Genomic DNA, 56,673 nt, shown 5'->3' on the forward strand with positions numbered 1-56,673 from the left:
TTTGTCACTAAAATATTCTACATTAACGATTATCGGAATTTTAGGTATTTTGATAAATGAAGTAGAAAAATTTAATTTCGTAAATTGAAATTCGGTGTAAATATTTTTTTGGTTAAATTTGAAAAGGGGCGGAATGAAAAAGTCAAATTTAGACTAAACTAGTAGTGAAGCTTTTAGTAGCGATTGCAGAAATTTTGCATTTAAGATATATGCTAATTTTGCATATATAAATCATCATCAGATACCGATAAAAACGCGCTAAAATACGTTTAAGTTTTTGCTTGATTTAAGCAAGATTTCACTACAATCAAATCTTAAATTTAGATTTTCAAGCTATCATTTCGCAAAAATTAAGGAAAATCATGCAACCTATTTTTACGACCCAAATCACCAAATTTAAAGGCGTGCAAAAAAGCGTCGTTGATGATATTTTGGTGCGCGAGATCAAGCTTGAGATCTACATAAACGGCAAGCGTTTCGGCGCGGTGATGGCGACTCCGACCGATCAGGAGGCGCTGGCCGCAGGCTACCTAATCAGCGAAAATTTGATCGCAAGCCCCGAGGATATCGAGAGTATCGAGCTCTCAGACGACGCTTTAAGCGTGCGGGTAATGGCTAAAATCAACGAAAAGCGCCTCGAGCAGTTTGACGAGGAAAAGGTGATAATCAGCGGCTGCGGGCGCAGCTCGACGGCAAACATCGATCCCGAGGCTATGGCGGCACGCTCGATAAAGGGCGAGGTTAAATTTAATAAAGATGAAATTTTGCGCCAGATGGGGCAGTTTTACACGCAGTGCGAGCTTTACGAGATGACGGGCTGCGTGCACACGGCTAAGCTTTTCGTGAGCGGCGAGCAGTTTTTTATCGGCGAGGATATCGCCCAGCACAACACGATAGATAAAGCCGTCGGCAAGGCGGTACTAGCCGGCGCGCAGCTGCAAAATTCGTTTTTGATGGTGAGCGGGAGGCTGAGCTCCGAGATGGTGGCAAAAGCCGTCATGCACGGCATCCCCGTGCTCGTTTCGCGCACGGCCCCTACTAGTCTAGGCGTCGTGATAGCGCGTAAATTTAACCTAACGCTATGCGGCTTTGCTCGCGGCGAAAACATAAATGTATATAGCGGCGCGGAGAGAATCTATGAGTGAGCAAATCCAAGAACTGATAACCAAACTGCTAAATCCAAAGGGCAGGCTAGACTGTGGAGCGGCGTTTAAGATCGCTGCAAAGCTAGGCGTAGAGATCGGCGAGGTTAGCGACGAGGCCGAAAAAATGGGCGTAAAGATCGACAACTGCGAGCTAGGGCAGTTTGGCGGGCTGGAAAACGGACGGGGCAAATACACCGTGATGACGCAGCTAAAGCAGATGACCGACGAAAAGAACAGGATACTTTGCAAAGACGCTAGAGACGCGGCTGCGGGCGTGGGGCTAAAGACGATCCGCTCGACGCTAAAAGACTATAAAATCGACGTAAAATACTGCCAGCTGGGGTGTTTTAAGGAGAAGAAAGGAAAAAAGATGAGAGTAAAAACCAAAACCTGGATAGAAAACGACGAGGGCGAGCTGATCTTCGGCAAAGGCAAAACCGAAGTCCTAGACGTCATCGCTGAGGTCGGCTCGATCTCAAAGGCAGCCGAAATCCTAGGTATGAACTATAAAAAATGCTGGAATCATCTGCAAATTTTGCAAAAAAATCTAAAAGAGGAGCTCTTTACGACCAAACAAGGCGGCGGCGAAAACGCCGGCACGACGCTAAACGAGCGCGCGCATGAGCTCATAAACGCCTATAGGCAGCTTCAAAACGATATCGAGGATTTTGCGGATAAGCGCTTTAAGGAGTTGTTTTTGAAAAAAGACGGCGAGAAAAATGACGCAACCAAAGACGACAAAAAAGATAAAAAGAAATAAAACCACATTAAATTTAAGGGAGAAAAAATGTACGTAAAACTAAACGATAGGGTCTATCTAAACAAAGACAAGATCACTAGAGTAAAGGTAGATAGCGTCCAAGACGGTATCAGGATTCGCTTTTACGAGGGGCAAAATCAGGTCGCTAAAAGCGGACGCTTCGAAACCGAGGCAAAAGCTATCGAGTGGCTAGAGAAAAATTTTATAAATAAATAATAAAATGGTCGTGAGCCTCTGTGGCTCGCGATTCTCTGCTTTATTAAGTTAAATTTGCCGCTTTGCGGTTAAATTTAGCTTGCTCAAATTTAATCTCCAAATTTACTAAATCATTTCCGCCGCAAAAGCCCTAAATTTGCGAAAATTTACTATAATTACCGCATCAAATTTAAAGAGTAAAAAATGCTAAATTTAGACGAAATTCGAAAAAATATCATCCTAAAACAGGGCGTGGACTATTTTGATTTCGCGGCTTCGGGGCTTGCTTACGAGCCCGTAGAGTGCGAGATAGGCGAAATTTTAAAAACCTACGCCAACACTCACTCTGACAGTAGTTCAAGCGCGATCATCACGCAGAGACGCTACGAGGGCGCGCGCGAGAGCCTAAAAAAGCTGCTGGGGCTTGACGAGCGGTTTTGTCTCATCGCTTGCGGGCAGGGCGCGACGGCTGCGATCAAGAAATTTCAGGAGTTGCTGGGCATCTACCTGCCACCTGCGACCAGAGCCGCGATCGGCGAGACAAATTTACGCGCCGCGCAGCTTCCGCTCGTGCTCGTTTCGCCCTACGAACACCACTCAAACGAGCTTAGCTTTCGCGAGGGGCTTTGCGACTACCTGCGCGTGCCTCTTAGCGAGGGCGGAGAGATCGATCTGCTATCACTTGAGCGCATCCTAAAGCTTAACGCAGCACGTCGCATCATCGGCTCGTTTAGCGCCGCATCAAACGTCACGGGCGTCATTAGCGATTATAAAAAGATTAGCGAGCTAATCAGAGCCGCGGGCGGTATCGTGGCCTTTGACTGCGCGGCGCTGAGCTCGCACGCAAATTTAGATTGCGACTACTTCGACGCGATTTTCCTCTCGCCGCATAAGCTACTTGGCGGACCTGCTAGCTGCGGGCTTTTGGCGATCAAAAAAGAGCTGCTTAACAGCGACGTGCCGACATTTGCCGCGGGCGGGACGGTCGCCTACGCCAGCCGCGAAGGGCACGTGTTTTTGAAAAACCCAGAGCAGCTAGAGGAGGGCGGCACGCCGCCTATCATCGGACTTATGCGTGCAAATTTAGCCTACGCGCTGCGAAACGAGGTAGGCTTCGAGCAAATAAAAAGCGCCGAGGATGAGCTAGCGCGGCTTTTTGAGAGCGAGCTAGCGGGCATAGACGAGATCATAAACTACGCTCCAAAGGGCGCGCCGCGGCTACCGATAATCTCCTTTAACGTGCGCGGCGTATCGGCGTATGATTTCGCTGCGAGTCTTAGCAACGACTTTGGCATCCAGACGCGCGCGGGCGTGATGTGTGCGGGGCCCTACGCTCACGATCTGCTGGGTATCAAGGAGGGACGCATGCCTGAGAGCAAGCCCGGCTTCGTGCGCGTGAGCCTGCACTATACGCACACCGAGCAGGACGTGCGCTATCTAGTGGGCGCGATAAAATCCTGTATCAAAAAGCACCACGAAATTTGGGGCGAAGAAAAAGCGATGTATGAGATGTTCGGCGGGAAGATTTAAATTTGATCGGGTTAAATTTGACTCGCGAAAAGGTCAAATTTGAAATTTTACGCTGTAAAGATACGGGTTTGGGCGGTCAAATTTGATCAAATTTAAAATAATGAAAAGAGTAAATTTAAGAAAGGAAAGGGCGCAAAGCGCGCCCGAATCACGCAAATTTAAGCCGTAAATTCGGCTCAAATTTGCGCGTAAATAAAATTAGTTTTTGCGACTGTTTGCGTCAGGCGTGAAAAGCGGCTTATCTAGCAGCTTAAAGTCGCCGATAAATTTCTGACCCTCTTCGCTAGTCGCCCACTCGATAAATTTATTCGCGTTTTCGATGTCGGCCTTAGCGCAGTGCTTCGGATTTACCGCGATTAGCGAGTAGAAGTTCTTTAGGTCGTTGTCACCCTCGTTGATGATGACCATCTCAGGCGCGCCTTTTTTGGTGTCCTCGTACTTGATGTAGGTGCCGCGGTCGGTGAACGTCACGCCCTTTTGCTCGGCTGCCGCGTTGATGGTAGCTAGCATGCCTTGGCCTGTTTGCATATACCAGCTGTCTTTTTCAGGTACTTCGCCGATGATTTTTTTCCAGATACCTTTTTCTTTGTTGTCGGTGCCTGATTTATCGCCGCGAGAGAAAAATTTGATATTCTCTTTTTTGATTAGCTCAAAGCTCTCTTTGATATCTTTGCCTTTAAATTTATCGGCGATAGATTTATCGGCGATTACGACGAAGTCATTGTACATTACGGGTTTTCTCTCGACGCCAAAGCCCTTTTCTACAAATTCTTTTTCAACTTTTGGCGAATGCACGAAAAGTATGTCCGCATCGCAGTTTTCGCCTAGTTTTAAAGCTGCTCCCGTGCCTACGGCAGTCCATTTGATATCGACGCCGGTTTTTGCCTTATACGCAGGATAGATCGCGTCTAGTAGCCCCGTGTTATCGGTGCTGGTGGTAGTTGCCATGATGAGTTCGCTATCGCCCGCGAATGCCAAAACGCTCGCGATTAGCGAGCCTAATATTACTTTTTTCATTTTTCTCCTTTTTTAAAAAGTATGCTATTATAGCACATTAAATTAACACTTAAGAAATATGCAAGGAAAGAATATTTGGACTTTCTACTAAACGGATTTTTAGAGGCCTTTAGGCTGCTTTTTAGCGGCGATGAGGAGACGTATTCGGCGATCAGGGCGACGCTTTACACTTCGAGCGTTTCGATATTTTTTGCGATTTTAGTCGGCTTTCCGTTTGGATTTACGCTGGGATTTTACGATTTTCGCGGACGGCGAGTATTACGATTACTTAGCGATACGGCGCTTGCGATGCCGACGGTTGCGATCGGGCTTATTTTGTATGCCTTTATCACGCGAAACGGCCCGTTTGGCGAGTTTGGGTTGCTTTTTACGCTAAAGGCCGTGATGCTGGGGCAGTTCGTGCTAGCACTACCCATCATCATCTCGCTAAGCGCTAGCGTCGTGGAAAATATGGACAAAAAGCACTATCTAACCATCCTAAATTTACGCCTGAGCCCTCCAAGGCTCGTTGGCTGCGTGCTTTACGAGCTAAGATATGCTCTGATGGTGGTCGTAGCGACGGCGTACGGGCGTATCGTGGCTGAGGTCGGCGTGGCGATGATGATCGGCGGAAATATCAAATATTTTACCCGCACGATCACGACCGCGGTGTCGCTGGAGACGAATAAGGGCGAGTTTGCGATGGGTATAGCGCTGGCTTTGGTGCTTATCTTTATCGCATTTGCCGTAAATTTGGCGATACACGCGCTAAAAAGGCTTGATAAATGAAATTTGATAAATTTAGAAATTCTATGCTCTCGGAATGCGGGCTGGGCGCGTCAAATTTGAGCTTTTTGTTTAAATTTAACGATAAAGGCGAAAAGTGATAAACGTTAGAAATTTACGCCTAAACTACGGCGCGAGCGAGATTTTAAACATCCCGCGCCTTGATATCGATGTCACCAAAATCACCGCGCTAACAGGTAGCAACGGCAGTGGCAAAAGTACGCTGATGCGAGTGATGTCGTTTTTACAAAAGCCAACTAGTGGCGAGGTGCGGCTGTGGGGAAGCAGCGCGCCTAACTTAAATTTACTGCGCGACGTTAGCGTTTTGCTACCCGAGCCCGCGCTTTTAAAACGCTCCGTGAGAGAAAATTTTAAAGCCGTTTTAAAAAGCCGCGGAGAGCTAGGGGAATTTGACGAGCGAGCGAGCGAGGCGTTAAATTTGGTCGGGCTTGACGAGAGTTTTTTAAACAAGCGCCACTTTGAGCTAAGCTCCGGGCAGACGCAGCGCGTTAGTTTTGCGTTAAATTTGGCGCTCAGATCGCGGCTTTATCTGCTTGACGAGCCGACAAATAGCGTGGACGTGGGCACGTCAAAGCTGTTTGGCAAGGCGGTACTTTACATGCGGCAAAGATACGGCTGCGGCTTTGTGATCGCTAGCCACGACGATAAATGGCTAACCGCCATCGCCGAAGAAAACGTCTTTTTGCACAAGGGGCGCGTGTGTGAATTCGAATACAAAAATATATTCGACGCGCGTGATGGGGTTTTGAAATTTGACGAAAACGCTATCGTAAATTTGCCGTCAAATTTGCGTAGCGCTGCAAAGATCGCCGTAAATCCCGGCAAAATCACGCTAAGCAAAACACAGATTGATGGGTGCTTGAGCGGTATTTTGCACTCGGTTTCGCTCTATCTTGGCAAAGAGCTTTTGGTGAAAATCAAGGTCGGCGACTTTTTGATTAAAACGCTGGCGCCTAATTCGCAAATTTTTAACGTCGGCGAAAATATTTATTTTAAATTTGACGATGGAGCGTTTTTGGGGCTTGAATGAGCCTCAAATTTTGCAAATTTCGTTTCAAATTTTAAATTTAGACTCATTTAACGCCCGTTAAAATAGCCGAGTTAAAAGTAAATATCAAAATGAAGCGTAAATGCGAGATATATGCGGAAATTTCATATTTAATTTACCCCCTAAAAATCGCCATAAGTAATATGCAATTAAGGCATATTTAAGCGTATATTAATTTTTTTAATTTATTTTTTTTTAAGTATAAGAAATAAGCCAAAAAGTAGTATAGTTTCACAATCGAGAAAAATCTCAAAAAATAGATAAAAATGATAAAGGAAGGCGATGACTAGCAAGGGCGAATTTGCGGCGGGACGCGGGCTTTACTACTCGCTCTTTTCGCGTTTTTTCGTTTTTAGCCAAGGCGCTGATAGATTTAGCGGCGTAAACGCGATGCTAGGCCTTGCCTCGGCGCACGCTCTAAACGAAGAATCGGCCGCCGCGATAATGCGCATACAGGCAAAATTCGACGAGAAAAATCCGCAAAATTTAGTGGATGAATTCGATGAAATTTTCCACGCTCCGCCAAGTCCGCTTAGAAACTCGCTGTCCTACTACGACGAGGGTTACGAGGTCGGGCATGCTTGCGCTAAAGTGCGTAAAATTTTAGCCAGCACAGATCTTAGACGCGACGAGGCTAAATTTAAAGAAAGCGAAGACAACGTGGGCTTCGTTTTTGCGCTGATGAGCGAATTTATCGCGCGAGAGAGCGAGCTGGAGCTATACGGAGAGCTTGAAGAGCGGCTTTTTAAAGAGATCATAAATCCAAATATCGATGAGTTTATAGAGAGTCTTTTTAATCACGAAAGCAGCGAAATTTACAAAGACGTCGCGGTACTACTGCAAGGATTTATCGAGTTTGAGCGCGTAGTTTTAAGCGCGCCGCGTCCTATAAATCACGGCGAAAACAAAAAGACTTTGGACGGAGTTTCAAGATCTGAGGCTATAAGAAGACAAAAAAACCGAGTGAGAAAGCTAAAAGCTATGGAGGAAGAAAATGCAAAAAAATAGGCGAGAATTTTTAAAAAAGGCGGGGCTAGTCGGAGCTGTAGCGGCTACGGCCGGAGTAGCGACGGCAGCGGCGTCAAACCTAAAATACGGTAAAAGCAAAAAGACCGAGGTGCTTTATAAAAGAAGCAAAAACTGGGATCTATACTACGAACAAGCGAAATAAATAAAATTTAAGAAAGGATAAATATGTCTGAGGCAAATTTACGTCTTATGCCCCACTCAAACGCAGTCGGGCGAAGATCGTTTTTAAAAATGGCCGCGCTAGCAGGCGTAGCGGGCGGCATGAGCGGGCTGGCTGCTAGCGGCGTAACTAGAAGCGCCACAAAAGAAGAAATGGCAAATCCGTTTCCAAACTCTAAAATCGTAAAAACCGTTTGTACGGTTTGCTCTGTTGGATGCGGAGTGCGCGCCGAGGTAGAAAACGGCGTTTGGGTACGCCAAGAGGTAGCTCAAGACCACCCGGTAAGCGCTGGCGGCCACTGCTGTAAGGGTAGCGACGTCATCGATATGGTGCGCTCTCACTGCCGTGTAAAATACCCGATGAAAAAAGTAGGCGGCAAATGGAAACGCATCAGCTACAAAGAGGCTCTTGATGAAATCGGCGCCAAACTAAAAGCGTATCGCGAAAAAAATCCAGAGCAAGTAATGTTTCTAGGCTCTGCAAAAGATTGCAACGAACAAAGCTATTATATAAGCAAATTCGTAGCGATGTTCGGGACTAATAATCTAGATCACCAAGCACGTCTTTGACACAGCTCTACAGTCGCCGGTGTGGCGAATACTTGGGGTTACGGAGCTATGACCAATCATCTTGGAGATATCCAAAACGCGAAGTCTATCTTTATAGTAGGCGCAAATCCGGCGGTAAATCACCCGGTCGGCTTTAGACATTTTCTAAAAGCAAAGGAAAATAACGGCGCAAAGCTAATCGTGGTCGATCCAAGATACACGAGAACTGCGGCTAAGGCTGATTATTTTGCTCAAATTCGTACCGGCACGGATATACCTTTTATGTATGGCATGATGAATATCATATTTCAAAACGGCTGGGAAGATAAGGAATTTATAAACGACCGCGTCTACGGTATGGATCTGATCCGCGAAGAGGCTGCCAAATGGACGCCCGAAGTCGTAGCCGATGTTTGCGGGATCAAAAAAGAGACGCTTCTTGAGATAACCGAAGTTTATGCCAAAAATCGCCCGGGATCGGTCGTTTGGGCGATGGGTCTAACTCAGCACACCATAGGCAGCTCAAACACTCGTATCGCTCCGATCCTGCAACTAGTACTAGGAAATATGGGCGTTAGCGGCGGCGGCTGTAATATCCTTCGCGGCCACGACAACGTTCAAGGCGCGACGGATATGGCGAATTTGCCGACCGAGCTACCCGGGTACTATCCAAAAAACGAAGCCAACTGGAAATACTTCGCTAAGATGTGGAAGGTCGATTTTGAATGGCTCCAAAAGAATTTCGTTAAGCCTGAAATGATGTTTAAACCCGGATTTACGCTATCAAAATGGTGGGCGGGCGTGCTTGACGGTAAAAACGGCAACGAAGCCGTAGATAATGCCGGCGACAGTATAAAAGCCTTAGTGGTAATCGGCAACGGTATCACATCAACCGCGCAACAAGTAAAAGTAAAAGAAGGCCTAGATGCGCTTGAGCTTTTAGTGCTGGTAGATCCTTTCGTAAACGATGCCGGCGTGATAACTGACAAAAAAGACGACGTCTACATACTGCCTGCGGCGACGCAGTTTGAAACCAGCGGTACGGTTGTAGCGACAAACCGCAGCGGCCAGTGGAGAAGTCAGGTTGTAGAGCCTCTCTTTGAGAGTATGCCGGATCACGAAATTTTGTTTGAGCTTGCCAAAAGGCTAGGCTACTATGACGAGCTAACGCGCACGATCAGAGACGCCGAAGGTAAGATCGAGTGGCCTGAGGTCGCTACGCGCGAGATCGCAAATATAATAAAAACTATCGGCATGACGGGCTGGACTCCGGAAAGGCTCAAAAAGCACCAAGAAAACTGGGATAAATTTGACGAAAAAACAAGTCTAGGAAAACCGGGCACCGTAGTCGAAGGCGAATACTACGGCTTGCCGTGGCCGTGCTGGACTGAGGATCATCCGGGCAGCCCGATACTTTACGATATAAACAAATCCGTTAGGCAAGGCGGTATGGGTTTTAGAAACCGCTTCGGCTTAGAGCATAACGGAGTTAGCCAATTAGCCGCAGACGGTAGCGCGCCAGTAGATTCGTTTGTCAAGGGCGGATATCCGGAGATCAAAAAAGATAACATCGAAAAGGTGCTAGGCATCACGCTAACCGAGGATGAAAAGGCTAAAATAGGCGGCAGCTGGATACATGACGATAGTAATATCATCGCTAAAAAATGCATGGAGAAAAACATCGCTCCGTACGGCAACGCGCGAGCTAGGACGATCGTTTGGACTTTTGCGGATCAAATTCCTCTTCACAGAGAGCCGCTGCATACGCCTAGATTTGATCTAGCGCAGAAGTATCCGAGCTTTGAGGATAAGAAACTTCAAAACCGCGTCGATACAAAATTTAAATCCGTCCAGCTAGCAAAGGACTACTCAAAAGAGTTTCCTATTATCCTCACGACGGCTCGCCTCGTAAATTTTAGCGGCGCGGGCATGGAGACGAGAGCTAGTATGTATCTAAGCCGCTTGACGCCTGAGATGTTTGCGGATATCCACCCTGAACTTGCGGCTAAACACGGCATTAAAAACTGGGATTTCATCTGGGTTCATTCGCCTGAAGGTACTAAGGTTAAGGTGCGCGCCAGAGTGGTACCGTCCGTTAAACCCGACACCATCTTTATGCCGTTTCATTATGCGGGTTATATGCAAGGCGTTGATATGACGGGTAATTTCCCGGAAGGCACGAAGCCTTATGCGGTAGGCGAGAGCGCAAATACTGTCACTAACTACGGATATGATATAAACACTCAGATCCCAGAAACAAAAAGCGGTCTATGCCGCATAGAAAAGGCGTAAAATGAGCGAATTTAACGATAACAATAGACTTAAATTTTACTGCGACGACGATAGATGTATCGACTGTAACGGCTGTGCGGTGGCTTGCGACGAGGCTCACGAGCTGCCTCTTGGCATCCGCCGCCGCCGCGTTATCACGCTAAACGAGGGCGTGCCAGGTAAAGAGATCTCGACCTCGATAGCCTGCATGCACTGCGAGGATGCTCCATGCTCGCTGGTTTGCCCGGTCGATTGCTTTTATATCAGAGCCGACGGCGTAGTGCTACACGACAAAGATATCTGCATCGGCTGCGGATACTGCCTATACGCGTGTCCGTTCGGCGCGCCTCAGTTCCCGCGCGAGGGAGTGTTTGGCGCCAAAGGTTCGATGGATAAGTGCACGATGTGCGCAGGCGGTCCGCTACCGACAAATAGCGAAGCCGAGCGCGAAGAGTACGGCCAGGATAGAATTTCCGAAGGCAAAGTGCCGGTTTGTGCCGCAATGTGCTCGACAAAGGCGCTGCTAGTAGGCGAATCTGCAATGATAGAGAAAATCTACGGCGACAGAGTCAAGGCTCGCGGCTACGGATTTAAAGACCTAAAACAAACTCCGACCTGGAAGCTTGCTTATTACGCGGGCGACAGGCTAAAATACAGCTTCTAAATTTTCGCTCCTCGCTTTGGCGGGGCGAACTATTACACCAAATTTGACGCGGTTTGGCTGCGTCAAATTTGACTCACGCTTCTTTGATTTCATTAAATTTTACTTTGACTCATACTTCTTTATCTTCATTAAATTTTACATAGATAGTTCGTCAAATTTGAATGCGGGTAAATTTGAAATAAAAGTGGATAAAATTAAGTAGAAAAAGGGCGGTCTCCCGCCCTAAATTTATGCTCTAACAGGCGATAAATACGGATTTGCCGAGTGCATCGACATCTCGTTTTGCTCTCTAAATTTGATAAATTCCTCTTCGCTTAGACGTCTGATATTTGCTATCGTCATCTTTAGCGGCGTGATGCCTGAGAGCGGATCTGGGTCGCCGGCGTTTGCTAGCTCGTTGCCGTCGGCCTCGCTATAGTGGAAGGTCGTAAATATCGTGCCTTCTTTTAGATCCGGATTGACGCGCAGTTTTGCTGCGATCTGGCCGCGTTTGTTTTGCACGAGCGCGTAGCAGCCTTCCTCCAGCTCTCTCTCGCGAGCGATATCCGGGCTCACCTCTATGAGTGCGCCCTCTACGCCAGCACCGTACTCTAGGGCAGGGCACTCTCTCGTCATCGTACCTGTGTGGTAGTGATAGACCTTGCGCCCCGTCGTAAATAGGCACGGATAGACCTCGTCAGGCACTTCGCTAAGTGCGCCGCTACCGACCGGATAGCCCTCTGGGATATTCATCTTAGCTCTAAATTCGGCCTCAGCCTTTGCGCGCCCCTCTTTATCATCTACGTAAAGTACCGGCGCGAAGCGGAATTTGCCGCCAGGCAGCATGGACTTGTGATCTGCGTAAAGCACCGGCGTACCCGGATGCTCCTCGTCTGGACATGGCCAGCTGATACCGCCTAGTTTGCCTAGTCTATAGTAGCTGATACCGCCGAAAAATTTAGGCATAAGCTCCCTTAGCTCGTTCCAAATTTGCTCAGGGCTCGCAAAGTCAAACCCCTCTAGCCCCATGCGGTTTGCGATATTGCAAACGACCTTCCAATCGGGCTCCACGCCGTTAACGGGCTCGCTAGCTTTGCGAGTGCGTTGGACGCGGCGAGAGGTGTTGATAAAGGTTCCGTCCTTTTCGCCCCAGCCCGCGGCAGGTAGCACCACGTCGGCCTTGTGCGCGCTCTCTGTGAAAAACAAATCTTGCACGATAAAGCAGTCTAGATGATGGACGGCGTGGACGAAGTGCTCGGTCCAAGGGTCGCTCATTACGGGGTTTTCGCCGTAGACGTAGAGGACTTTTAGCTCGCCGCTATCCATTTTATCGGGTGCTTGCGTTAGCTTAAAGCCAGGAACCGGATTTAGCTCAAAGTGCCATACTTTGCGCGCTTGCTCCTGCGCGTAAGGGCTATTGACCGCGCCTGCCGGGATGACGTTAGGCAGCGCGCCCATGTCGCATGCGCCTTGGACGTTGTTTTGACCGCGCAGAGGATTTACGCCAGCGCCCTTTTTGCCTAAATTTCCCGTTAAAACGGCTAAATTTGATAGTGAAAAGACGTTTGACGTACCGTCGCTAAACTGCGTGATACCCATCGTGTAGCAAATCGCCGCCGCACCTGCTTTAGCATACATTCTAGCTGCCTCTATGATGAGCTCTTTTTTTATGCCGGTTTCGCGCTCGAAACGCTCAGGCGTAAAGTCCTTAACCACTTCTTTTAGATATTCAAATCCCTCGGAGTATTTTTCTATAAATTCGCTATCTTGCAAATTTTCGGCGATTATGACGTGCATCATCGTGTTTAGCGTTTTGATATTCGCTCCGATCGGGATTTGCAGATAGATGTCGGCTTTTTTGGCCATATCGGTGCGCTTTGGATCTACGACGATCATCTTGGCGCCGCGCTGCAAGCCTCGCTGCATCTGCATAGCGATGATCGGGTGGCACTCGCTTGTGTTGGTGCCGATGAGTAAAAATACGTCCGTATCGGTAGCGAATTCTACCAAATCGTTCGTCATCGTTCCGTTTCCTAGCGTGTTGGCAAGACCTGCCACTGTAGGAGCGTGTCAAAGACGGGCGCAGTGATCGACGTTGTTGCTACCCTGAGCGCGGAAAAATTTCTGGAAAACGTAGTTGTCTTCGTTATTTGAGCGCGCAGAGCTAAAGCCCATGATCGAGTTTGGACCGTATTTTGCGACGGTGGATTTAAATTTATCCGCGAGGAAATCATAAACCTCCTCAAAACTCACTTCTTCAAGCTCGCCGTGCTTGTCGTAGACGCCGTTTAACTTCCTCATCATCGGTCGGCTTAAGCGTTTAGGAGAGTTTACGAACTCCCAACCGAACATTCCTTTTAGGCAAAGTTCGCCGTCGTTTACGTGGTGATCTTTGCTGGGTTTGGCGTCTACGATTCTACCGTTTTGCACGATAAGATCGATGCCGCAGCCCGTACCGCAATATGGACAGGTAGTCTTTACTATCTCTTCCATTTTCGCTCCTTTCTGGTATTACTGAAATTTATGAGATTATTATACAACGGCAAATATAAATTTAGTTTTAAAATTAGTATAATTTTTTAAGAATTATTTAAGTAATATGCAAATTTAGCATATTACTTTTTTTGCTTTAAATTTTTAGGCATGTGTTTAACACAATGTAAAATTTATTTAAAAATTATTACTTTTAAATGTATTTAGATGTATAATGGAGATAGAAAATCTTTTCAAGGAGCACCCATGAAAAATCTAGTCGCTTTTCTAGTTATCCTAGGTATCATTGGCGGTATTGCCATGAAGTATATTAACGCCTTTCCGGTACTCGACGAGACGGTCAAAGAGAAATGGGCTCAGGTGCAAAACCAATACAAACGCCGCGCCGATCTTATCCCAAATTTGGTAAAAACCGTCCAAGGCTATGCTAGCCACGAGGAAGGCGTATTTAAGGAAGTAACGGAAGCTAGAAGCAAAGCCTCTCAAATGACGATCGACGTTAGCTCGCTAGACGATCCTGCTAAGCTAAAAGAGTTTGAAAACGCTCAAAAAACTCTAGGCGGCGCGCTATCTAGGCTAATGGCTATCACCGAGAACTACCCTCAGTTAAAAGCCGATCAAAATTTCCTCTCGCTTCAAAGTCAGCTTGAAGGTACGGAAAATCGCATCGCAGTCGCTAGAAAGGACTATATCGCAGCGGTCAAGGACTACAACATCGCCCTTCGCAAGATACCGGATAAGTTTATAGCCGCGATTTTTTATCCAGAGCTCAAACCGCGCGTGACGTTTGAAGCAAGCGAGACTGAACAAAGCGCGCCGGACGTATCATTCGCCAAATAACCCAACCAAGGTACAAAAATGAAACGCATTTTATCTACTTTATTTTGCGTTTTTACGCTTTTAGGACTTACGGCTATAAATTTATCGGCAGCAGATAATGCTACCGAACAAAACAAAACCGTAAAACAAACCGCTACTCAAACATCAAACGAAAAGAGTTCAAATTTCCCTGCCTTAACCGGCAGGGTAGTAGATCAAGCAAGAGTACTAAGCCAGAGCACAAAAGACGAACTAGAAACATTACTAGCTACTCATGAAAACAATACCACTAATCAAGTCGTAGTAGCTACTATAGAATCTCTAGGTAACGCTCAAATAGAAGAGTACTCCATAGAACTAGCTAGACGTTGGGGTATAGGACAAAAAGGCAAAGATAACGGTGCGCTGCTAGTAGTCGCGCCAAACGACAAGCAGGTGCGTATCGAGGTCGGCTACGGCCTAGAAGGCGTGCTGACGGACGCTCTTAGTAGCAGTATCATAAACTACTACATAATCCCTGAGTTTAAAAAAGGCGATATCCAAAACGGTATAAACATAGGCATACAAAAGATAATCGCTCTACTTGATGGGGATGAGGGGGTGAAGGAGGAGATAGAAAAGCAAGATGAGACGCCTGTGGAAGCCTACGGGATAGTAGTTGGCATGGTGATGGTATTTGCTTCGGCTATTTTCGGCGCGGCGGCTCTGCGAATCGGAGTTAGCGCGACGCTATCGGGCTTTATCTCGGGCGTAGTCGCAGGGACGTTTGGTATCGAGAATCTGCTTGTTAGAGGCGGGGTCTTGCTCGTTCTTTTTGTGCTACTTTTGTACCTAATGCGAAATATGAAAACCGGCGGTAGAGGCTTGCATGGCGGCGGCTCTGGAGGCAGTTACGGCGGTGGCGGATTTAGCGGAAGCAGCAGAAGCTCCGGAGGCGGCTTTAGCGGAGGAGGCGGAGGCTTCGGCGGCGGCGGAGCTAGCGGCAGGTGGTAGTTTGTCGCTTTAAATTTAGCGTCGAATTTAAGTAATTTAAAAAATAATCAAATTTAGCGCGACCTCGATAAAGCGGGACTTTAATTTGTCATTGAGCGTAAAATAAAAAATAGGAGTAAAAATGCAAGGCGATAAAAAAATGCAAGAATTTTTTTCGCGTTTAGACCCAAATAATGCGACCCAAAAAGAGATAGAAAATTTTATGCGCGACTTGCTAGAAAACTGTGCGCTAGAGGTTGCGGGCGAAAAATTCGCTTTTGCAGAGATCGAAATTTATACGAGTGCGGATAAAAATAGCTACAAACGAGTGTCGAGCGTCGGCGACATATTTTTTCATAATTTCGGCTTTGATATCTGTTTTGAGAGCTCAGAAGAGGCTTACGGCGGGGGGCTCGTGCGCTCGCTTTTGAGGTTTTCTGATCATGAAATAATAAATGGCCCGCGCAGATGTGCGAACACGATTTTAAATATACACAAGCCGAATTTAAGTTTTTGTCTTTTAGATGCCAAAGGTTCGCAAGAAGCGGACGAGGTTAGTAACAGAGTGCGTAGAGCCGACTTAGACGAAAGCGGCAACCCGATAGACGATCGCAGGCGGCTTACTTCGAGTGAGTTTAAAGATTGGCTAGAGTCGGACAAAGAAGAAGCCAAAAAATACAAAAAAGCTATAAACAAATACAAGAACGGAGCAGAAAACGAAAAATCAACGCCAAATCAGGCGAATTAGCAAAATTTATCTTAAGGCGGCGGCTTAAATTTGCTTTTTATACACTTAAAATTCGAAATTTAAGCTACGCCGCCAAAATACGTGCAAATTTTACCAGCTGCACTCAAATTTGCATGCCCACTATTAAATTTGCGCCCCAAACCCAAGCTCAAATCTCCCCCAAAATCTTTTTATAATTGCTAAAAATCGGCAAATCCTCGCCAAAATACAAACTCATCGCGCGCACGTAGCGATCGAGTGGATTTTGGATATGGTTTAGCGCGAGGCGGTCTCGCAAAGGCAGGTCGTAGCTGCTTAAAATCACGCTAAAAGGCACGGGAAAATCGGTGCCAAAAAGGATTTTGTCGTGGATTTGCGTTTGGGTTTTTAGGTGTGGCAGGATGCGGGCCTTGTTTATGCAAAGCAGCGCCGAAACATCGGCATAAAGCCCGTCAAACTCGCGCAGCCAACCAAGTAGCGTGAAGTAGTTTGCGCCGAATTTCTCGGGATCCCTGGAAAGCGCCGTGAGGGCGCCGTCGCTTGAGGCGCCCATGTGAGCGCAGACGATGCGGCAACCAAGATTTAGCGGGGATTTTAGCTGCTCGATGCTCTCAAGGGCCTTGTTTGACGCCAGCGAGTTTTCGTCGCCCACGTGGATAACAAGCGGCAGCCCAAGCTCGCTAAGTAGCCTAAAATATGGCTCGTAGCGCTTGTCGTTTAGATCCGTCTCCCAGTACGAGTGCAGCAGCTTGCCGCCCTTAAAGCCCATTTTATGGTACTTTTCTATCAAATTTAGCGCGTCTTTGCGGTTTGGATTTACGCTAAAAAACGGCACGACTTCGCTCGGATTTTGCTCGTAAAATGCAAAAACGTCCTCGTTTGAGGCGCAGACGGTTTTGTCCTTGTGTACGAGATTTCCGCTCGCGTCAAATTTCGCATCGACGCCAAAAACCACGGATTTTTGGACGAAATTTGAGCTTTTAATCAGCCGCGCGAAGTTGCTTTTATAGCCCTCAAAGCCGTTTTTTATAAGCTCGCGCCTGTTTATGTCGAATTTCTTAGCGAAAAACGCAAGCGCTAGTTTGTCGTAAAATCGGTCGAATTTTACGTCCGCACTAAGCAAATGCGAGTGGATATCGACGGTTTTTATCTGCATTAAATTTGCGTTTTGTAAGCCGCTAAGTTCGCTCTCCCGCACGGCGATTTCGTTAAATTTACTCCGCGAAAACCCGCTCGAATTTGCTTCGTTTGCGGTTAAATTTACGCTCGTTTCGGCAAATTTATCTTTGGCGTAAATTTGACTTGCCGCGTTTTGGCCAGGCCCGAGCGTTTTTGGCGCGGCCGTCTTGCTCACTCTTAAATTTGAGCTCAAATTTATCCGCGCGTTCTGCTCGGCTAAATTTGTGCGAGTTAAATTTGTTTCCGTTTTGCGAGCCAAATTGAAGCCAAAGTTTGCGGCACTCGCGCAGGTCGAGTTTGGCGTCAAATTTGCCGCCGTTTTTCCACCTCTCAAATTTACACCAGAACTAAAAGCCTCCAAACTCTCGCCTGCGCTATAAAAACCATCTCGAAACATCGTTTCTCCTTTTTTAAAATTTGACGAAATCATAGCCTAAATTTTAAAAAGTGTCAAGTGGTGCTTTACACTTTATGATTCTCTAAGCTAAATTTGCGTAAGATTTCGTCAAATTTAACGAAAGGAAAGAGATGAGCTACAAGATGAGCGAGCTTTGCGAACTATCGCAAACGCCCAAATCAACGATACTCTTTTACGTCAAGGAAGGGCTTTTGCCCGAGCCCGTGAAGGTAAAAGACAACGTCCATCAGTACGGCGAGGACACGCTTTTGATGCTAAATTTCATCAAATACGTCCAGAGCAACTTCCACCTCAGCCTAAAGGAGGTCAAGGCGCTCACGCAGCAAAAGGGCTTTAGCTTTAAGCGCTGCTACGAGGCGCTTTTTGATTCGCTCGATACCTTTATGGGGTCAAATTTTGCCCAGACGCTAAGCGCCGAGCAGGCGTGCGAGAGGCTGGGTATCAGCCAGGCCGAGCTGGATAAATTTATAGAGGACGGATTTATCTTTATGCGAGGCGGCAAGATAACCGAAAAAGAGGTCGAGATCCTGCAAATCGTGCTAGAGACCCAAAAGAGCGATCGCGGGCGAGAGATCTTGCAAACATATATAAATTTAGCCAAGCAAACGGCCAAAATCGAAGCCGAGTGCGCGCGCGAAATTTACGCGAAAGCAAAGGATAAAAATGCGGCCTTAAAGCTCGTTTTCGATAATATCTTGATCCTAAAACCGTATATCTTAAATTTTCACACCTTTGATGCCTACAAAAAGGAGAACAAATGAAAGGCGTTTTTTCGGTTAGGGGCTTTTTGCCCTTTTTGATCGTTATGTTTATCAACGCGGTCGTGGATCTTGGTCACAAGATCACGATCCAAAACATACTTTTTAAGAGCATAGAGGATGAAAATTTACAGATCATCTTAACTTCGCTCGTAAATTTACTAATCTTGCTGCCCTACATCATGCTTTTTAGCGTTTCGGGCTTTTTAAACGATAAATTTTCGCGCACCCGCATCACGAGATACGCGGCGGCGAGCGAAATTTTACTCACGCTTTTTATAACGGTGAGCTACCTTTGCGGCTGGTTTTACGTGGCGTTCGGTACGACGCTGCTGCTAGCGGTGCAAAGCGCGGTATATAGCCCCGCTAAATACGGCCTCATCAAAAAAATCGTGGGCGCAGAAAAGCTAGGCGCTGCAAACGGTATCGTGCAGGCCTTTACTATCGTGGCGATACTGCTTGGTTCGTTTGTTTTCTCGGCGATTTTCGAGAGCTACGCCGCTACTAGCACGGATGCCGCAGAGATGATAAAATCGGTCTGGTTTATCGGCGCGATACTTTTCGTTTGCTCGGTAGCCGAGACTATTTTTACGTTTAAGATTCCGTTTTTCGAGGCGACTGATGCGGGGCTGAAATTTGACGCGAAAAAGTACTTTAAGCTAGGCTACTTAAAAGAAAACACGAGGCACATCTTTAACAACAAAAACGCCTTTTTATGTACGCTGGGACTTTCTGTTTTTTGGGCGGTGGCGCAGCTGGTTATCGCCGTTTTCCCGGCTCACTACAAAGCTATGAGCGCGGATAACAACGTCATGATCGTGCAGGCGATTTTAGCCGTTAGCACCATCGGTCTAGTCGTGGGCTCAGCGCTAGCGGGCAGTTACTCGAAAAACCACATCGAGATGGGCATCGTGCCTTTTGGGGCGCTTGGGCTTTTTGTTTCGCTACTTATGTTCGCGCAGGGCTCAAGTGCTGCGTTTATGACGCTGGCGTCGTTTTTGTTCGGTTTTAGCGGCGGCATTTTCATCGTACCGCTAAACGCAAATATCCAGTTTTTTACCTCTGAAGAGCAGATGGGCCGCACGCTAGCGGGCAGTAACTTTATCCAAAACATCTTTATGGCGGCGTTTTTGCTGCTTGCGATGGCGTTTAGCATATTTGCCGTTAGTACGCCCGAAATTTTCGTCATTACCTCTTTTAGCGTGCTTATCTGCGCGCTGGTAGCGATAAAGTACCTGCCGCATCTTTTTGCTCGTTTACTTATCATGCCGTTTTTTAGGATCGGCTACACGATCAACGTCGACGGCGTCGAAAATATCCCGCAAAAAGGCGGCGTGTTGCTGCTTGGCAACCACATGAGCTGGATAGACTGGGCGGTGCTGCAGATGGCCTCTCCGCGCCCGATTAGATTTGCGATGCATAAGAGCTTTTATGAAATTTGGTACCTAAAATGGCTGTTAAATTTATTTGATGTGATCCCGATAGGCGCGGGCGCTAGCAAAAGCGCGCTAGAAAAGATCCGCGAGCGCCTAGACGCGGGCGACGTGGTGGCGCTATTTCCTGAGGGTCATATCAGCTATAACGGCCAGATAGACGAGTTTGCGCACGGTTACGAGATAGCCGCAAGCGATACGAACTCCGTCATCGTGCCGTTTTATCTGCGCGGTCTTTGGGGCTCTAGCTTCTCGCGCGCTCAAAAATACTACCAAAAAATCAGCCGTAAAATAGACGGCAAGCGCGCTATCAGGGTGAGCTTCGGCGCGCCTTTGGCACCTGAGACCAAAGCCCCGCAGGTACGCGAAAAGGTCGTCGAGCTGTCGTTTTTTAGCTGGGCGGAGTATCTAAAAACTCTAGAACCTATGCAGTTTAGCTGGCTAAAACACGCTAAAGCGGATCTGTTTAAACGCTCGATGGTAGATAGCACGGGCGCTGATTTAAACAATCTCAAGGTTATCGCTACGGTGCTTGTGTTTTTGTCTAAATTTAAATTCTCGTTTTTAAAAGAGCGAAACGTCGGAGTGATACTTCCTTCCTCGGTGATGGGTAGCATTATAAATTTGATGCTATTTATCAGAGGCAAGATAAGCGTAAATCTAAACTACACGCTTAGCGAGCAAAATTTGATCGGCTGCGCGGACAAGGCGGGACTAAGAAGCATAATCACCTCTCGCCAGTTTATCGCCAAGCTAAAGGCTCGCGGCTTTGAGCTGGAAGAATCTCTAAAAGGTAGACTAATCTATCTCGAAGACGTCGCGCAGGGCATAAGCAAGGCTGATAAAATTTGCGCGATGCTAAAGGCGATTTTGATGCCGCGCTGGCTGCTTGAGCTTATTTATTTTCGCGACGTTCGCATCGACGACGATGCGACGATACTCTTTAGCAGCGGCAGCGAAGGCACGCCAAAGGGCATCGTGCTGACGCATAAAAACATAATGGCTAATATCAAGCAAATTTCAGAGATCGTAAATACGGACGGCAACGACGTTATCTTAGCGTCGCTACCGATATTTCACTCATTCGGGCTTACCGCGGCGACCTTTTTCCCGCTTAGCGAAGGTATCGCCTCCGCTCACGTGCCTGATCCCACGGACGCCTTTGCCGTGGGCAAGATGGTTGCTAAATACCACGCGACGATAATGTTTGGCACTTCGACGTTTTTTAGGCTCTATACCAAAAACAAAAAGCTAAATCCGCTGATGTTTTCTACGATCCGCTACGCGATAGCCGGCGCGGAGAAGCTAAACGCGGCCGTCAAGCGCGAGTTTAAGATGAAATTCGGCGTCGAAATTTACGAAGGCTACGGCACGACCGAGACCTCGCCAGTCGTTAGCGTAAATACCGCAAACGTACTAGAGCCCGAGTTTTTTAAAGAGCTCGTTTTCTCAAAAGAGGGCAGCGTGGGCCTACCGACGGCCGGCACGATAATAAGAATCTGCGATCCAACGAGCCTAGCAAAGCTAGAAAACGGACAGGCGGGCCTCATCCTAATCGGCGGCCATCAGGTGATGAAAGGCTACTATCTAGATGAGGAGCGCACGAAAGAGGCGATCGTCGAACTAGACGGCGTGCGCTACTATAACAGCGGCGACATCGGCTTTTTAGACGAGGCGGGCTTTCTAACGATCACGGATAGACTCTCTCGCTTTGCCAAAATCGGCGGCGAGATGATAAGCCTGGGCGCGGTCGAGGCTCAAATCTCATCCGTGCTGGGCGATGAGGCGACCTTTGTCTGCACCAACGTAGCCGACGAGAAAAAGGGCGAGCAAGTCGTTATGCTCTTTAGCGGCGAGATAAGCGAGGAGGAGCTGGGTGCGCGCATCAGGGCATCCGCGATACCGTCCATCATGCAGCCTTCAAGGATTTTTAAAGTCGAAGCCGTACCGGTGCTAGGAACGGGCAAAGTGGACTTTAAATCAAGTAAAAAGCTAGCGGCCGAGTTGGTCGCTAGCGAGGGAAATTTGGGCACGGCGGAGGAAGCTGAGGCTTAAATTTAGGCTATAAATTTGCAAATTTGGCGGCTAGGTCGTCAAATTTGCCTATCGTCTAAGCTCTAGCAAAAGACTCCTGCAAAATTAAATTTTAAAACAGCGATACCCGCTTATAAACACCTAAGTTTAATCACAATATAATCATAATGAAAATAAAACAACAAGGCAAATTTTGAACTTAAATTTAAAACAAAAACTCTTCGGTAGCAAACTTAAAAAGATGGTTTGGTCGGTATTGCTTTTTACGGCGATACTTGGCGCCGCATTTATCCGCATAATCCCAGATTATTCTACCTCGCGAGGCTTTGCGATAGTTTCCCTTTCCGACTACGACAAATACAAACAGGGATACTGCCTCAAAGAGGATAGAATTTTACAGAGAGAGGAGCTGTATAAAAGAGCGATAGGGCAGTATTTGGATTATGATCTAAAACTAGATCAAATGATCAATGATTATAGGGTTTATGCTTATGGTAGTTCCCGGCACAGCGCATATGAAATCGCATATTATGAATTAGAAAATATAAATTTATCGAATTGGTTTGAGGTATTACAAAAGTATTATAAGGAGGGAAAAACAACTGAGGAGATACTGATAAAAGAGTTAAAGGCTAAAAAAACCGATCCTAAAAAATATCTAAAAATATCTTCGGACGGCGCAGGCTTCGGATTTGATAGGCCGATAGTCCTTATTAACGGTGATAATAAAACAGTTACAGCCGATTTATTACTAGATAAATTTGTTTTAGTTAATAAAAATTACTTACGTTATAATCACAGCGAATACTTACATGATAGAGCAGAAATTGATGTTATTACTAAAAAACATTATGAAGATAGGAGCAAAGTAATGCTATTTGATACGAAAAAAGAGGGTAAGGAATTCGATAACTGCGGAAATCTAAATTATCCATTGGAAGAATATTATTTGCGTAGTAGGGAAGCAAAAGTCGGCTAAAAAGCCTAATCATTTGAAATTTACCAAGCAAATTTCAAATCAAAAAATAAAATTTCAACACAAAGGATAAACAATGGCTGTATTTAATCTAAATTTAAACGACGACTATTCAAAACAGTTGCTAAGCTACTATATATGGGGTCAAGATACCCAGCCGCCGGTCGGTAAAGTGGCGTCCAATAAATATATTACCGCGATAAAATAAAAGGCGAATTTTGAACTTAAATCTAATACGACTCATAACGATGATAAATTTTGGGTTTTAGCGGTTATGGATAGCGTAAAAATAGCGTCGTTTCATCGTGCTTTAGCCGCGCGGGCGTTAAATTTGCTTGATAAAACGACTAGCTAGCCTACCTAAACGCCAAATTCGGCTACCGCAGACTAGCTAAATTTACACCAAATCCCTGCTGCTAAAGATAAAATACCCCCCGACAAGCATAATCGTGCCCAAAATCAGCGGGTAAAAAATCGAGTAAAGCACGAAGCCAAATACGCTAAAGTTATTTAGCACGAAGTTTGACGCCACGCCGATAACGGCTAAATTCGGATCAAACAGGCTAATCGCCGCGATCCTAAAGACCTCGATCGGGTTAATGAGCGCGATAAAAAATATGATATCTTCGCGCACGTTACTTTTCATCAAAAAGCCCATGAGAGCTAGATCCAAAAACGCTAGCAAGATAAGCCAGAGTAAAAACGCGACGCCTTGACCCATTTCTTGGTTTTTGATAGCCGAGGAGATGAGAAATCCAAACGACAAAAACACGAAGCTAAGCGCGAAAAGTAGGGCGGTGTATAGGCTTAGGATATCCCACGGGATTTCGATTTTTTTAACTAGACCGGCAACTACGGCTAAAACGAAAGAGAGCAAAAGCGGCACGAAAATAACGAAAATGCGCCCCAAAGCCTTGCCGAAATAGTATTCGCCCAGGCTAACGGGGAAGCTAAGCATGTACTCGAGCAAATTCGTGTCGCGGTCGGCGCTGATGCTGCGCACGGTCGAGATGAGGATAAAAATGGGGACGATAACGATGCAAATTTGGATAAAAAGCAGCAAAAGTCGCGTAAGCCCGCTAAAGCCCAGCACCCGCGAGTCCGTCACACCGCTAAAGATAAAAGTAACGATAAGCCCCATAAAAACCAGCATATAGATGAGAAACCAGCGCGAGCGTAGCGACTCGGCGACGTCTAGTTTGGCGATGAGTAGCAGGTTACGCATGCGCGCCTCCTTGATAGATCGGCTCGTCTTTTATGATCTGCCCCAGGTCCATCTCGACGTAGCGGTTTGATATGCCCTGCACCTCATCAAGTCTGTGCGAGATAAAAACCAGCGTCTTTTCGCACGCAAACTCGCCTAGTAGATCCATAAAATTTCGCCTGGCTTTCGGGTCTAAATTTGCCGTCGGTTCGTCAAACATCATGGCTTCGGTGTTTTTAGCAAAGGCGATTGCGATTAGCATTTTTTGCTTCATACCGCCCGAGAGTTTGTAAAAGGGCTTGTGAAAGTTTCCTTTTAGATCAAGCTCCATTTTTTCGCAAAATTTCTCTATGTTTTCCTGCGCAACGCCTGAGCTTTTGCAGACGAACTCGCAAAGCTCTTTTAGGTTAAATTTTAGCGGCGGCGGCGTTTGCGGGACGAAAGATATCACGCTAAGGGCTTCTTTGCGCGCGGTAAAAGGATCAAAGCCGTTTACTCGCACCTCGCCGCTGTTTGGCTTAAATTCGCCCAGTATGATGCGCATCAGCGAGCTTTTACCCGCGCCGTTTTGTCCGAGCACGACCGTTTTTTGCCCTTTTTTTATGCTTAAATTTACGTTTTGCAGTATCTTTTGCGAGCCAAAAGCCTTTGTGATGTCTTTTAAGATTATCAAATTTATCCTTTTATATGAGCTTTTTAAAGCCGTTGTCAAATTTCAGCGCGTCGTGGTGACACACGTCGATACAGCGCCCGCAAAGCGTGCAGTCGCCGCCCACGAGACGAAATTCTTTTTTATTTTCGTCGCCGTCAAGTTTAGCGTTTTTCTTCGTGATTTCAAGCACGTGCGGCACGAGGCAGGTATCTATGCAGACTAAACAGTGGTCGCAGCGATCTTTGTTCCAGCTGACTTTTACGGCGTTGGTGCGTGTTAGTAGCGAGTAGGTCGCGCCGATGGGGCAGACGTAGCGGCACCAGCCTCTGCGAGAGTAGAAAATCTCGACTAAAAGCACGAAGAGGGCAAACCAAATCGCGTGAAAATAGCCGTAAATGACGAACCTAGACACGATGCCCGTCACGCTAAATATCTCAAACACGAGCTGCGAGCTAGCAAAGCTCATCGCGATAAAAAGCGCGGTAAAGACGTAGCGCCATTTGGGATCGAACTCGCGGCGTTTGATTATCTTTTTAGCGGCTAAATTTTCGTGTATTTTCTCGCCGATCTCGCCCAAAAAAGTATAAGGGCAAATCCAGCCGCAAAACGCTCGCCCGCCCACGAGCGCGTAAAAAAGCAAAATCGTAGCCGTGCCGATGATCAAATTTATCGGAAACTCGTGCGTCGCGGCAAATACCTGAAAGCTCATAAAAGCGTCGGTCAAATGAAAACCTAAAATCCTTGATCCGCTGATGTCGCCTTCTAAAATTTGAATATCCGCGCGGTAAGAAAGCACAAACAAAATATGCACTAGCGCGATCACGATTAGGCGGCGTCCTCGCCAGCTGAGGCTTTTTTTGCCCTCGCCGTTTTTTATCGTCAGCGTATCGAAAAAATCGACCTTTGAGACCGTGCAACGCGTGCTATATTTATCCATCCGCTACTCTTTAAATTTTGAAATTTCATCAGCTAGCGCGCCTAGATCCTCGTCTGATACGTTCGTGAGAAGCTCCTTCATTAGGCTGTTTGGTACTTTGCCCTCTTTGTAGTTTTTTAGCGAAGCTAGGATTTCGCCCTTGCTTTTACCAGCGATGCTAGGCGCCATCACGCCCTTGCCGTTTGCTCCGTGACAAGGCGCGCAGGAGGTCAGGTATCGTTTGCTAACGCCCTCGCTAGGCTGATTTACGACGCTGTTTTGTAGCTGTTTTATCTTTTTGATCTCTTCGCTATCTTGCAAATTTAGCTCTTCGTTTACGACTTTTGGCTTTGTTTGTTGCGCCGGCTTTAGCTCGGGTCTGCTGGCATCTTTTATGGGCGCTGAGGGCTGGCTAGTCAGCATAAAAATCATAAGAACCAAGACCAAAGCTCCAAAGATTATCGCTATTTTCTTTCCCATTTTAGCCTCCTATTTTTTTCTAAATTGCTCGTTAAATTCGCTGATTTCATTAGCTAGCGCCCTGATCTGCGCCTCGTCCATGCCACGCACCAGATCTTTCATCAGCGGATTTGCCTTTTGCTTGCTCTTATACGCGGCGATCATGTCGTAAATTTGATCCGAGGTTTTATTTAGCAGCGACGGGCCGATGATGCCGTTGGCGTAGTCGTCGTGGCAGGCGGAGCATTTTACGATAAAGTCCTTGCTAAGGCGCCCTTTTACGAGTTTTAAATTTATGCTTTGCAGCGGGCTTCGCACCATCGCTAGCGCGCCGACCGAGCGGCTAGTCTCGCTCTCCTCGTCGTCCAGGCCAAATTTGACTCTCTTTTTGCCGTTTATATCGTAGCTCATAAACTGATCGTAGTCTTTTTGCGCGGTTGCGTTTGAGTCTGCTTTTTGTGTCTCTATCATGCCTGCAGCGGCGGGCGTCGCCTGTGTTTTTGCCGATTGCGTCGCGGATTTTTTATCATCCTTGTTCTCGCAGCCCGTTATCAGCGCGGCGGCAGCGAGAGCCATGAGACAGCCTAAAATTTTATTTCTCATTTTTATCCTTTGTAAATTTCATCATAGCCGCGGTTTGGCGCGATGTCGATGATTTGTGCCGGGCAAACCTCGGCGCACACTCCGCATCCGACGCAGCCTTGTTTAAATTCGGGTAAATTTCGCCCGTCGCTTTTAGCCATAGTTATGGCGGCGTCTCCGACGGGACAGAGGCTAACGCACAGATCGCAGGGCTTATCCACGCTATTTTGGACGGCGTCTTTTACGGCTTGCTCGCGGTCGTTGTAAATTTTACGCTTAAGCATTTTTGTAACGCCGTTTAAATTTACGTTTTCGTTTTTGTACGCTAGACAGGCTTCATGCTCCCTTAGCACGCCCACGCCCATCTTTACGTCGCTAATCTGCGTCGTAGCGTGATCTAGCGCGCCGCTAGGACAGGCCAAAACACAAGGGAAAAGGTCGCACAGATAACAGCCTCGCTCGTGCGCGTCGATATAGGACGTGCCGTTTGAGTAACCCTGCGTTATATCTAGTAGCTCGATGCTGTGATACGGGCAGACCTGCACGCACTGGCCGCATTTTATGCAGAGCGATTCGAAATTTTTAACCGCTCCGGGAGGCCGTAAAAAAAGCTCGTCCGCGCGCGTTTTAGGTAAAAAATATCCGATACCGTATCCTGCGGCAGCCGCACCTGCCGTTAGGGCGATAAAATTTCGTCTATTCATAGCGTTGCCTTTTGAGCGTTGTTTGGGCGCATTTTAGGAGAGCCGTCCTCTAAAAGCTTAAGCGGCTCGGAAAAAGGGGCAAGCTTAGCTAGGAAATTTAGCCCGCTAATCACGGTGGAGCCGTAGAAAAAGCGCAGAGTCGGATAGTACTGCCAAAGCTTGTCGGCGTAAACGAAGTGCGAGTAGGGCGTATCGCCGATGCCGTCTCTATCGACATCTAAGCCTTCGTATTCGTCGAAATAATTACCGCTCCACTCGTTTAGCTCGATCTTTGAGCCTGGAGTGTCGTTGATAGCCGTTTCCATGTTTCCGATAAAATTATTGCCCTTAAACACGCTTTTTTCCTGCGTCGCGTGCATTTGCAGCCCGATGACGTTGTATAAAATTTGATTGTTTTCGAGGGTATTTACGGTGCCCGGATTTAGCGGAGAGCGGTCGGAGTAGATGCCGCGCGAGTTATACAAAAAGGTATTTTCTATGATGTTAAATCCCGAGGTGTCTTTTAGCGCGATACCCACGCCAAACGCTCCGTTTGAGTTGATTATCACGTTTCGGCGCACGAGGGAATTTGTTGAAAACATAAAATACATCCCCACTGCTCCGCCGCTAAATTCGTTATCCTCGATGAGGTTGTCCGCCGAATACATCGTATGCACGGCGTAGCGGTTGTTTTTGCCGAAATTTTTTCGGATTACGTTGTTGCTAGAAAACCACGCCACGATGTCGCGGCTGTTATAGACGTAGTTTCGCTCGATCAAATTTTCGTGCGAATACCACGCGCGCACGGCGTCGCCGCGTCTAGGCACGTCAAAGCCCTCTTTTGAGGTGATGTTGTTATCTCTTATCACGGCTTGATTGCACTCTGATAGCTCGATACCGAAAAGCACGTCTTTAAAGCGGTTTTTTTCGACTAAAATATTATTGCCCTTTGCGCAGCTTATGCCTGCATCTAGGTTCATCTGACTCGTGCCGCTGCCCTCGATGTTTAAATTTACGAGCTTTACGTTTTTTGCCGTTACTTTTATCACGCTTGATTTGCGGTCGCCTCGTATCACGGCGTTTTCGCCCTTGCCTATTATCGTTAGCGGTTTATCTACGATTATATTTCCTTCGTAAAGGCCGTCGTTTAGGCGCAAGATGTCGCCCGGTTCGGCGGCGTTTATAGCGTCTTGTAGTGGACCGGCGAAGGCCGTCAAATTTAGCGCGCAAAAGAGCAAAAGCTTAAATTTCATTTCGCGTCTTTGAGCTCTTTTTTCTTTGAAAATACGGCTAGGATACAAAGCGCGCTCATAGCCATCATCACCCAAAATCCTATGCTAGGATACGAGTGCGTCGTAAACTGCGCGACCTTGCCGTCGCCAAGCACTGTCGGCATAAATGGTTTTATCTTAAACGCACCCCACTCTTGCATATTGTGTCCGTACCAGTATAGCCAGCCCGCAAACGCGCCCATGAAAAGCAGCGGAGCTATGGTCGGAAGCACCATGAGCAGGGAGTTAAATTTGCCGTCGTAGTATAAAAAGGCTAGCATGCAAAGCGTGGAAATAAGCAGATAATAAGGCGCAATCGCGCGCTCGACGTTGCCTCCGTGCTCCATCGGATACATACCGATGTAGTGGTTTATGGTGTTCATCTCGTGCACGTCGCCGCTGTATCCGTCAACGTGAAAATAAACGGGAATGCCGTCCGGAAAGGCGTCTTTTGGGTAGTTTGGCGCTTCAAGCGCGACGTACCAGATAGGAAAAGAGGGCGTACCGATCTCAGCTTTTTGCTCGATCGCTTTTTGTAGGCTGGCTTTTACGTCTTCTGGCATCAAGTGATTTTTGTACTGAAACGAGGTGTAAAGGTCGTAAATTTTATACGAATATCCGGCGAGCGGCTCGCCTGCGGCGATTTTAGCCTTCGCGCCGAACCATCCAAGAACCGGGATCGTAAAACAAATGGTCATCAAGACTAACGCGATAATAGTGTAAATTTGATACTTCTTCATCGTTTCTCCTTTATTAAATTTAAAAAAATTTTCGCAAAAGGCTTTTTAAATTTAACGAAAAAGGCTCGGGTTACGCGCGCCGAGCCTCAAATTTAGCGGACTGATTCGGACCGCTAAGCCCGAATCAAATTTGGATTACATTCCCGCGTTTTCGTCGATCCATTTTAGATATTCGATGATATCTTTGATCTCTTGATCGCTCATGTGCTGATTAGGCATTCTTAGGTTAAAGTAGTCGATCATAGACTTGATGTACTCGTCGCCGTAAAATTTAGACGGATCTTTGACAAAGTCAAATACCCATTTCTCGCCGTTTTCATGGCGTAAAAGAACGCCCGTTAGATCCGGACCCGAGCTAACCTGACCGATGACGTGGCAAGCGTTGCAACCGCCTTTTAGATATGCGGCCTCGCCTTTAGCCGCAGCCGGACTCATAGGCGTAGCGATCTCTTTAGCGAGATTGTTTTTAGCTCTTAGGCCGACGTCTGCGGTTTTAACCATATACTGCCATACTTGGTACTCCCAAAGTATCGCGCCGTTTACGTCACCTTTTTTATAGGCTTCGTCGGCTTTTGCTTTAGCCTCTGGGATTTTGCCGTATTGATCCAGCGCGTCGGTAACTAGCTCTTTTACCTTAGGATATTTTTCGTAATGCTTTTCTTTTAAGTAAGCCACTACGCTTTGGATAACTTCGTCGGTAGCTTTATTAGTAGCGATTACTTTATCGTATTCGGCTTTTAGGGCTTCAGGACTTAGGGTTTTTAGCCTATTTGCTTTTGCCGATTCGTATTTTTTATTCGGATCTTTAACTAGCAAATAGCCCATCATCTCAAGGTGCAACGCGGAGCAAAATTCGGTGCAGTAGTAAGGGAACACGCCCTCTTCGTCCGCTACGAAATTTACGGTTGCGGTTTTACCCGGCTCTAAAGACGCGTGGATGTTGTAAAGATCCACGGTAAAGCCGTGCGTCTCGTCCTGGGCGCGCTCTAGGTTTGTTAGGTGGATAGTTACGTTGTCGCCTTTATTTACTTCGATGTGCTCAGGATTGATGTGGCTTCTGATCATCGTAGCGTAGACGGTTACGTTTTTGCCGTTGCGCTCGACTCTTTCTTGTCCGGCAAGAGTTGCGAACGGACTTTCTTTACCGGTGCGAGAGTTTGTTCCCATGGCATAGGTGGTAGCCGGTTTTAGCTTGCTAGCCGCGATCGAAACTACGTCGTGAGGTTCGCCCAGAGGTATCGGCATATCGTATAAAAGCTCCATTTTTGCACCCGTAGTGTCGATTAGCTGGTGGTTTTGCGGGTGAAGAGGACCTACAGGGTTAAAGCGGTCGATTGATAGCTTGTCAAGAGCGATTACGTATTTGCCCTTAGGTTTGGCCGATTTTCCCTCCATCGCGTCTAGGTGTCCGATGTTGTAGTGAACGTTGATCCTATCTAAGACTTTTAAATTTTTATAGTCCCATTTTACGATCTGGCTATCGACATAAAGCGAGGTATAAAGTACGCCGTCTTGTGCATCAAATGCCGTGTGTAGAGGTCCAAGGCCAAGCTCGACTTGTCCGTGTAGGGTCTTTTGCAAATCAAGAATCGGTATGCCGTAAGAGTCGGTGCCGGCAAATTCTTTTTTATCGATTAAATTTTTGATTTTTCTAAAGTCAAAAACCGTAGCGTGCGTATCTAGCTTACCGCCGATAACGATATACCTACCGTCTGGGCTAACATCTACGCCGTGCGGGCTCTTTGGCTCGGGGATCAAAAATAGCGCGCCTGCTTTAACGGCGGCGTCTATGGTAACTACTCTATGGCCGTTTATCTCTCTGTAGTTTTTCTTATCTTGAGCTAGTTTTTCTAAAATTTGCCAGTTGTAAACGTGCAAATAGTCCGTATCGTTTCTACTAGCGCCCGCTTCAAACGGAGGCAAGCCCTTTTCGATACCTCCGGTGTACATCTCCGAGTTTATGGAGTTAGAAAACGCCCAGCCGAAGCTCTCGCCTTTACCGGCGTCGCTTAGATCCTGCCAATACGGAGGAAGCTCGAGCGAGAAGGAGGCTTTCTCGTCTATCTTGCCTTTTGGATAGTCGAATTTCCAAAACGTTACCGCGCCGCGGTATGCGCTTTCGTACTCGTCTATCGAGTGATAGCCGTTATCTAGCGGAGCCGCGTACTGCGCCGCTTCGATGACGTATTCGCTATTTGGGGTGATGAAGCTGCCGCCGTGTTCGCTTTTTACGATTGGATTAACGACGATTTGCGTAGTTTCAAAATCGTGCAAATTTATAACCGCGATGCGAGGGTTGGCCTTGTCGTTGATGAAAAGATAATCGCCGACGTATTCGCCGTTTTTCTCGGTTAAAGCAGGGTGGTGAGTGTCGCCCCATGAAAGCTCCTTGCCCCTAATCGCGCCGCTTTTTAGGATAGCCTTAGACTCCTCGTCGTAGCCGTATCCCTGCCAAGGCTCTGGCGTAAAGACGCCGATAAATTTGTAAATCCTCATCGAAGGTACGCCGTAAACCATCACCTGTCCGCTTTGGCCTCCTGAGGAAAAGACGATATAGTCGTCCTTCTTGCCGCTTGGCTGATACGTTTTAGCAGCCGCTAGGACGTCTTTTTCCGTTAGCCCGCGCGCTTTCATGATAGCTTGTAGGTCGCTATCCGTCGCACACGCACTGCTAACGGAAAACGCGAGGCCCGCAGCCGCAACGATACCGCAACTAAGTAGTTTGTTCATTGAAATCTCCTTTCCTAAGATTTTTTCTTGTAAATTTGGATCTCGCCGTTTATGCTAACGGCTATGACGCTATCTTCGTCGTTAAAAATTTTTATCACGGCGTCGGAGTTTTTGCCTATTTTTTCTATCTGTTTAAACTCCGCGTCGCTTCGTAAAATTTCGCCGTTTCCAAGCCCGATATAAACTTTATCCTGCACGACCAGTAGGCTTTTAATGCGTGAATTTGAGATTTTGTAAATTTGGACGATTGGGTTCGGGGCGGCTTTGGTCTCTGTGCTCGCCGAGTTTTTTGTTTCTAAATTTGTAGAGTTCATCAAAATTGCGTTTTCTTTGTCGCCCAAATTTGCTTCGGCGGTCAAATTTGTCGCACCCGTTTGCTTGCTCGTCAAATTTGCTTCGGCGTCAAATTTGAGACTAGCTATCTCGCCGCTAGCAAGCCCGAAAATCACGCCTGAGTTTATCTCCGCCGTGCTCAAAGCTACGGATTTTAATCTGCCTAGATTTTTTGCCTTCATGGTGCTTAAATTTACGGTAAAAACCGATCTGTCCCAGCTAGTTATCAGCGCGGCACCGTTTAAAATTTGACAGGTTGCGATATGATATGCGCCGTCAAGACTCGCGCGCGCCAGCTTTTTTGACGCAAGATCGTAGGAGATAAAGGCGTCTTTGCCGACGACTGCGTAAATTTTGCCGTTTGCGACCCACAGGTGCGTTATCTGCGTATCAAGGCTTAAATTTGAAAGATTTAGCATGCCGGCAAAAGAGCTAAAATCATCGTTAAATTTAGCTATCTCGCCGCCAGCAAATCCTGCATATAAATTTGCGTGGTCAAAGGCTAGCGAGGTTATCTCGTCTGTTTTAAAGTCAAATTTGTTTATGGTTTTTAGGTCTTTTTTATTAAGTATATTTAGCGAATTTTTGGTATCGTAGACGGCTAGGGTTTTGTTTTGCTCGCTATAGGCGCAGCTTTTTACGTCGAGGCTAGCCGTAGCGCTAACGTCGCTTGCGAAGGAGAAAATAAACAGAGCGCATACGAGCGCTATAATCTTCATGGATGACTTCCGAGTTTTAAATTTCCGCTAAAGAAACTATACAACCGGAAGGCTTAAAGTATATTGATTTAAATCAAAATCGTTAATAATTGAGCATAAAAAAATATCTCTGTGTTATAACGTAACACTCATAACAACTAAATAATAAAGCTGTTATTATTTCAGATTTTCCAGCGTTTTCTTGATGTTTTGCGCCGTCAAATTTGATATTTCGGTTACGAATTTACCGTTTTTGTCTAGTACGTAGAGCGAGGAGCTATGAGCGACGGAGTACTCCATGACCGATTTTTCAAGCAGCACCTTTTGATACTTCACGCCGTAGCTTTTTGCAACCTTAGGTAGATCGTCTAATACTATACCGTAAGAATTTGGATAAAAATACTTCGCGTACTCATCGACATTTTTAGGTTCGTCGCGCTCAGGATCGAGAGTGACGAAAATCACGACGATATCGTCTCTTTTAAGCTCGTTTAACACGCCGCTTAAGATACCTAAAGTCGCGGGGCAGACGTCCGGACACGAGGTGTAGCCAAAGTATATGATCTTATTTTTACCCTCAAAGCTCTTTAGACTCACCGCGCCGTTTACGCCCTTGCCGGTAAAATCGTAATTTTTTAGACCCTCGGCGACGTTTGTGCCTTGACCGTTAGGGGCGTATTTGTTTGAGTAGAGTGCGAGATAACCTACACCAAGAACCGTTAAAATCAGTATAAGTACGATAATAAGCTTTTTCATCATCCGCCCTTTTAAGTAAAATTTGCGTCTATTGATGCAAGTCGAAGTCTATATAAAGCCCGCTTCTTTTGCCGTTTTCAAGCACCTCGAAACGGTACCTCATGATGTTTATCAGGCACGCGCTTAGCACGATGTTTGATATGTAGGCGTTGTCGCGTTTTTCTACTTCGGCCTTAATCACACCCATGTCCATATTTACGCCGTGGATCTCAAGGCTCGGGTTTTTAAACCCTTCTAGCCCCTCGATACGCACGATCGTCGGCTGCATCGTGTAAACGGGCTTTGGCGAGAGGCTAAATTTAACCGTCTTGCCGCGAAACTCTACGCCGCATGAGTGCTCGGTGTTCATATCGCAGGGAAGCGGGGTTAAATTTGCCCCCACGTCCTCTGCGCTCAAAAAGTCCTCTTGTGCTTGCGGTTTAAAAAACAGGTACGCCGAAGTACCCAAAACGCCGACTAGAAGGACTAAAATAATGAGAAATTTTTTCATTATAAAATTTTAATGCGCGTGCCCGGAAGTTTCTAAATTTTTAACCGGTATGTCGATCACTTCAACTATTCTGCCGTCACTAAATTTAAGAGTTAAATTTACTTTATCGCCCGCTTTCATTGGCTTTTTTACGTCCATTAGCATTATATGAAGGCCGCCCGGTTTTAGGCTCACCGATCCCTCAGCCGGTACCTCTATGCTATCTATCTGCACCATTTTCATCATCCCGTCTTCATGCTTATGCGTGTGAAGTTCGGCGCTTTGAGAGGCATCTGTGCTTGCGCTTATTAGTCTTACGGCTTTTGGCATATTGTTTGTGATATCCATAAAGACTGCGCTGTTTTTGACGTTTGGCGGAGTGGCTTTGGCGTATGCGTTATCCGCACTGATAAGAACGTAATCAGCAAAGCAAAAAGATGCTGACAATGCAATGGCAAATGCAACTAATTTCTTCATTTTCTTTCCTTTTTTGAGAATTTATTTCACTTTTTGGTGTGACTTATCATATCCCTTTGTAGCTTAAAATTTTATTTTTTTAAAATTTAAGCCAATTAATAATATAATCCAAGCTCATTTTGAAACACGGATTGAAATTTTGTTTAAAAAGTTGATTATATTTTTCATTTTTTCTATTATATACTCTCAAAATTTACTCGCCGAGGCTTTAGCGGACGCAAATTTGACGGGTGCAAAATACTGGCTAAAAAAGCTAGGCGCTGCCGATGTCAGATACGGCTACTACGAGGCTAAGACCAAAATCATCGTCGTAAATAAAGCGCAAAAAACCTTGCAAAGCTTCGAGTATGCGGGCGGCGCGCTGGAGCAAATCTTTTCTCAAAGCGTGATAACGGGCAAAAGCGGGGATAAATTTAAAGAAGGCGATCTAAAAACGCCGATCGGTGTTTACGACGTCATTGATAAATTTACGCCGCCCGATACATTTTATGGGCCGCTTGCGATGTCGCTATCGTATCCGAACGCCCACGATAAGGCCGCACAAAAAACGGGCGGAGGCATCTGGATACACGGACTGCCGATGAAAGGCAAACGCGAGGACGAAGTAAAAACACGCGGCTGCGTGGCGTTTAACAACGATGCGCTGGTGAAATTCGGCCGACTGATCGGCAGCGAGGGCGTCGTGATAATCAGCGAAAGCCAGAAGGTAGACGCCAGCAAAGACGACGTCGCGCGCGTACTGGCACATCTGCACGAGTGGCTGCAGGCGTGGCGAGATAACGAAACTAAAATTTACCTCGGCTTTTACGCGGACGAATTTGTAAAAATAGACGGCAAAAATGCGCTAACGAGGGCTAAATTTGCCGAAAATAAAAAGAGAATTTTCGCGCTAAACGAAAAAAAGAGCATAAAAGCTTCAAATTTTAGCGTGACGCCGTATCCAAATACCAAAGGGCAAAATCTTTTTAGAGTGGTTTTTGACGAGGATTACGCAGCGCCGAGCCACGAATTTAAGGGGCAAAAAGAGCTCTACGTGCGACTAGATAAAGATAAATTTAAAATCTTAACGGAGAAGTAAATGCAAGAAAAAAGCGAAATAGTAAAGGCTCAAATCGAGGAAATTTTAAAGGCGAGGGGCGAGTTTTTCGCCGAGCTAGACCGCCAGGTACCAAAGGTTGCGGGCACGGACGTGTTTGACTTTGCGGCGGTTAAAGAGGCTGATCTAAAGGCACTTTACGCTAAATTTTACTCTTACGATTATAGTATTAGGAAGCTGCTTCCTAACGTTTACGAGGCGTTTGGCGTAAATTTCAATGTCTGAACTCGTTTTAAACAGATCCGCCTACATCCATAATCTAACCAAAATTTGCGCCAAAGCAGGCGGCAAAGATCGCGTGATTTTGGTGCTAAAAGACAATGCCTACGGTCACGGAGCGGCGCTTGTGGGGCGTGAGGCGGCGAGCTACGGTATTAAATTTTGTGCGGTCAAAAACGAGGCCGAGGCGCGCGAGCTGGAGCCCTTTTTCGAGCATATTCTCATCCTTTCGCATATCCCTACGGGCGGCGAGAGCGAGCAATTTATCTACGCGGTAAACGACATTTCGCTGATTGCTAAATTCAAACAAGGCGCGCGCGTGCATATCGCCGTCGATACGCTCATGCATAGAAACGGCGTCGCGGTAGATGAGGTGCGGGCGGCGTGCGAGGCGGCCTTGGCACACGGACTGCAAATTTGCGGTGCATTTACGCATTTTAGAAGTGCTGAGGAGCTTAGTAGCGATTATTTCGTACAGAGGCGAAATTTTGACGCGGTAAAAGCTGCGGTGCACGAAATTTGCGGCGAGGGTTTGGTTTTTCATTCGCACAACTCCGCTGCGACCGAGCGCTTTGGCGAGCTAGCGGACGAGTGCGTGCGCGTGGGTATAGCAGCCTACGGCTACGCGCAGTTTGACGATAGTTTGGGGCTAAAGCGCGTGGCGTCGCTCTGGGCGCATAAAGTTAGCGGCAGGGTGCTAAAAAAAGGACAATGTGCGGGCTACGGCGCTAAATTTTGCGCTAGCAAGGATATGCAAATAGCCGTTTACGACCTAGGCTACGGCGACGGACTGCTGCGCTACACGGGCGAGGGCGAGCTAAAGACGGCCGGCGGACAGCGACTGCTTGGCAAAATGTCGATGGATAGCTTTTGCTGCGAAGATGCGGGCGATAAAATTTGCGTATTTGACGACGCTAGTGTTTGGGCGGATTTTTTCGGCACGATTAGTTATGACGTCTTGACCAAGCTCTCGCCTAGCATCTCGAGGCGGTTTGAGTAAAACTTCTCCGCAGTCCGCTTGAGCGCTCAGGTAGCAAACCCTGCGCACAGAACTAGCGGCAAAAGCTAGCTTTTCAAATTTATGAGCTTAGTCTGCTATATTCAAAAACGCAAATTTGTCGCCTGATTTAAATTTACGCCGAATTTTTGCCTAATATCGGCTCGCGGTTTAAATTTAAGACATCGTTTGGCAGTCGTAAAAATTTATCGCTTTTTTCTTGGGCGGCATCGTGCTAATTTTGCCCAAGCGTCAGGTTTGCTAAATTTTGTTTACTGATTTATAGCCCGCCATATCAGCGGGCAAAGCATTTTATGTTTTAAGGCGCTACCGTATTTGCTTTTATGCCTCTACGCCGGCGTTTTTAGAATTCGGATTTGCGATAAAATCGGACGAAATTCTATGCGGCTAAATTTTCGTAGCGGCGTCAAATTTACGCTGTGTTGGCGCGAGCCGCATTTTGCAAAAACCGAAGCGGAGCATTTGGCTAATTATTTCAATTTACTTCAAAATATCCTCAAGTGCGGTTTTTAGATCGCTAAATTTAAAGCTAAATCCGCTTTTTATCAAGGCTTTGGGATAGACTTTTGCACCCTCAAGCAGTACACTTGACCCTTCGCCAAACATCAAATTTAACGCAAATTTAGGCACTTTAAAAAACGTCGGTCGCCCTAAAACCTCGCCTAAAATTTTAGTAAATTCGCCGTTGGTGCTAGGGTGCGGCGAAACGAGATTAAAAACGCCGCTTTGACGGTTTTGCACGGTAAATTTAAACGCCTCTAGCAAATCAGCGACGCAAATCCAGCAAAACGCCTGCTCGCCGCTACCGAGCTTTCCGCCAAGACCGAGCCTGAATGCCGGCAACATCTTAGCTAGCGCGCCACCTCGCCCCAGCACCACGCCTAGGCGAAATATCGCCGTTTGCGTTCGCGCTTTAGCGGCCTGGCTCTCCCATTCGCATGCTAGCTCGCCCAAAAATCTGCGGTCAAATTTGACCGAGCTCTCGTCGTGCTCAAGACCGTTTTCATAGATGCCCACAGCCGAAGTGCTGATGAAAAATGGCGGATTTTCTAGCTCGTTTATCGCGCTAACCAGCGTGCGCGTCGTCTCTATCCTGCTTGCGTGAAGCTGCTTTTTATAGGCCTCGCTCCATCTGGCCGCGATAGAAGCGCCCGCTAAATTTATAACCGCGTCGCAGCCGCCAGCGAGGTTTTTGAGCGCGTCTTTATCGGCGTAGGCGGTCCTCGGCATAGCTACGACCTCGTGCCCCTGGGCTCTAAAAAATCTGCAAAGTTCGCCGCCGATAAATCCGCTCGTGCCGTTTACGGCTATTTTCATATTTTGCCTTTTTGATAAATTTTATTTTGACGCGTACGGTCAAATTTGACGCGCCGCAGGGTTAAATTTGGCGTCAAATTTAACGCCCAAAGCCAAGCCGTTTTGCTCAAATTTGACAGCAAAACGGAGGGCTTAAATTCGCCCGTCAAATTTACTTTCTAAAATACTCTTTCACGCCGTTTTCGCCATCTAGTTGCGAGCGTAAATTTTCTAGCGCGGCGATGCGATCTTGGGTGCTCGGGTGCGTGCGAAATAGCGAACCCAGCGCGCTTTTTACGCCGCTAAATGGATTAATGATAAACATATGCGCGCTTTGTTCGTCGGCGTTTGCCATCACGCGTCCGCGCGCGTAGTCTTCGAGTTTGCGCAGCGCGCCTGCTAGGTGCTGGGGCTTGCCTGTTATCATCGCAGCGCCTCTGTCGGCCTCAAACTCCCGCGCCCGCGATATCGCCATGCGTATGATGGTGGCAGCTAGCGGCATGATGACGGCTAGAGCGATTAGCATCAAGGGATTTTGCTTGCCTTGACGATTCGCCGCGCCAAACTGCGCGAAATTTGCCAGTATCGCGATCGCGCCAGCAAAAACAGCCGCTATCGAGCCCGTTAGGATGTCGTAGTGGCGCACGTGGCTTAGCTCGTGAGCTAGCACGCCCTCGATCTCATCTTTGTTTAGTATATTTAGCAGTCCCTCGGTCACGGCTACTGCGGCGTGGCTAGGGTTGCGACCCGTGGCAAAGGCGTTTGGTACGGCTTCTGGGATGATGTAGATCTTTGGCATCGGCAAATTTGCCTTCGCGCAAAGCTCGCGTACGATCTGATAAAGTCCCGTCGCGTGCGCTTCGTCTACGGGCACGGCTTGGTAGTGCTTTAGCACGAGCGTGTCCGAGAAAAAGTATGAAAAGAAATTCATCCCAAGCGCTATTATAAACGCGACCATCATACCGCTAGTGCCGCCTATCGCGCCGCCTACAGCTACGAAAAGCAGCATCAGCGCCGTCATCAAAAATGCGGTTTTAAAAAGTTCCATTTGCTTCCTTTGCTCGTAAAATTTTACGAAAATATCTCGCCGCCGTCTTTTATCTTTTTGATAAAGGCAAAAATATCTTTCTCCGCTATGCGCATCGGAGCCGAGCCTAGCGCGCCTAGATCGTTAAAATAAATAGTATCGTCCGAGTTTAACTTTATGAAAAATCCAAGGTCGCCGTCTTGGCCTATCATATAAAAATTTGGCTCGTAAAGCGCTACTTCGTAGGTTTCGTTTCGCTCGGCTAGAGCTGCGCGCCCGTATAGATACGCACCCGCTCCCGCTTCGTTAAAAACGTCCACGCACTCCTCGCCCTCGAGATCTTCTAAAAATTTCAGATATAACGGCGGAAATTTTATCACCGTTTATCCTTGCCTATTACGGCGGTTTTAAATATCGCGGCGTCCGCGCCAGTCTCGCTAAGCTCGGCTAGCTCGTTTTGGCTCTCTATGATAACGCAAATTTGAGCGTCAAACAGATAGTCCTGCGCCAGCTTTGCCGCATTGCCGGCAAGCTCGCGAGGCACGACGATAAATTTCGCTCCGGCTGCGTTTGCGACGATGATTTCGTTTAGATTTTTAGCTTCGACGCAAAACTGGGCGCCGAGCTCCTGCGCGTGCTTTATCGCGGCCTCGTCAAATTTAAATAAATTTTGCTTGCCTGCTTCGATCTGCTGGGCATTCTCGCGCCAAAACAGCGGCTCATAGGGCACTAGCTCGTGGCCGATTAGTTTCATTTTCTATCCTTTATGCCCTTTATTTTCGCATTGCATGCAGTCTTGGCACACGTATCCACCGCCGCTGATTACGGCATCTTTAGCCTCTATAAAGGTGCCGCACTTTTTGCATTCGACGAAATTTTCGGCATCTTTGTCCTCTTTTTTTGCGCCGCCTTTTACGCCTCTTTTGACGCGGGTTTTAAAAAATATCAAATAAATCGCGATTAAAACCGCTAAAAAAGCCAAAATTTTAAATAACATCGCCGCCCTTTATAAGCACGTAATTTCTATTGCCGCGCCCGTAAATTTGAGCTTTGAGCCCCTCTAGCTCGCTTTGCACGCTGCTTCCTTTGTAAAGTAAAATTTGAGTTTGCGCGTCAAAAAAACCGTTGCAAATCCCAAGCAAATCTTTTGTTTTCATCAGCGCGCGGCTCGTGATTAGCTGCGCCGTAAAGGGCTCGCCGTCCTCGATCTTGCAAGATTTTACGCGGACGTTTGCTAAATTTAGCTCGGCCTTGACGTAGCTTAGAAACGCCGATTTTTTCGGGCTGGGCTCAAAGAGATGCCACTCGCACTCCCTTAAAATCATGGCAAGAAATATCGCTGGAAAGCCCGCTCCGCTACCGATATCAATCGCCGTTTTAGCGCCCCAAATTTGCGGGAAAATTTCAAGCGGAGCTATGCTATCTGCTATCTGCTCGTTTAAATTTTTGTAGCTAGTTAGGCTGTGCACGCGGTTAAATTTAGCCAAAATCTCGCTAAATTTCGCCGTTTGTGCGTCAAAATCCCGCGGCAGGTCAATTTTCATCTAGCATGTGCCCCATTTGCTCTTTTTTCACGCGCAGGTAGTTTTCGTTAAATTTGTTCGCGTGTATCACGATCGGCACGCGAGAGACGATCTGCACGCATTTTAGCCCGGACAGTTTTTTTGGGTTATTGGTTAGCAAATTTATCTTTTCGATGCCGAAGTGCTTTAAGATAAAATCCACGATCTCATACGTGCGCTCGTCGGCTTTAAAACCTAGCTGGTGGTTTGCCTCGATGGTGTCAAGGCCCTCATCTTGCAGGTGGTAGGCGTTTACTTTGTTTAGCAGGCCGATATTTCGCCCCTCTTGACGCAGATAAATCACCATGCCTCCGTGCTCTTCTATGTATTTTAGGCTGGCTTCTAGCTGGTCGCGGCAGTCGCACTTTAGGCTGCCGATCGCATCGCCCGTTAGGCACTCGGAGTGGATGCGGACGTTTACGACCTCGCCGAAAGGGTTTTTATATATCGCTAAATGTTCCTTCTCTCCCTCTTTAAACGCCTTTATCTCAAATATCCCGAAACGAGATGGTAAATTTGCCGTATTTGAAAGCTCGATATTCATAAAATTTTAACTCCTATTATGTTACACTAAGCGTAAATTGTAGCGAAGTAAAAGGAAAATTATGTTTAAACGTTTTAGAAGGCTCAGGATAAATCCAGCGATTAGAGAGATGGTGCGCGAAACTAGCGTTTGCGCGAGCGATTTTATCTATCCGCTTTTCGTCGTCGAAGGCAAGGGCGTGAAAAAAGAGATAAGCTCGATGCCGGGCGTCTTTCAGATGAGTTTGGACGAAATTTTAAAAGAGTGCGAAATCGTGCGAAATTTAGGCATAAAAGCGGTAATTTTGTTTGGAATCCCGAGCCTAAAAGATAGTGTAGGCAGCGACGCTTTGAGCGATGAGGGCATCATAGCGACCGCGCTTCGGGCAATAAAGGATAAATTCCCTGATCTCGTCGTGATAACCGATCTTTGCTTTTGCGAATACACCGATCACGGCCACTGCGGTATCCTAGATCACGTCCACCAGACCGTCGATAACGACGCGACGCTGGAAATTTCTGCCAAACAAGCGCTGATCCATGCTAGAAACGGCGCCGATATGATCGCTCCAAGCGGTATGATGGACGGCATCATCGCTACCTTGCGCGGGGCGCTGGATTTGAGCGGATACGAAAATTTGCCGATTATGGCGTATTCGACCAAATTTGCTTCGGCGTACTACGGGCCGTTTCGCGACGTAGCCGAGAGCGCGCCGAGCTTTGGTGATAGAAAAAGCTACCAGATGGATCCCGCAAACCGCCTAGAAGCCGTGAGTGAGAGCCTGGAGGACGAGGCGCAAGGCGCCGATATCTTGATGGTAAAGCCGGCTTTGGCGTATCTAGATATCATCCGCGATCTGCGCGAGGCTACGAGACTGCCGATCTGCGCGTATAACGTGAGCGGCGAATACGCTCTGCTAAAAGCCGCAGCAAAAGCCGGCGTCATCGACTACGAGCGCGTGATGATGGAGACGCTAGTTGGATTTAAGAGAGCGGGGGCGGACCTGATAATAAGCTATCATGCTAAAGAAGCCGCTCAAATTTTAAGGGGATAGCGGCTCGTCTCGCGAGTATCTTTGCTTGATTTCGCAAATTTCGCCCTGCGATAGGCTACGTGCCTTATCTTGGGACGAAATTTACTTCTTCTATTTAGCTACAAGCGTAGCGAAGTAGAAAACAAGCAAATCTATCTCGCGATACTTCGCCTTGTAAATTTTATGGGTAAAATTTGGGAATTTAAGGGGGCAAAATGCGGCACTTTTTGACGTTAAACGATTTTAGCAAAGACGAAATCATAGAAATTTTAAATTTGGGTTTGCAGATAAAAAAAGAGGCAAAGGCGCGAGATTTTAAGCCGTATCTAAAAGATCAAAAATTAGCGATGATATTTGAAAAAAGCTCGACTAGAACGCGCGTGAGCTTTGACGTAGGGATGAACGAGCTTGGCGGGCACGCGCTGTTTCTCAGCTCGAGCGACATCCAGATCGGGCGCGGCGAGCCGATAAAAGACACCGCGCGCGTGATCTCGCGAATGTGCGATCTCATCATGGCTCGCGTTAATCGCCACGAGACACTTGAGGAATTTGCCAAATTTAGCCGCGTACCCGTGATAAACGGCCTTAGCGACAAATTTCATCCCGCGCAGCTGATGGCCGATCTCATGACGGCGGTCGAATGCGGGCTAAAAATAGACGAGATAAAAGCGGGGTTCGTGGGCGACGGCAATAACATGGCGCATTCGTGGCTGATGCTAGCTAGCAAGCTAGGCTTTGAGCTAAGGATCGCGACGCCCGCGGGCTATGAACCGGATGCCGAGGTCGTAAATTTAGCGATGAAAAACGCTCAAATCTCGGGAGCTAAAATTTATCTAACTCAGGACGTAAAAGAAGCCGTATCGGGCGCTAACGTCGTCACTACCGATACTTGGGTCTCGATGGGGCAAGAAGCTGAAAAAGAAAAGCGCTTAAAAGACTTCGCGGGCTTTTGCGTGGATGAAAATTTGATGGAATTAGCCGCTCCGAGAGCGATATTTTTACACTGCTTGCCGGCCTACCGCGGATACGAGGTGAGTGAGGCGGTGTTTGAGGCGCATGCGGATGAGATTTTTGCCGAGGCGGAAAATAGATTGCACGCGCAAAAAGGCGTGATGGTTTGGCTAGATAGGCAGCGAAACGGGTAAGTTAAGGAAGTAAATGAAAGAAAAAAATCTACAAAAAACATACGAAAAAATCGACGAAATTTCGGGCGAGCTTGGGATAAAAGAGGGTGAGAAAACGATATTTGAGATCGTGCCGACGAGCGATCCTAATCAAATGAGCCTCAGCCTAAAAAGCGGCTCGTGGGACGGAGTTGAACCTTGGTTTGGCATTGACGAAAATCAAAATTTGCACACGATGGTTTCGTTAAAATCGCTCTCGCAACTCATCGAAGCCTACCGCAACGTCCAAAAGGAAAATTTCGAGCTAAGGCTTGAAAAGACGATCTGGCAGAACGTACCGATAGATTTTGCCGACGTCTGGGTCGTGGCGATGGACGAGATACGCAAGATCGCCGCAAAAAATAAAAACAAAAAAAGCATCGACGTAAATTTGGAAAAACTGGTAAAAGGTATCAAAAAGCAGTATCCAAATTTGTTCGTCGATATGCAGAATTTAATGAAAAACGCAAGGAATAAAACGCTATGATAGATTTTGACGCTTACGTGAAGTATTCGCGCCCGGGACCGCGCTACACGAGCTATCCGACCGCGCCCGAGTTTAGCGATAAATTTACCTACGAGGACTACCTAGGGGAGCTAAAAAATCGCGACGCCTCGCGCCCGCTTTCGCTTTATTTGCACCTGCCGTTTTGCCGCAGCGCCTGTTATTTTTGCGGTTGCAACGTGATCTATACGAGCAAAGAAGACCGCAAAACGCGGTACATGGAGTATCTGCAAAAAGAGCTAGATCTGCTAGCGGCAAACCTCGATACGAGCGCGCCTGTGCTGCAAATGCACTTTGGCGGCGGCACTCCGACATTCTATGGCGCGGATCAGCTTGATGAAATCATCAAAATGATAAAGGCTAAATTTAAAAACTTCTCTCCCGAGGCTGAAATCAGCTGTGAAATCGACCCGAGATTTTTAACAAGAGAGCAGCTTGACGTGCTCGTCTCTCACGGATTTAACCGCGTTAGCTACGGCGTGCAGGATTTTGACGAGCGCGTACAAAAAGAGATCCACCGCATCCAGCCCTACGAGATCACCAAAAACGCCGTAGATATGGCGCGCACTAAGGGCATAAACTCGATAAATATGGACCTGATCTACGGCCTGCCGTATCAGACGCTAGAGAGTTTTAAAGCGACGCTTGATAAGGCTTTGACGCTGTCTCCCGACCGTCTGGCGGTGTTTAACTACGCGCACGTGCCGTGGATAAAAAAATCTATGCGTAAATTTGACGAAGCTACACTACCTAGCCCTAAAACAAAGCTTGAAATTTTAAAATACACGGCCGAGTTTTTTATCAAAAACGGCTACAAAATGATCGGCATGGATCACTTTGCAAAGCCTGGCGACGAGCTTTTCGGCGCGCTTGCTAATGGCACGCTTCATAGAAACTTCCAAGGCTACACGACTAAGGGCGGAGCTGATCTAATCGGCATCGGACTAACTAGCATCGGCGAAGGGCAAAGATACTACGCGCAAAATTTCAAAGACATGGACGAATACGAAAAAGCCCTAGATAGCGGCATTTTGCCGTATTGCAAGGGCATTTATCTAACTGGCGACGATCTAATCAGAAAAGCTGTGATCATGAGCCTGATGAGCAACTTTGCGCTTGATATCAAGGCGGTCGAGGCTAAATTTGACATCAAATTTTTTGAGTATTTTAAGGATGATTTGGTCGAGCTTGAAAATTTGAGCGAATTTGTAACTGTAACACCGGAAAAAATCAGCGTAAACGAGACGGGTACGCTGATCATACGAAATATCGCGATGTGCTTTGACGCGTATTTGAAAAAAATACCCGAAAATTTACGCCGATTTTCAAAAACGGTTTGATGGGCGGATATGTTTAAATTTAGCGAAATTTCAGATAAATGCGTAAAATGCGGCAAATGTATCCAAGTCTGCACGATCCACAAGATAAACTCCGACGAGACGACCTCTCCGCGCGGTTTTTTGGATCTCGTGGGAGCCTATGAGCGCGGCGAGCTAAAGCTCGATAAAAGCGCGAAAAATATCTTTGAGAGCTGTTTTTTATGCACGAGCTGCGTCGAGGTATGTCCAAACTCATTGCGCGTGGATACGGCGATAGAAAACGTCCGTCGCGACATCGCGGAAAAATTTGGCATCGCGTGGTATAAAAAGGCGTTTTTTTGGTTGCTTCGCCACCGCGCGGTGATGGACTTTTGCGCGAGGCTGGGGTATGTGTTTCAAAGTTGCGCGTTTAAGATCCGTGAAGGCGCGATGAGCCCGAGATTTAGCCTGCCGATGGTGAAAAAAGAGCGGCTTTTGCCCACTGCTAGCAAAAAGAGCTTTTTAAACTCGCATGCCGAGTTTATCGATAACGGCGGCGATAAAACTATCGGAGTTTTTATCGGCTGTATGGGAAACTACGCGTATACGGGCATCGGCGAGGCTCTGGTTAAGATAGCGCGCAAGCTTGGGTTAAATTTAAATTTGATGAAAAAGCAGGCCTGTTGCGGCGCGCCGGCGTATTTTACGGGAGATTTTGCGACGGTCGAGGTTTTGGCAAAGCGAAATATCGAGTATTTTGAAAAGATGCTGGGCGAGCTAGACGCTATCATCGTGCCGGAGGCTACTTGTTCGGCGATGATAAAGATCGACTACGAGCACTTTTTCCATAATGACGAGCAGTGGCGAGAGCGCGCAAAAGCGGTGAGCAAGAAGATATTTTTAGCGACGGAGTACTTTGAAAAATTTACAAATTTAGCTGAAATTTTGGCTAAAAAAGGCAAAAATTTGACCTCCGTGACCTATCACGACCCTTGTCACGCCAGAAAAATGCAAGGCGTCTTTAAAGAGCCTCGCAAACTGCTTGCTCAAAACTACGAAATGACCGAAATGGACGATCCAAACGAGTGTTGCGGATTTGGCGGCGTGACGATGCAGTCCGAAAAATATCACCTAAGCCGCGCAGCCGGACAAAGAAAATACGAGATGATAAAAAACTCGGGCGCAAAGATCGTAAGCGCAGAGTGTAGCGCCTGTAAAATGCAGATTTCAAATGCGTTACATATCGGCGGCTCAGACGTGAAATGCGAGAACCCGATAGAGTTAATCGCAAGGGTACTTGGATAGAGTTTGACGGTAAGTTTATATTTTTTTGTTGTATAATGATAAGACGGTCGGTCGATACTGTAAAATTTGATAAATATCCTAAGGAAATTTCGTGAAAAAGGTGATATTCGTTATTTTGATGCTTTTTGGCGCCTTGCTTGCAAACGACGAATATCATATTTTTGTGAGCGCTTTTGGCGATGACGTAAGCGAAAAGGCAATAGAAAGCGTGCGAGTGGCCGTCGAAAAAAAAGTAGGCGACCTTGAGGGCGTCGAAAAGGTCGTTAGCGGTAAATTTGGTAGATACCGTGCCATCGCGATAAAAACACAGCCTCTAAGCGGAGAAAAAATTAAAATTTTAATTAATAAAATAAAATCCGCAGGATACAAAGAGGCGTACACCGGGATAGTAAAAAATGAAAATAACGACGATAAAGGCGTCATTGATTCTAAAACCACTGCAGAAGAAAAAGACGTAACTATGCCAAAAAAACGAGGATTAAGAAAGAAGCCGGACCTATTTTTTAAAGAGGCTCCGGAACCAATGGGCTAAAATTTAGTTTGTATGTGCGGCTAAATTCTAATTTTTTATCCTTATTTCCAAAAAATTTTTAAAAAAGCTTGACTTTGAAAAGAAATTGGGCTATAATCCAACTTTCACAAATCAAGGATGCTGGTGTAGCTCAGTTGGTAGAGCTACTGCCTTGTAAGCAGTGGGTCGGCGGTTCAAGTCCGTTCACCAGCTCCATTTCATAACAGTGTTTGACCAGAAATACCATTAAGCATTTATAATTTAAGATTAATTAGGGTGAGATACTCAAGCGGCCAACGAGGGCAGACTGTAAATCTGCTGACTATGTCTTCCGTGGTTCGAATCCACGTCTCACCACCATGCTACGCGCGGGAGTAGCTCAGTTGGCTAGAGCATCAGCCTTCCAAGCTGAGGGTCGCGGGTTCGAGCCCCGTTTCCCGCTCCACCATTTAGGTTTACTGGGAGCTGTAAAACTTAACTGCTTTTATATGCTTACATAATCTAAATTTTGGTCGCATTGTTGGGTATTGGTAGCGATTTCTCTTTGCCTGAGTTTAGGCTCATATGGCTCAGAGGTAGAGCACTTCCTTGGTAAGGAAGAGGTCGCGGGTTCAAGTCCCGCTATGAGCTCCACGGATTTTAGAGAAGAAAAATTAAGCATAAATTTGAAACACAAATATCATTACGGAGGAAGAGATGGCAAAAGAAAAATTTTCACGTAACAAGCCACACGTAAACATTGGTACTATTGGTCACGTTGACCATGGTAAAACAACTTTGACAGCTGCAATTTCTGCTGTTCTTTCAAGAAAAGGTCTTGCTGAGCTAAAAGACTATGATAATATCGACAACGCTCCAGAGGAGAAAGAGCGCGGTATTACCATCGCTACTTCTCACATTGAGTATGAGACTGAAAATCGCCACTATGCTCACGTTGACTGCCCAGGCCACGCCGACTATGTTAAAAACATGATTACCGGTGCGGCTCAAATGGACGGTGCTATCCTAGTTGTTTCTGCTGCTGACGGCCCAATGCCTCAAACCAGAGAGCACATCTTGCTATCTCGCCAAGTAGGCGTTCCATATATCGTTGTTTTCATGAACAAAGCTGATATGGTTGACGATGCTGAACTTCTTGAACTAGTTGAGATGGAAATTCGCGAGCTTCTAAACGAGTACGACTTCCCTGGTGACGATACTCCAATCGTAGCAGGCTCGGCTCTACAAGCTCTTAATGAGGCTAAGGCTGGAACAGACGGCGAATGGTCTGCAAAGGTTCTTGAACTTATGGCTAGAGTTGATGAGTATATTCCAACTCCAGTACGTGCAACAGATAAAGATTTCTTGATGCCTATCGAGGATGTTTTCTCTATTTCTGGTCGCGGTACGGTTGTTACCGGTAGAATTGAAAAAGGCGTGGTAAAAGTCGGCGATACCATCGAAATCGTAGGTATTAGACCAACTCAAACTACTACAGTTACCGGCGTTGAGATGTTTAGAAAAGAGATGGATCAAGGCGAGGCAGGCGACAACGTAGGCGTTCTTCTAAGAGGCACTAAAAAAGAAGACGTTGAGCGCGGTATGGTTCTTTGCAAACCTAAATCAATTACTCCTCACACTAAATTTGAGGGCGAAGTTTATATTTTAACAAAAGAAGAAGGTGGACGCCACACCCCATTCTTTAACAACTATAGACCGCAGTTCTATGTAAGAACGACTGATGTTACAGGTTCTATTACTCTTCCAGAAGGAACAGAGATGGTTATGCCTGGTGATAACCTAAAGATAACTGTTGAGCTTATTGCGCCAGTTGCTCTTGAAGAGGGAACTCGTTTTGCGATCCGTGAAGGCGGTAGAACTGTTGGTTCAGGCGTTGTTTCTAAGATTCTAGCATAATCTAATTTATAATTTTTAGCGGAGATTTTTCTCCGCTTTTTCAAAGGGAATTTATGGCAAAAGGTAATAGAATAAAAGTTGGTCTTAAATGTTCTGAATCAGGTGATATAAACTATACCACAGTAAAAAACAGCAAGACAACGACTGAAAAATTAGAACTAAAAAAATATTGCCCAAGACTAAAAAAACACACAGTTCATAAAGAAGTTAAGTTAAAGAGCTAAGGCTTTTTAGGGCAATAGCTCCAACGGTAGAGCGCTGGATTCCAAATCCAATGGTTGGGGGTTCGAATCCCTCTTGCCCTGCCATCAAAAGGTTAAAAATGGAAAAAATAATAAATTATATAAAGCTTTCTCGCGCTGAGATTGGAAAGGTAATTTTTCCACTCAAAGAGCAGATAAGAAATGCTTTTATAACAGTTTTTGCTGTAGTAGCTATTGTTTCACTTTTTTTAGCTCTTGTTGATGCAATTATGTCTTTCTCTCTTTCAAAGCTGATTTAAGGTTGGATCATGGCACATAAATGGTATGCGATTCAAACTTATGCCGGTAGCGAAATGAGCGTAAAGAGAGCTATTGAAAATTTGGTTAGAGATAATCACATTGAAGAACAACTAAAAGAGATTATAGTTCCTACTGAAGATGTAATAGAAATCAAAAACGGCAAGAAAAAAATAAACGAAAGAAGTCTTTATCCTGGATATGCTTTTGCATATCTTGATTTGGATACGGCTCTTTGGCACAAGATTCAGTCTCTTCCTAAAGTTGGTAGATTTATAGGCGAGGCGAAAAAACCTACGCCGCTAAGCGAAAAAGATATAAATTTAATTTTAGAAAAAGTCCAAAAGCGAGCCGCTCCTAAACCAAAAATTTTCTTTGATAACGGAGAAAATGTTCGTATTACGGAAGGGCCTTTCGCGAATTTTACTGGTATAGTAGAAGAGTACGATATGATACACGGAAAGCTAAGGCTAAATGTTTCAATATTTGGCAGAAGCACCCCAGTTGAAATTTTATATTCACAAGTCGAGAAGATAGTATAAGGAGAAGTTTATGGCTAAAAAAGTTATAGGCGAAATTAAATTACACATTGCTGCTGCAAAAGCAAATCCAAGTCCTCCGGTAGGTCCGGCTCTTGGTCAGCAAGGCGTTAATATTATGGAATTTTGTAAAGCATTTAATGAAAGAACAAAAGATATGGCTGGCTTTAGAGTTCCGGTCGTTATCACCGTTTATGCTGATAGAAGCTTTACATTTATCACAAAACAACCGCCTGCTACGGATTTGATTAAAAAAGTTGCAGGTATAGAAAAAGGTTCGGATAATCCGTTAAAAAATAAAGTAGCCAAGCTTACAAAAGCTCAGGTACTTGAAATAGTTGAGAAAAAAATTGCCGACTTAAATACTAAAGATAGAGAGCAAGCAGCTAAAATCATTGCTGGTTCGGCTCGCTCAATAGGAATTACGGTAGTAGATTAATCCTTTTACCACATAAGGATTTTATAAAGTTAAATTTATACACACGCGTTAATATTTATAGCGCGTGTATCTTAAATTTGACAATGTGGAAGCATAAAATTTATAAATGCGGAGAAATTAATGTCAAAAAAAACTACGAAAAGATTTGGTAAGCTACTTGAAAAAGTTGATACCACTAAAACCTACTCTTTAGCAGATGCTATTGATACTGTAAAATTACTAAAAAGCGCCAAATTTGACGAAACAGTCGAAATTGCGCTAAAACTCAATGTTGATCCAAGACATGCCGATCAAATGGTTAGAGGCTCAGTAGTACTTCCTGCAGGAACTGGCAAAACCGTTCGCGTAGCCGTTATAGCAAAAGATGCAAAAGCCGATGAAGCAAAAGCCGCCGGTGCCGATATAGTCGGTAGCGACGAGCTTGTTGAGGATATCCAAAAAGGAATTATGAATTTCGACGTTCTTATTGCTACTCCAAATTTGATGGGGCTAGTTGGTAAAGTAGGACGAATTTTAGGACCAAAAGGTCTTATGCCAAACCCAAAAACCGGCACGGTTACTATGGATGTAGCGCAAGCGGTTAATAACGCAAAAAGCGGTCAAGTTAATTTCCGTGTAGATAAGCAAGGAAATATACACGCTGGCCTTGGCAAAGTTAGCTTTTCAAAAGAGCAATTAAATGATAATATTTCAACCCTTATTAAGGCAGTAAATAGACAAAAACCCGCGGCAGCAAAAGGTAGATATATTAAGAGTGTTGCTTTATCATTAACTATGAGCCCTTCTGTTTTACTTGAGACTCAAGAGCTTATGGATCTACGCTAATTTAGCTAATAATTTTTATCTTAGATTGGAGATAGCAGAGGCTTTTGCTTAATCGTGCTTTTATGCCGCTCTGCTTGAAATCACTAGTCGGAAAGGAGAAAACTAGATGACGAGAAATGAAAAATCTGAAATAATCAGTAAACTTGAAGCCGAATTTAAAGAAAATGAAGCGATTATAGTTTGTGATTATCGCGGTCTTAGCACTAAAAAGCTAGAGGCTTTGAGAGATGCGGCTAGAGTTTTAAACGTAAAAGTTCAAATCGTAAAAAATACTCTTGCAAATATCGCTCTTAATAATGTTGAAAAGTCTGGTATGGTCTTAAAAGATACAAATATCTTTATCTGGGGCGATCAGCTTTCAGCTACTAAAGTTGCGGCTAAATTTGAAGAGACCAACAGCGAACTATTCAAAATAAAAACCGCTCATATTGATGGCGAAGTTGCAAGCGTTGAGAAGGTCAAGGCACTATCTAAGATGCCTAGCCGTGATGAGTTGCTTGCTATGCTTTTGCAAGTTTGGAATGCGCCTATCCAAAATTTCACTATTGGACTAAATGCGCTTAAAGAGAAAAAAGAAAAATCAGCATAATATAAAAGGATAAAAAATGGCAATTACTAAAGAGGACGTATTAGAATTTATCTCTAATCTTTCAGTATTAGAGCTAAGTGAACTAGTAAAAGAATTTGAAGAGAAATTTGGTGTAAGCGCTGCTCCAGTAATGGTAGCAGGCGGTGCAGCAGCAGGCGGCGCAGCCGATGCAGCTGAAGAGAAAACAGAATTTAACGTTGTTCTAGTTGACGGCGGCGACAAGAAAATCAACGTTATTAAAGTCGTTCGCGCTCTTACAGGTCTTGGTCTTAAAGAGGCTAAAGACGCAGTTGAGCAAACTCCTTCTGTTATCAAAGAGGGCGTTAGCAAAGACGAGGCTGAAGCAGCTAAAAAAGAGCTTGAAGAAGCTGGTGCTAAAGTCGAACTTAAATAATTTCACTTATTTTTACAAAGGAGGCGACGCCTCCTTATTTAATTTTTACAAAGATGCCGCAGACGTGCGGTTATTTACTTTCTTTCAAACTTATACCATGAGGTAGAATATGCTAAATAGTTTATACTCAGGAAATCGTCTTAGGGTTGATTTTTCAAATGTTGCCAAAGAGATCGATGTTCCTAACCTGCTACAATTACAAAAAAAGAGTTTTGACCAGTTTTTAAACGTAGATAAAAATCAAGGCGAAAGCGGTATAGAAAAAGTTTTCAAATCAATATTTCCTATACACGATCCACAAAACCGCTTAAGCTTGGAATACGTAAGCTCTGAAATCGGAAAGCCAAAATATACGATCAGAGAGTGCATGGAGCGCGGGCTTACTTATTCTGTAAATTTAAAAATGAAAATAAGGCTGATCGTTCACGAGAGAGACGAAAAAACAGGCGAGAAGATCGGCATAAAAGATATAAAAGAGCAAGAAATTTTCGTTCGCGAAATTCCTTTGATGACTGATAGAATTTCATTTATTATTAACGGTGTCGAGCGCGTCGTGGTTAATCAGCTTCACAGAAGCCCGGGTGTTATATTTAAAGAAGAAGAAAGCCCGACGGTAGTAAATAAACTTATTTATACGGCTCAAATCATTCCTGATCGTGGTAGCTGGCTATATTTTGAATACGACACAAAAGACGTACTTTATGTGCGTATCAACAAACGCAGAAAAGTGCCTGTAACTATCCTATTTAGGGCACTTGGATACAAAAAACAAGATATTATCAAGTTATTTTATCCTATACAAACTTTAACAATAAAAGATAACAAATTTTTGACACCATTTAACCCAGATGATTATCAGGGCAGGGTCGAATACGATATCAAAGACGAAGAAGGTAACGTTTTACACGAGGCTGGCAAAAGGCTAACCAAGAAAAAAGCAGATAAGATTATTGCCGACGGCGTCAAATTTGTCGAATATCCGACTGAAATTTTGGTAAATAGGTTTTTAGCTCACCCGGTTATCGACAAAAGCAGCGGCGAGGTGCTTTATGATACTCTTGCACAGCTTGATGAAAATAAATTGGTTAAAATTTTGGCTGATCAAGAGAGTATAGAGATAGCAAACGACTTAGCGGCAGGCGTGGATGACGCGATCATAAATTCGTTTATCGCTGATAACGAGACGCTAAAACTACTACGCCAAACCGAAAACGTCGATGATGAAAATGATCTCGCGGCGATAAGAATTTATAAAGTTATGCGCCCAGGCGAACCAGTCGTTAAAGACGCTGCTCGCGCTTTCGTAAATGATTTGTTCTTTAATCCTGAAAGATATGATTTGACGGGTGTTGGCCGTATGAAAATGAACCACAAGCTAGCGCTTGAAGTACCTGAATACGTAACGGTTTTGACCAATGAAGACATTATAAAAACGGCAAAATATTTGATAAAGGTCAAAAACGGACAAGGACATATCGACGATCGCGATCACCTCGGCAACCGTCGTATACGCTCTATCGGCGAGCTTTTGGCAAACGAGCTTCACCTGGGCTTTGTAAAAATGCAAAAGGCTATCAGGGATAAATTTACGACGCTGGGTAATGCCGAAGAGATTATGCCTTACGATTTGGTTAATCCAAAAATGATAACCACGACGATAATGGAGTTTTTCACTGGCGGTCAGTTGAGCCAGTTTATGGATCAAACCAACCCGCTTAGCGAAGTTACGCATAAGCGCAGACTTTCAGCGCTGGGCGAAGGTGGTCTTGTTAAAGATAGAGCTGGCTTTGAAGTGCGCGACGTTCACCCGACTCACTACGGCAGAATTTGTCCAGTAGAGACTCCGGAAGGTCAAAACATAGGCCTTATCAACACGCTTTCTACTTATGCAAAGGTAAATAACCTCGGCTTCGTAGAAGCTCCGTATAAAAAAGTTGTAGACGGCAAAGTAACCGACGAGATCGTATATCTAACGGCGACTCAAGAGGAAAATCTGGTTATCGCTCCGGCCTCTACCGCGCTTGATGAAAGCGGATATATAGTAGAGGATTTGATCGAGGCTAGACAAGACGGCGAGATGATATTAGCCAAACGTGATGACGTTAAGCTAATCGACCTTTGCTCCGGCATGATAGCCGGCGTTGCGGCATCGCTTATTCCGTTTTTGGAGCACGACGACGCAAACCGTGCCCTCATGGGATCAAACATGCAGCGCCAAGCAGTACCGCTACTTCGTTCGTCTGCTCCTATCGTAGGAACTGGCATGGAGAGTACTGTAGCGCGCGACGCATGGGAGGCGATCAAGGCTAGACGCGCTGGAGTAGTCGAAAAGGTGGATAATAAAAACATCTTTATCCTTGGCGAAGACGAGGCAGGCCCATATATCGATCACTACTCTATGGAGAAAAATTTAAGAACCAACCAAAATACGACTTTCTCTCAGCATCCTATCGTTAAAAAAGGCGAAAGCGTAGCGGCTGGGCAGATTGTCGCCGACGGTCCGTCTATGGAGCGCGGCGAACTAGCTATCGGTAAAAATGCGTTGATAGCTTTCATGCCATGGAACGGCTATAACTACGAGGACGCGATCGTAATTAGCGAAAAAATGATCCGGGAGGATGCATTTACGAGCGTGCATATTTACGAAAAAGAGATCGAAGCGCGCGAGCTAAAAGACGGCGTTGAGGAGATCACTAAAGATATCCCGAATATCAAAGAGGAAGACCTACTTCATCTTGATGATAGCGGTATAATAAAAATCGGCACGCAAGTAAAACCCGGCATGATCCTAGTTGGCAAGGTTTCTCCAAAAGGCGAGGTTAAGCCTACGCCTGAGGAGCGCTTGCTTCGCGCGATTTTTGGAGAAAAAGCCGGCCACGTGGTAAATAAATCCCTTTACGCGACAGCTTCTATGGAAGGCGTCGTCGTAGACGTTAAAATTTTTACCAAAAAAGGCCACGAAAAAGATAGCCGCTCAAATAAAGTTTATGAAGAAGAAAAAGCGGCTTTTGAAAAAGAACACCACGATAGACTCTTGATGCTAGACCGCGAAGAGATGCTAAAAGTGGGCGCTCTGCTTTGCAAAACGCCTTTGAGTTCTGCTCAAACTATCGGAAAAAAAACCTATAAAAAAGGCGAGAAAATCGATAAAGAAGAGTTTGAAAACATCAACCGCTTTACTCTAAGCGCGATCGTTAAAGGCTTTTCAAAAGACGTTCAAAAATCATACGACGACATAAAAAATCATTTCCAAAACGAGAAGAAAAAGCTCAAAGAAGAGCATGACGCGAAGATGGAAATTTTAGAAAAAGACGACATCTTGCCAAGCGGCGTAGTTAAACTTGTCAAAGTCTATATCGCGACCAAGCGCAAGCTAAAGGTGGGCGATAAGATGGCGGGTCGCCACGGAAATAAAGGTATTGTTTCAAACATCGTTCCTGAGGTTGATATGCCGTATCTGCCGAGCGGTCAGCCGGTCGATATCGTGTTAAACCCGCTTGGCGTTCCTAGCCGTATGAATATCGGCCAAATTTTAGAAAGCCACTTGGGTCTTGTCGGCTACCGCTTAGGCGAGCAGATAAATCAAATTTTCCAAGAGAAAAAAGGCGAGTGGATAAAAGAGCTACGAGCCAAGATGATCGAGATAGCTTCGGCCTCTAAATTTATGGATGCCAAAAAGACTCTAGGCAAAATGAGTGACGAGCAGCTTTTAGATTACGCTAGAGACTGGGCTAACGGCGTCAAATTTGCCACGCCTATATTTGAGGGCGTTAGAGTCGATGAGCTGATGAAACTATTTGAACTAGCTAAGATCGATATGGACGGCAAGACCGAGCTTTACGACGGACGCACGGGTTCAAAGATCAAAGAACGCGTAAACGTCGGATGTATGTATATGCTCAAGCTTCACCACCTAGTCGACGAAAAAGTTCACGCTAGAAGCACGGGTCCATATAGCCTAGTTACTCAGCAGCCAGTCGGCGGTAAGGCGCTATTTGGCGGACAAAGATTCGGAGAGATGGAG

At 46.0% G+C, this 56,673-nt stretch carries 58 protein-coding genes and 5 tRNA genes (1 of these 63 only partly in view); 40 read left to right on the top strand and 23 right to left on the bottom strand.

The window, feature by feature from the left end; all coding sequences use genetic code 11:
* Window positions 1–362 precede the first annotated feature (362 nt).
* The 4 genes from fdhD (at window position 363) to Q0386_RS09160 (ending at window position 3,630) form a co-directional block, all read left to right on the top strand.
* Window positions 363–1,145, top strand: a complete 783-nt coding sequence (gene fdhD, locus Q0386_RS09145; protein WP_299030056.1) for a formate dehydrogenase accessory sulfurtransferase FdhD — start codon at window positions 363–365, stop codon at window positions 1,143–1,145.
* Window positions 1,138–1,905, top strand: a complete 768-nt coding sequence (locus Q0386_RS09150; protein ID WP_299030059.1) for a winged helix-turn-helix domain-containing protein — start codon at window positions 1,138–1,140, stop codon at window positions 1,903–1,905. Before fdhD ends, Q0386_RS09150 begins: the two co-directional genes overlap by 8 nt.
* 27 nt (window positions 1,906–1,932) lie before the next feature.
* Window positions 1,933–2,121 carry a hypothetical protein gene (locus tag Q0386_RS09155; protein WP_004321084.1) on the top strand — a complete coding sequence of 63 codons (189 nt, stop codon included), beginning with the start codon at window positions 1,933–1,935 and terminating at the stop codon, window positions 2,119–2,121.
* Window positions 2,122–2,304: 183 nt separating this feature from the next.
* A complete protein-coding gene (locus Q0386_RS09160) occupies window positions 2,305–3,630 on the top strand; it encodes an aminotransferase class V-fold PLP-dependent enzyme (RefSeq protein WP_299030062.1) in 1,326 nt (441 codons plus the stop codon).
* Between the two features lie 198 nt (window positions 3,631–3,828).
* On the opposite strand, the gene tupA is transcribed toward Q0386_RS09160, so the two are convergent.
* Window positions 3,829–4,647 carry a tungstate ABC transporter substrate-binding protein TupA gene (gene tupA, locus Q0386_RS09165; RefSeq protein WP_087576732.1) on the bottom strand — a complete coding sequence of 273 codons (819 nt, stop codon included), beginning with the start codon at window positions 4,645–4,647 and terminating at the stop codon, window positions 3,829–3,831.
* Window positions 4,648–4,722: 75 nt separating this feature from the next.
* On the opposite strand from tupA, the gene tupB reads away from it, so the two are divergent.
* The 6 genes from tupB (at window position 4,723) to fdh3B (ending at window position 11,153) form a co-directional block, all read left to right on the top strand.
* Window positions 4,723–5,415, top strand: coding sequence for a tungstate ABC transporter permease TupB (gene tupB, locus Q0386_RS09170; RefSeq protein WP_299030065.1), 693 nt, complete (start codon window positions 4,723–4,725; stop codon window positions 5,413–5,415).
* 94 nt (window positions 5,416–5,509) lie between these two features.
* On the top strand, window positions 5,510–6,463 hold the full coding sequence (tupC, locus tag Q0386_RS09175) for a tungstate ABC transporter ATP-binding protein TupC (RefSeq protein ID WP_299030068.1): 954 nt from the start codon (window positions 5,510–5,512) through the stop codon (window positions 6,461–6,463).
* A 300-nt stretch (window positions 6,464–6,763) separates the two neighbouring features.
* On the top strand, window positions 6,764–7,489 hold the full coding sequence (locus Q0386_RS09180; RefSeq protein WP_298792377.1) for a molecular chaperone TorD family protein: 726 nt from the start codon (window positions 6,764–6,766) through the stop codon (window positions 7,487–7,489).
* Window positions 7,476–7,652: a twin-arginine translocation signal domain-containing protein gene (locus tag Q0386_RS09185; protein ID WP_009496297.1), complete on the top strand. Its 177-nt coding sequence runs from the start codon at window positions 7,476–7,478 to the stop codon at window positions 7,650–7,652. Before Q0386_RS09180 ends, Q0386_RS09185 begins: the two co-directional genes overlap by 14 nt.
* Window positions 7,653–7,699: 47 nt before the next feature.
* Complete coding sequence (locus tag Q0386_RS09190; RefSeq protein ID WP_299030191.1) at window positions 7,700–10,510, top strand: molybdopterin-dependent oxidoreductase; 2,811 nt, start codon at window positions 7,700–7,702, stop codon at window positions 10,508–10,510.
* Window position 10,511: 1 nt separating this feature from the next.
* Entirely contained in the window at window positions 10,512–11,153 is a 642-nt protein-coding gene (gene fdh3B / locus Q0386_RS09195; RefSeq protein WP_004321074.1) for a formate dehydrogenase FDH3 subunit beta, read from the top strand.
* Window positions 11,154–11,381: 228 nt separating this feature from the next.
* Here fdh3B and Q0386_RS09200 read toward each other — a convergent pair whose 3' ends face one another.
* Window positions 11,382–13,625, bottom strand: coding sequence for a molybdopterin-dependent oxidoreductase (locus tag Q0386_RS09200; RefSeq protein ID WP_299030073.1), 2,244 nt, complete (start codon window positions 13,623–13,625; stop codon window positions 11,382–11,384).
* Between the two features lie 246 nt (window positions 13,626–13,871).
* Between Q0386_RS09200 and Q0386_RS09205 the strand changes: the two genes are divergently transcribed.
* From Q0386_RS09205 to Q0386_RS09215, 3 genes are all read left to right on the top strand, one after another.
* The gene (locus Q0386_RS09205; RefSeq protein WP_299030076.1) at window positions 13,872–14,465 is read left to right on the top strand and encodes a LemA family protein; all 594 of its coding nucleotides are present in this window, start codon (window positions 13,872–13,874) and stop codon (window positions 14,463–14,465) included.
* A gap of 18 nt (window positions 14,466–14,483) precedes the next feature.
* Window positions 14,484–15,437: a TPM domain-containing protein gene (locus tag Q0386_RS09210; RefSeq protein ID WP_299030079.1), complete on the top strand. Its 954-nt coding sequence runs from the start codon at window positions 14,484–14,486 to the stop codon at window positions 15,435–15,437.
* Window positions 15,438–15,576: 139 nt separating this feature from the next.
* Complete coding sequence (locus Q0386_RS09215; RefSeq protein ID WP_299030082.1) at window positions 15,577–16,164, top strand: sulfate ABC transporter ATP-binding protein; 588 nt, start codon at window positions 15,577–15,579, stop codon at window positions 16,162–16,164.
* 148 nt (window positions 16,165–16,312) lie between these two features.
* On the opposite strand, the gene Q0386_RS09220 is transcribed toward Q0386_RS09215, so the two are convergent.
* Window positions 16,313–17,719, bottom strand: a complete 1,407-nt coding sequence (locus tag Q0386_RS09220; protein WP_299030085.1) for an amidohydrolase family protein — start codon at window positions 17,717–17,719, stop codon at window positions 16,313–16,315.
* 131 nt (window positions 17,720–17,850) lie between these two features.
* Between Q0386_RS09220 and Q0386_RS09225 the strand changes: the two genes are divergently transcribed.
* From Q0386_RS09225 to Q0386_RS09240, 4 genes are all read left to right on the top strand, one after another.
* The gene (locus Q0386_RS09225) at window positions 17,851–18,501 is read left to right on the top strand and encodes a MerR family transcriptional regulator (RefSeq protein ID WP_299030087.1); all 651 of its coding nucleotides are present in this window, start codon (window positions 17,851–17,853) and stop codon (window positions 18,499–18,501) included.
* Entirely contained in the window at window positions 18,498–21,986 is a 3,489-nt protein-coding gene (locus tag Q0386_RS09230) for an acyl-[ACP]--phospholipid O-acyltransferase (RefSeq protein WP_299030090.1), read from the top strand. Before Q0386_RS09225 ends, Q0386_RS09230 begins: the two co-directional genes overlap by 4 nt.
* A 172-nt stretch (window positions 21,987–22,158) precedes the next feature.
* Window positions 22,159–22,944 (top strand): hypothetical protein, encoded by a 786-nt coding sequence (locus Q0386_RS09235; RefSeq protein ID WP_367272403.1) that lies wholly within the window; start codon window positions 22,159–22,161, stop codon window positions 22,942–22,944.
* Between the two features lie 73 nt (window positions 22,945–23,017).
* The gene (locus Q0386_RS09240) at window positions 23,018–23,149 is read left to right on the top strand and encodes a hypothetical protein (protein WP_299030093.1); all 132 of its coding nucleotides are present in this window, start codon (window positions 23,018–23,020) and stop codon (window positions 23,147–23,149) included.
* A 189-nt stretch (window positions 23,150–23,338) separates the two neighbouring features.
* On the opposite strand, the gene Q0386_RS09245 is transcribed toward Q0386_RS09240, so the two are convergent.
* The 13 genes from Q0386_RS09245 to Q0386_RS09305 form a co-directional block, all read right to left on the bottom strand.
* A complete protein-coding gene (locus Q0386_RS09245; protein WP_299030095.1) occupies window positions 23,339–24,166 on the bottom strand; it encodes an ABC transporter permease subunit in 828 nt (275 codons plus the stop codon).
* Window positions 24,159–24,818, bottom strand: coding sequence for an ABC transporter ATP-binding protein (locus Q0386_RS09250; RefSeq protein WP_299030097.1), 660 nt, complete (start codon window positions 24,816–24,818; stop codon window positions 24,159–24,161). The genes Q0386_RS09245 and Q0386_RS09250 overlap by 8 nt, the downstream gene beginning before the upstream one ends.
* Before the next feature lie 10 nt (window positions 24,819–24,828).
* The gene (locus Q0386_RS09255) at window positions 24,829–25,734 is read right to left on the bottom strand and encodes a NapH/MauN family ferredoxin-type protein (protein ID WP_299030100.1); all 906 of its coding nucleotides are present in this window, start codon (window positions 25,732–25,734) and stop codon (window positions 24,829–24,831) included.
* 3 nt (window positions 25,735–25,737) lie between these two features.
* Window positions 25,738–26,193: a c-type cytochrome gene (locus Q0386_RS09260; RefSeq protein WP_299030103.1), complete on the bottom strand. Its 456-nt coding sequence runs from the start codon at window positions 26,191–26,193 to the stop codon at window positions 25,738–25,740.
* Between the two features lie 9 nt (window positions 26,194–26,202).
* Window positions 26,203–26,775: a hypothetical protein gene (locus tag Q0386_RS09265; protein ID WP_299030106.1), complete on the bottom strand. Its 573-nt coding sequence runs from the start codon at window positions 26,773–26,775 to the stop codon at window positions 26,203–26,205.
* A 2-nt stretch (window positions 26,776–26,777) separates the two neighbouring features.
* On the bottom strand, window positions 26,778–27,458 hold the full coding sequence (locus Q0386_RS09270; RefSeq protein WP_299030109.1) for a 4Fe-4S dicluster domain-containing protein: 681 nt from the start codon (window positions 27,456–27,458) through the stop codon (window positions 26,778–26,780).
* The gene (locus tag Q0386_RS09275) at window positions 27,455–28,690 is read right to left on the bottom strand and encodes a nitrous oxide reductase family maturation protein NosD (RefSeq protein ID WP_299030113.1); all 1,236 of its coding nucleotides are present in this window, start codon (window positions 28,688–28,690) and stop codon (window positions 27,455–27,457) included. The genes Q0386_RS09270 and Q0386_RS09275 overlap by 4 nt, the downstream gene beginning before the upstream one ends.
* Window positions 28,687–29,448 (bottom strand): cytochrome C, encoded by a 762-nt coding sequence (locus Q0386_RS09280; RefSeq protein WP_299030115.1) that lies wholly within the window; start codon window positions 29,446–29,448, stop codon window positions 28,687–28,689. Before Q0386_RS09280 ends, Q0386_RS09275 begins: the two co-directional genes overlap by 4 nt.
* Window positions 29,449–29,583: 135 nt before the next feature.
* The gene (gene nosZ / locus Q0386_RS09285; protein ID WP_299030118.1) at window positions 29,584–32,178 is read right to left on the bottom strand and encodes a Sec-dependent nitrous-oxide reductase; all 2,595 of its coding nucleotides are present in this window, start codon (window positions 32,176–32,178) and stop codon (window positions 29,584–29,586) included.
* 14 nt (window positions 32,179–32,192) lie between these two features.
* Window positions 32,193–33,230 (bottom strand): hypothetical protein, encoded by a 1,038-nt coding sequence (locus tag Q0386_RS09290; RefSeq protein ID WP_299030121.1) that lies wholly within the window; start codon window positions 33,228–33,230, stop codon window positions 32,193–32,195.
* 156 nt (window positions 33,231–33,386) lie between these two features.
* Window positions 33,387–33,965, bottom strand: coding sequence for an SCO family protein (locus Q0386_RS09295; protein ID WP_299030124.1), 579 nt, complete (start codon window positions 33,963–33,965; stop codon window positions 33,387–33,389).
* A gap of 28 nt (window positions 33,966–33,993) precedes the next feature.
* The gene (locus tag Q0386_RS09300; protein WP_299030127.1) at window positions 33,994–34,455 is read right to left on the bottom strand and encodes a hypothetical protein; all 462 of its coding nucleotides are present in this window, start codon (window positions 34,453–34,455) and stop codon (window positions 33,994–33,996) included.
* A gap of 9 nt (window positions 34,456–34,464) precedes the next feature.
* The gene (locus Q0386_RS09305) at window positions 34,465–34,911 is read right to left on the bottom strand and encodes a copper chaperone PCu(A)C (protein ID WP_002950357.1); all 447 of its coding nucleotides are present in this window, start codon (window positions 34,909–34,911) and stop codon (window positions 34,465–34,467) included.
* A 139-nt stretch (window positions 34,912–35,050) separates the two neighbouring features.
* On the opposite strand from Q0386_RS09305, the gene Q0386_RS09310 reads away from it, so the two are divergent.
* The 3 genes from Q0386_RS09310 to Q0386_RS09320 are packed head-to-tail and all read left to right on the top strand — an operon-like array spanning window position 35,051 to window position 37,226.
* Complete coding sequence (locus Q0386_RS09310; protein WP_299030137.1) at window positions 35,051–35,989, top strand: L,D-transpeptidase family protein; 939 nt, start codon at window positions 35,051–35,053, stop codon at window positions 35,987–35,989.
* Window positions 35,990–36,232: a CmeU family protein gene (gene cmeU, locus Q0386_RS09315; RefSeq protein WP_298944920.1), complete on the top strand. Its 243-nt coding sequence runs from the start codon at window positions 35,990–35,992 to the stop codon at window positions 36,230–36,232.
* Entirely contained in the window at window positions 36,225–37,226 is a 1,002-nt protein-coding gene (locus tag Q0386_RS09320) for an alanine racemase (RefSeq protein ID WP_299030140.1), read from the top strand. Before cmeU ends, Q0386_RS09320 begins: the two co-directional genes overlap by 8 nt.
* 498 nt (window positions 37,227–37,724) lie before the next feature.
* Here Q0386_RS09320 and Q0386_RS09325 read toward each other — a convergent pair whose 3' ends face one another.
* The 7 genes from Q0386_RS09325 to ribA all read right to left on the bottom strand — a co-directional run bounded on the left by Q0386_RS09325 (window position 37,725) and on the right by ribA (window position 41,673).
* Window positions 37,725–38,561, bottom strand: coding sequence for a TIGR01777 family oxidoreductase (locus tag Q0386_RS09325; protein WP_299030144.1), 837 nt, complete (start codon window positions 38,559–38,561; stop codon window positions 37,725–37,727).
* A gap of 151 nt (window positions 38,562–38,712) precedes the next feature.
* Window positions 38,713–39,588, bottom strand: coding sequence for a zinc metalloprotease HtpX (gene htpX / locus Q0386_RS09330; RefSeq protein WP_299030147.1), 876 nt, complete (start codon window positions 39,586–39,588; stop codon window positions 38,713–38,715).
* A gap of 23 nt (window positions 39,589–39,611) precedes the next feature.
* A complete protein-coding gene (locus Q0386_RS09335; protein ID WP_299030150.1) occupies window positions 39,612–39,947 on the bottom strand; it encodes a hypothetical protein in 336 nt (111 codons plus the stop codon).
* On the bottom strand, window positions 39,944–40,321 hold the full coding sequence (locus Q0386_RS09340; protein ID WP_299030153.1) for a hypothetical protein: 378 nt from the start codon (window positions 40,319–40,321) through the stop codon (window positions 39,944–39,946). Before Q0386_RS09340 ends, Q0386_RS09335 begins: the two co-directional genes overlap by 4 nt.
* A 3-nt stretch (window positions 40,322–40,324) precedes the next feature.
* Window positions 40,325–40,564 (bottom strand): PP0621 family protein, encoded by a 240-nt coding sequence (locus Q0386_RS09345; protein WP_299030155.1) that lies wholly within the window; start codon window positions 40,562–40,564, stop codon window positions 40,325–40,327.
* Complete coding sequence (rsmG, locus tag Q0386_RS09350; RefSeq protein WP_299030158.1) at window positions 40,554–41,111, bottom strand: 16S rRNA (guanine(527)-N(7))-methyltransferase RsmG; 558 nt, start codon at window positions 41,109–41,111, stop codon at window positions 40,554–40,556. The genes Q0386_RS09345 and rsmG overlap by 11 nt, the downstream gene beginning before the upstream one ends.
* A complete protein-coding gene (gene ribA / locus Q0386_RS09355) occupies window positions 41,101–41,673 on the bottom strand; it encodes a GTP cyclohydrolase II (RefSeq protein ID WP_299030160.1) in 573 nt (190 codons plus the stop codon). The genes rsmG and ribA overlap by 11 nt, the downstream gene beginning before the upstream one ends.
* Before the next feature lie 61 nt (window positions 41,674–41,734).
* Between ribA and hemB the strand changes: the two genes are divergently transcribed.
* The 20 genes from hemB to rpoB form a co-directional block, all read left to right on the top strand.
* Window positions 41,735–42,706, top strand: a complete 972-nt coding sequence (hemB, locus tag Q0386_RS09360) for a porphobilinogen synthase (protein WP_299030162.1) — start codon at window positions 41,735–41,737, stop codon at window positions 42,704–42,706.
* Between the two features lie 194 nt (window positions 42,707–42,900).
* The gene (gene argF, locus Q0386_RS09365) at window positions 42,901–43,830 is read left to right on the top strand and encodes an ornithine carbamoyltransferase (protein WP_299030165.1); all 930 of its coding nucleotides are present in this window, start codon (window positions 42,901–42,903) and stop codon (window positions 43,828–43,830) included.
* Between the two features lie 13 nt (window positions 43,831–43,843).
* Window positions 43,844–44,335, top strand: a complete 492-nt coding sequence (locus Q0386_RS09370) for a DUF2603 domain-containing protein (protein WP_004318434.1) — start codon at window positions 43,844–43,846, stop codon at window positions 44,333–44,335.
* The gene (hemN, locus tag Q0386_RS09375) at window positions 44,332–45,693 is read left to right on the top strand and encodes an oxygen-independent coproporphyrinogen III oxidase (protein ID WP_299030168.1); all 1,362 of its coding nucleotides are present in this window, start codon (window positions 44,332–44,334) and stop codon (window positions 45,691–45,693) included. The genes Q0386_RS09370 and hemN overlap by 4 nt, the downstream gene beginning before the upstream one ends.
* A gap of 9 nt (window positions 45,694–45,702) precedes the next feature.
* The gene (locus Q0386_RS09380) at window positions 45,703–46,956 is read left to right on the top strand and encodes a (Fe-S)-binding protein (RefSeq protein ID WP_299030171.1); all 1,254 of its coding nucleotides are present in this window, start codon (window positions 45,703–45,705) and stop codon (window positions 46,954–46,956) included.
* Window positions 46,957–47,047: 91 nt separating this feature from the next.
* Window positions 47,048–47,488 (top strand): hypothetical protein, encoded by a 441-nt coding sequence (locus Q0386_RS09385; protein ID WP_299030173.1) that lies wholly within the window; start codon window positions 47,048–47,050, stop codon window positions 47,486–47,488.
* Window positions 47,489–47,607: 119 nt separating this feature from the next.
* A tRNA-Thr gene (locus Q0386_RS09390) sits at window positions 47,608–47,683 on the top strand.
* Between the two features lie 59 nt (window positions 47,684–47,742).
* Window positions 47,743–47,827: transfer RNA gene (locus tag Q0386_RS09395), tRNA-Tyr, on the top strand.
* An 8-nt stretch (window positions 47,828–47,835) separates the two neighbouring features.
* A tRNA-Gly gene (locus Q0386_RS09400) sits at window positions 47,836–47,912 on the top strand.
* Between the two features lie 113 nt (window positions 47,913–48,025).
* Window positions 48,026–48,100 (top strand) — tRNA-Thr (locus tag Q0386_RS09405).
* A 63-nt stretch (window positions 48,101–48,163) separates the two neighbouring features.
* Window positions 48,164–49,363 (top strand): elongation factor Tu, encoded by a 1,200-nt coding sequence (gene tuf, locus Q0386_RS09410; protein ID WP_002947618.1) that lies wholly within the window; start codon window positions 48,164–48,166, stop codon window positions 49,361–49,363.
* A 53-nt stretch (window positions 49,364–49,416) separates the two neighbouring features.
* Window positions 49,417–49,587, top strand: a complete 171-nt coding sequence (gene rpmG / locus Q0386_RS09415; protein ID WP_004322121.1) for a 50S ribosomal protein L33 — start codon at window positions 49,417–49,419, stop codon at window positions 49,585–49,587.
* Between the two features lie 8 nt (window positions 49,588–49,595).
* Window positions 49,596–49,671, top strand: a tRNA-Trp gene (locus Q0386_RS09420).
* Between the two features lie 14 nt (window positions 49,672–49,685).
* On the top strand, window positions 49,686–49,865 hold the full coding sequence (gene secE, locus Q0386_RS09425) for a preprotein translocase subunit SecE (RefSeq protein WP_004322122.1): 180 nt from the start codon (window positions 49,686–49,688) through the stop codon (window positions 49,863–49,865).
* A 6-nt stretch (window positions 49,866–49,871) separates the two neighbouring features.
* Entirely contained in the window at window positions 49,872–50,405 is a 534-nt protein-coding gene (gene nusG, locus Q0386_RS09430) for a transcription termination/antitermination protein NusG (protein ID WP_298789682.1), read from the top strand.
* 10 nt (window positions 50,406–50,415) lie between these two features.
* Window positions 50,416–50,841, top strand: a complete 426-nt coding sequence (gene rplK / locus Q0386_RS09435) for a 50S ribosomal protein L11 (protein WP_299030176.1) — start codon at window positions 50,416–50,418, stop codon at window positions 50,839–50,841.
* A gap of 120 nt (window positions 50,842–50,961) precedes the next feature.
* Window positions 50,962–51,666 carry a 50S ribosomal protein L1 gene (rplA, locus tag Q0386_RS09440; RefSeq protein ID WP_299030178.1) on the top strand — a complete coding sequence of 235 codons (705 nt, stop codon included), beginning with the start codon at window positions 50,962–50,964 and terminating at the stop codon, window positions 51,664–51,666.
* Window positions 51,667–51,772: 106 nt separating this feature from the next.
* A complete protein-coding gene (rplJ, locus tag Q0386_RS09445) occupies window positions 51,773–52,255 on the top strand; it encodes a 50S ribosomal protein L10 (protein ID WP_002947610.1) in 483 nt (160 codons plus the stop codon).
* A 16-nt stretch (window positions 52,256–52,271) separates the two neighbouring features.
* On the top strand, window positions 52,272–52,649 hold the full coding sequence (gene rplL, locus Q0386_RS09450) for a 50S ribosomal protein L7/L12 (protein ID WP_002947609.1): 378 nt from the start codon (window positions 52,272–52,274) through the stop codon (window positions 52,647–52,649).
* Window positions 52,650–52,758: 109 nt separating this feature from the next.
* Window positions 52,759–56,673, top strand: partial view of a DNA-directed RNA polymerase subunit beta gene (gene rpoB / locus Q0386_RS09455; RefSeq protein ID WP_299030182.1) — the 5' portion only. The gene runs 222 nt beyond the window's last position; the window shows 3,915 of its 4,137 coding nt (coding positions 1–3,915); the start codon lies at window positions 52,759–52,761; its stop codon lies beyond the right edge, outside the window.

Origin of the sequence: uncultured Campylobacter sp., assembly GCF_938045625.1 — a bacterium.
Lineage (GTDB): Bacteria > Campylobacterota > Campylobacteria > Campylobacterales > Campylobacteraceae > Campylobacter_A.

Excerpts from the sequence above, each read along its gene's own strand:
- fdhD (WP_299030056.1), top strand. The coding sequence starts at position 363 with ATGCAACCTATTTTTACGACCCAAATCACCAAATTTAAAGGCGTGCAA.
- Q0386_RS09150 (WP_299030059.1), top strand. The coding sequence starts at position 1,138 with ATGAGTGAGCAAATCCAAGAACTGATAACCAAACTGCTAAATCCAAAG.
- Q0386_RS09155 (WP_004321084.1), top strand. The coding sequence starts at position 1,933 with ATGTACGTAAAACTAAACGATAGGGTCTATCTAAACAAAGACAAGATC.
- Q0386_RS09160 (WP_299030062.1), top strand. The coding sequence starts at position 2,305 with ATGCTAAATTTAGACGAAATTCGAAAAAATATCATCCTAAAACAGGGC.
- tupA (WP_087576732.1), bottom strand. The coding sequence starts at position 4,647 with ATGAAAAAAGTAATATTAGGCTCGCTAATCGCGAGCGTTTTGGCATTC.
- Q0386_RS09180 (WP_298792377.1), top strand. The coding sequence starts at position 6,764 with ATGACTAGCAAGGGCGAATTTGCGGCGGGACGCGGGCTTTACTACTCG.
- Q0386_RS09185 (WP_009496297.1), top strand. The coding sequence starts at position 7,476 with ATGCAAAAAAATAGGCGAGAATTTTTAAAAAAGGCGGGGCTAGTCGGA.
- fdh3B (WP_004321074.1), top strand. The coding sequence starts at position 10,512 with ATGAGCGAATTTAACGATAACAATAGACTTAAATTTTACTGCGACGAC.
- Q0386_RS09205 (WP_299030076.1), top strand. The coding sequence starts at position 13,872 with ATGAAAAATCTAGTCGCTTTTCTAGTTATCCTAGGTATCATTGGCGGT.
- Q0386_RS09210 (WP_299030079.1), top strand. The coding sequence starts at position 14,484 with ATGAAACGCATTTTATCTACTTTATTTTGCGTTTTTACGCTTTTAGGA.
- Q0386_RS09215 (WP_299030082.1), top strand. The coding sequence starts at position 15,577 with ATGCAAGAATTTTTTTCGCGTTTAGACCCAAATAATGCGACCCAAAAA.
- Q0386_RS09220 (WP_299030085.1), bottom strand. The coding sequence starts at position 17,719 with ATGTTTCGAGATGGTTTTTATAGCGCAGGCGAGAGTTTGGAGGCTTTT.
- Q0386_RS09225 (WP_299030087.1), top strand. The coding sequence starts at position 17,851 with ATGAGCTACAAGATGAGCGAGCTTTGCGAACTATCGCAAACGCCCAAA.
- Q0386_RS09230 (WP_299030090.1), top strand. The coding sequence starts at position 18,498 with ATGAAAGGCGTTTTTTCGGTTAGGGGCTTTTTGCCCTTTTTGATCGTT.
- Q0386_RS09240 (WP_299030093.1), top strand. The coding sequence starts at position 23,018 with ATGGCTGTATTTAATCTAAATTTAAACGACGACTATTCAAAACAGTTG.
- Q0386_RS09245 (WP_299030095.1), bottom strand. The coding sequence starts at position 24,166 with ATGCGTAACCTGCTACTCATCGCCAAACTAGACGTCGCCGAGTCGCTA.
- Q0386_RS09255 (WP_299030100.1), bottom strand. The coding sequence starts at position 25,734 with ATGGATAAATATAGCACGCGTTGCACGGTCTCAAAGGTCGATTTTTTC.
- Q0386_RS09260 (WP_299030103.1), bottom strand. The coding sequence starts at position 26,193 with ATGGGAAAGAAAATAGCGATAATCTTTGGAGCTTTGGTCTTGGTTCTT.
- Q0386_RS09265 (WP_299030106.1), bottom strand. The coding sequence starts at position 26,775 with ATGAGAAATAAAATTTTAGGCTGTCTCATGGCTCTCGCTGCCGCCGCG.
- Q0386_RS09270 (WP_299030109.1), bottom strand. The coding sequence starts at position 27,458 with ATGAATAGACGAAATTTTATCGCCCTAACGGCAGGTGCGGCTGCCGCA.
- Q0386_RS09275 (WP_299030113.1), bottom strand. The coding sequence starts at position 28,690 with ATGAAATTTAAGCTTTTGCTCTTTTGCGCGCTAAATTTGACGGCCTTC.
- Q0386_RS09280 (WP_299030115.1), bottom strand. The coding sequence starts at position 29,448 with ATGAAGAAGTATCAAATTTACACTATTATCGCGTTAGTCTTGATGACC.
- nosZ (WP_299030118.1), bottom strand. The coding sequence starts at position 32,178 with ATGAACAAACTACTTAGTTGCGGTATCGTTGCGGCTGCGGGCCTCGCG.
- Q0386_RS09290 (WP_299030121.1), bottom strand. The coding sequence starts at position 33,230 with ATGAAGATTATAGCGCTCGTATGCGCTCTGTTTATTTTCTCCTTCGCA.
- Q0386_RS09295 (WP_299030124.1), bottom strand. The coding sequence starts at position 33,965 with ATGAAAAAGCTTATTATCGTACTTATACTGATTTTAACGGTTCTTGGT.
- Q0386_RS09300 (WP_299030127.1), bottom strand. The coding sequence starts at position 34,455 with ATGAAAAAATTTCTCATTATTTTAGTCCTTCTAGTCGGCGTTTTGGGT.
- Q0386_RS09305 (WP_002950357.1), bottom strand. The coding sequence starts at position 34,911 with ATGAAGAAATTAGTTGCATTTGCCATTGCATTGTCAGCATCTTTTTGC.
- cmeU (WP_298944920.1), top strand. The coding sequence starts at position 35,990 with ATGCAAGAAAAAAGCGAAATAGTAAAGGCTCAAATCGAGGAAATTTTA.
- Q0386_RS09320 (WP_299030140.1), top strand. The coding sequence starts at position 36,225 with ATGTCTGAACTCGTTTTAAACAGATCCGCCTACATCCATAATCTAACC.
- Q0386_RS09325 (WP_299030144.1), bottom strand. The coding sequence starts at position 38,561 with ATGAAAATAGCCGTAAACGGCACGAGCGGATTTATCGGCGGCGAACTT.
- htpX (WP_299030147.1), bottom strand. The coding sequence starts at position 39,588 with ATGGAACTTTTTAAAACCGCATTTTTGATGACGGCGCTGATGCTGCTT.
- Q0386_RS09340 (WP_299030153.1), bottom strand. The coding sequence starts at position 40,321 with ATGAAACTAATCGGCCACGAGCTAGTGCCCTATGAGCCGCTGTTTTGG.
- Q0386_RS09345 (WP_299030155.1), bottom strand. The coding sequence starts at position 40,564 with ATGTTATTTAAAATTTTGGCTTTTTTAGCGGTTTTAATCGCGATTTAT.
- rsmG (WP_299030158.1), bottom strand. The coding sequence starts at position 41,111 with ATGAAAATTGACCTGCCGCGGGATTTTGACGCACAAACGGCGAAATTT.
- ribA (WP_299030160.1), bottom strand. The coding sequence starts at position 41,673 with ATGAATATCGAGCTTTCAAATACGGCAAATTTACCATCTCGTTTCGGG.
- hemB (WP_299030162.1), top strand. The coding sequence starts at position 41,735 with ATGTTTAAACGTTTTAGAAGGCTCAGGATAAATCCAGCGATTAGAGAG.
- argF (WP_299030165.1), top strand. The coding sequence starts at position 42,901 with ATGCGGCACTTTTTGACGTTAAACGATTTTAGCAAAGACGAAATCATA.
- Q0386_RS09370 (WP_004318434.1), top strand. The coding sequence starts at position 43,844 with ATGAAAGAAAAAAATCTACAAAAAACATACGAAAAAATCGACGAAATT.
- hemN (WP_299030168.1), top strand. The coding sequence starts at position 44,332 with ATGATAGATTTTGACGCTTACGTGAAGTATTCGCGCCCGGGACCGCGC.
- Q0386_RS09380 (WP_299030171.1), top strand. The coding sequence starts at position 45,703 with ATGTTTAAATTTAGCGAAATTTCAGATAAATGCGTAAAATGCGGCAAA.
- tuf (WP_002947618.1), top strand. The coding sequence starts at position 48,164 with ATGGCAAAAGAAAAATTTTCACGTAACAAGCCACACGTAAACATTGGT.
- rpmG (WP_004322121.1), top strand. The coding sequence starts at position 49,417 with ATGGCAAAAGGTAATAGAATAAAAGTTGGTCTTAAATGTTCTGAATCA.
- secE (WP_004322122.1), top strand. The coding sequence starts at position 49,686 with ATGGAAAAAATAATAAATTATATAAAGCTTTCTCGCGCTGAGATTGGA.
- rplK (WP_299030176.1), top strand. The coding sequence starts at position 50,416 with ATGGCTAAAAAAGTTATAGGCGAAATTAAATTACACATTGCTGCTGCA.
- rplA (WP_299030178.1), top strand. The coding sequence starts at position 50,962 with ATGTCAAAAAAAACTACGAAAAGATTTGGTAAGCTACTTGAAAAAGTT.
- rplJ (WP_002947610.1), top strand. The coding sequence starts at position 51,773 with ATGACGAGAAATGAAAAATCTGAAATAATCAGTAAACTTGAAGCCGAA.
- rplL (WP_002947609.1), top strand. The coding sequence starts at position 52,272 with ATGGCAATTACTAAAGAGGACGTATTAGAATTTATCTCTAATCTTTCA.